This window comes from Mongoliitalea sp. (genome assembly GCF_054166905.1).
The window spans coordinates 1-57,671 of record NZ_JBSZCK010000037.1 but is presented as its reverse complement, the minus strand read 5'-3'; the positions used below and the strand labels follow the sequence as shown (position 1 = coordinate 57,671).

Sequence of the window (57,671 nt, the reverse complement as noted above, 5' to 3'; positions counted from 1 at the left end):
AGGGGTCAATGCCCTAGCTGCACATCAGATTGCTATTAATCTCGCTTCTATCAGTTATATGATGGCTTCTGGGCTATCTGCTGCCGCTATGGTGAAAGTAGGCAATCAGTTAGGAAAAAAAGATATTAAATCCTTAAGGGAAGCTGGTTTTACGGTTTTTGCCATGGTTGCTATGTTTATGAGTATATCGGCAGTGATTTTTATAATTGGGAAAAATTTCCTCCCTTCTTTGTATATAGAAGATGCTGCCGTTATTCAATTGAGTGCAAGCCTATTGATTGTAGCCGCTTTTTTCCAACTATCGGATGGTATTCAGGTAGTAGGTTTAGGGGCTTTGCGAGGAATGGCAGATGTGAAAGTTCCTACGATTGTAACGCTAATTGCGTATTGGGTGATAGGATTACCGGTTGGATATGTATTGGCCTTCTATGCAGGTCTAAATGAGTTGGGGATTTGGTATGGCTTGCTTATCGGACTTACCGTAACGGGCATAATGCTGCTGTATAGATTCCATTCGCTTAGTGCCAAGTTGCTCAAAGGGAAAGTGCTACAAGCTAATTAATGGAAAGCTGATTTTTTAATTGGACAAAAATCTATATTTTCAAGAAAAATCATTAACCCTAGAGTGGTAGGTACTTGATAGTGAAGATAGTGGTTTTAAGTTAATCCCTATTCAGGTAATCAAAATAACTGTTCCATTCTTACCAACAAATACAACTTACATGAAAAAACTAACCTTATTCTTTTTGCTTGCCTTGGGCTGGCAGTCTGTAATTATTGCGCAGCAGCTGCATGTATTGAGTCAGCGGGAACAGGCGGCTGTCATTGACCAATGGCTCGAAGAGCGTATGCAGACCGTATTGCCTGCTGTGATGGATCGCGCAGGTATTGATATGTGGGTAATTATTTCCCGAGAATATAATGAAGACCCAGTGATCCGTACCTTTCTACCGGCTACCTGGCACGCAGCTCGTAGAAGAACCATGCTTGTGATGTATAAGCCAAAGGGGTCCGATCAAGTGGAGGCCTTGGCTGTTGCCCGATACGATGTAGGTAAATCCTTTAAGAAAGCATGGGATCCGGACACCCAAGCTGATCAATACCAACGATTGGCTGATGTAATTGCCGAGCGTAACCCTGAAAAAATTGGAATCAATATGGCCAAAGACTATGGACATGCAGATGGTATTAATCTGACAGAGTACAATTCCTTGATGCAGTATTTGCCTGAGCAATTGAAGTCGAGAGTAGTCTCTGCACAGAATTTGGCTGTAGGTTGGTTAGAAACCCGCACTCCTTCGGAGATGGCCACTTATCGACATATTCAGGCCATTGCCAATCAGATCATTGCAGAAGGATTATCAGAGCATGTAATAACCCCCGGTGTAACTACTACGGAAGATGTGCAGTGGTGGTACCGCGATCGGATTAAGGAATTAAAATTGGATACTTGGTTTCATCCAACCGTGGATATTCAGCGTGCAGACCCTTCATCACAAGAGCATTTGCGAAATTTTGCTGTAAAGCCTGATGCCGAAGTCATCATGCCGGGTGATATGCTGCACATTGATTTTGGGATTACCTATCTGCGATTAAATACAGATACACAGCAATTAGCTTATGTGTTGAAACCAGGAGAAGATGAAGTGCCTCAATACCTAAGAGATGCTTTGAAAGTAGGGAATCGCTTACAGGATATTTTGACTTCTAATTTCAAAACGGGTAGAACTGGGAATGAAATCCTTCGTGAAACGCGCAAGCAAATGGAAAAAGAGGGAATCAAAGGAAGTATTTACTCTCACCCGCTTGGCTATCATGGACATGCATCTGGTCCTACTATTGGTATGTGGGATAATCAAGGTGACACTCCCGGAGCTGGGGATTATCCTTTGTATCCAAATACCGTTTATGCTATAGAACTCAATGCAGTGGTTTTCTTGAAAGAATGGAACAAAGAATACCGTGTCATGTTGGAGGAAGGAGCTTTCTTCGATGGGGAAAAAGTAATTTATCTCAATGGAAGACAGCGTGAAATCATGCCAATCCCAAGAAAGAGCATTCACTTGAGTAACTTTTAATTGCATCTGAGATTTTAAAAAAAAAGTAACTCTACAAACAGGTCTAGGAGGTTTTATAAAAGATAAACCTTCTGGGCCTGTTAATTTTTTTGTCTACTAATTTAGATGCGCAGGTTAATTTAATCTGGAACTATCGTCTGAAGGAAGTTTAGAGAAGGCACCAAAATTGGAAGCTTTTTCTCTCTTTTTTGCATTTTCTACTTGGATCAAAATCCCATTGGTTACCAAAATATGACCCGTACCATAGGCTAGGATGATAGCCATGTGGATTTCACGATTATGGAAGAAAATATCCACCGCTGATAGCACATCAGAAATGAAAAATCCAACCAATCCTGCTAAGACTAGTCCAAAACTGACCCTTGAAACGAGGAATCGGCGGTTGAGTCCAAAGAGGAAGGTGCTGGTACTGATCAGTAAGAAAATTATTCCCGCGATTAGGTAAGCACCCAAGAATTCATACACTTGTGAGAAGACAATCCCGATGATTGTCAGTAATAAAATTTCTGGCCAACGATCAGTTAGGGGTACTTTTGTAAACAGTCGAAAGTTGGTCGATTTTAGGAATAAAATTCCATAAGCCAACTGGGCAATCATAAATGTACAGATTCCTATCAAGGTAAAGAAACCTTCCTCTGCTGGAATCATCATAAATAAATCACCCAAAAAGGAAAAAATCAGCGCTACTACCAACTGTGGAAGGAGTGGGCTGTCATATTCATAGTATTTTTTAACAATAAGGTATATGAGGGTGGGAATCATTAATCCATTACCGATATAGTAGCCAAGGTCGAAGCCTTTCCATACAGAAACTAGGGCTAAGCCTACTAAAAGTAGGTACAGAAGAAAGATTGGAAATGGTATTCGGTTCAAGGGACTATTGATTTGCAACCGAAATTAATAATTTTGTAAGAAAATTATATGAGAAAAGTACAATTTTTTTATTCGAAAAATTAAAATGACAAAATTATTTGGATGGTTACGCTGTAACCGTTAGTTTCTATAGATAATTGTATTTTTCCAAGTTGAAATTAATCAACTGGATTGGATTTGTTTTTGCTCTTTGTAAAGGATCAATAAGAGAAAAGCTACAAATGCAGAAGCTGCACTGATAAGGAAAACTAATGGGAAGTTTTCCACTTTGTTGTTGAATAAAAATCCCGAAACGACCGCACCTATGCCAATGCCAGCCTCCAAAGCAATATACATGGTAGCCAAGGCCCTTCCCCGATAGTTGTCCAAAGATAGATCGATGGTCCATGCAGAGATAGTAGGGGAATTCATGCCTACAGAGGCTCCAAAAATCACCCCTCCAAATAAGAGGATTGCTTTAGAACTAGCAAAAGCAATGATAACCATCGCCACAACCATGGAGAAGGAAGCAACTTTCATCACAGGTACCCTTCCGTATTTATCAGAGGTTTTCCCCGCTATAATCCGGATACCCAAGGAGGCAATCGTAAAAACAGCAAAGAATAGCCCCTTGTTTTGGATTCCTAGGTGTTCGGAATAATCGGGTATAATGGTCAAGACTGTTCCAAAGGAAATTACCGTCAAAAAGAGGATTAAAGAGGGGAATAGCACCCTTTTTTCAATAATTTCATTTCTTTTCAGTTTGATCAGATTAAATCGGAAAGATTCTTTTTCTTCAACGGTTTCTTTCAATCGTAAGACTACCAACATGGATAATACAGCTGTGAAGGAAGCTGCATAAAAAAGCGGATTGATTCCATAAGTACTACCAATGTAGCCTCCTAAAGCAGGGCCAGCGGCCATTCCTAAAGAACCAAAAAGTGATTGTATGCCCATGGCTTCCCCTCGTTTGTTGAATGGAACGATGTCTGCTACGTAAGCGGATACACCCGTTGGAGTGAAACCGGTAGAAAATCCATGAACAAACCTTAGTAAAAGAAAGCCTGCTACTGTTGTAATAATTGGGTATAGTAGACTCACGATAAAACAGACTACCAAGCCGAAAATCATGACTGGGATTCTTCCGATTTTATCAGCAAGCTTCCCTGAAAAAGGTCTAGATAGGCCAGCTGTTAGTGTAAAGAGGGAAATTATCAAACCCTTATAGTCTTCTCCTCCTAATGACGTGATGTATGCCGGGAGTTCGGGTATAATCATGTTGAAGCTCGCAAAAAATAAAAATGAGCTGAGGCAAAGCAGCAGGAAGTTGAGCGTAAAAAAAGAGGGGATGAATTTCATAGAGGAGGAAAGTAACAAGGCTGTCTGTCGGATTTAGAAAATGGGTGATTTTCAAAATTTTCAGTCAGCCTTGTCATAGGATTGTATACAGGTATTAGTTGGATTCATTTGCTGTTTCTTCCTCGCTTTGAGCAAGCAAGTAAGCTTTGATGAATTCGCTCAGTCCACCATCTAACACATGTTGGGTATCAGATGTTTCATAACCTGTCCGGGCATCTTTTACTAATTTGTATGGATGCAATACGTAATTACGGATCTGAGAACCAAAGTCGATGCGTAGTTTGGACGATTCTATCTTTGCGCGGGCAGCATTTCTTTTTTCCATCTCCAACTGATAGAGTCTGGATTTCAACATCTGCATGGCACGTTCACGGTTAGCTAATTGAGAACGCTCAATTTGACAGACCACCACGATACCGGTAGGTTTGTGAGTCAACTGCACTTTTGTCTCAACTTTATTCACGTTCTGTCCACCGGCACCACCCGAACGGGAGGTATGTAATTCCACATCTGATGGATTGATATCAATCTCAATGGAATCATCCACTACCGGGTAAACATATACCGATGCAAAGGAAGTATGTCTTCTTCCATTGGAGTCAAATGGAGAAACGCGTACCAATCTATGAACACCTGTTTCGGATTTCAAGAAGCCATAAGCTAATGGACCATCAAATTGTAAGGTTACGGATTTGATACCAGCAACTTCCCCCTCTTGCAGGTCAACTTCTGTGACTTTATAGCCGTTTTTCTCTCCCCACATGATGTACATACGCATGAGGATGGAGGCCCAATCGTTACTTTCTGTACCTCCAGCACCCGGGTTGATTTCCAGCATGGCAGAAAGTTGGTCTTCCTCGTTACTCAACATTTTCTTGAGCTCGAGTTCTTCTACCTCTACAAGTACTTTTTTGTATTCAGCCTTGATTTCTTCCTCTGGTACTTCGTCCATGGAGTAAAAATCATACAGTACCTCCAAGTCCTGAAGGCTTGTATCCAAGGCTTCAAAGGATGTGGTCCAGCCTTTTCTGATCTGGATCTGTTTCATGGTTTTTTCAGCATCTTCCGGATTATTCCAGAAGTCAGGCTGTGAGGAAACCGCCTCTAAGTCTTCTATTTCTGCTTTCTTACGATCGTAGTCAAAGATACCTCCTCAAAGCCGAAACGCGGGCTTTCAAGTCTTTCAACTGGTCTGATGTCATAACTGATTTGATTAATTGAGGTGCAAAATTCGGAAATATTATGCGCTTAACCTAATCCAACCTTATTCTTCATAGAGAATTACCAATTGTATCTTGTTGCGCCCTCGATGTTTGAAGGTTTTGTACTTAAACTGCCTGATCAGCAAACCTGCACCCACCAATCCTAGTGAAAGACCAAGGGAATTTCCAGCATTTGAAAGATCTCCTTCCTGATACAGGCTATTGATACTACTTGCTAGTAAAAGCATGGCGCCTCCTCCTATGCCCAAGTAAGAAAGATTGTTAATAGTGTAATTACGAGGGTCCTTATTACGGATATCCACTGCGACGATTTGAGAAGGTTGGACCACATTGTCCGTTAGGATAATGGCATCATGGGTGATTTCCCTGATCACTTCAGTGATAAAAAAGTCATATTGTGTTGTTTTGTAGACAAATTCTTCTCCTACTTCAAATTTCAGGCGGGTCTTTTGGTTGTCACCTTTTTGAAGTAAGATGAATTTTTGAGCATTTGCTGCATGCAAAGTCAGGGAAAGTAAACAAAAGAAAAGAATACGCTTCATGGTCGCTAATTATGACCTAAAGATACGAGGATTTGTTTGATCTGCTAGCGGAGAACTTGCAGATAAAGCGGAGTGCTCGCAGATAGATCCGATTTAGCAGATTTAATGCGGATTGATTTTTTGGATATTGGTAGAAACAACTAAGGAATAGATATGGAAAGATATTGTTTTGGGTTTCTAAGTGAAATAAGATTGAAATAATAGTTCTCAACGAAAAAGAGGCTTTAGCTCTGAGACCTTCATTGTGCTGATTTTTGGGCTTCTCTTGTCCACAGATGACTCAGGTTTTGCAGAATACTGGTTTTGGAGGAGCTGTCTGAGATTTGTAATCTCAGGCAGTAGAATAATGAGGATTTGTAATCCTCTAGGGCAATCGTTTATTACTTTCAAAAGTCTATAACCACTTACCCCTCATGCTACATTTTTCATTCAATGTCGATTAGATAAGCATGAAAGTTGAATTGAAACTTTTCCAAAGTTTGATTAGAAGTACGATCAAACTGAACCTGCAAACAGAACCTTGGAAAAGTTATGCTAAACTAAACGACATTAATTTTTCATTCCTTGCGTCGACTACGCTCAGCACAAGCATTCCTAACCCCACTGCTCACTGTTCACTCCCTAAACAATCACCTTCGTATTTCCACCTCCATTGAGCGTAATATCCACAGGTTTGTTGCTTTTCCAGGCTCCTGCTGTAAAGTCGGGGATATCAATGGAGTTGGAGCGGTTGGCTACTGACCATTCACTGAGGGGAGAGATAGCAGACCATAAAGCCGCATCATAAACATCTTGATCAAGAGGTAAACCATTTCGAAGGCAATCAATCAATCTCCAGTCCATCATAAAGTCCATGCCTCCATGTCCCCCGATTTGTTTAGCCAACTCACCTACTTTTTTGACAATTTCTGGAGTGTATTGGGCTTCCAAGGCTTTCATTTCCTCTTCTTTCATCCAAGAATGACCTTTGGCAACTTTTGGACTTGGATACTTCTGAGCATATGCTTCCGTACCGCTAATGGTATGCAACCTAGAGTAGGGGCGAGGAGAGGTTACATCATGTTGGATGAGAATAGATCTGCCTTTTTTGGTTTTAATGATTGTGGTATTCATGTTGCCTCCATATCGCTTTTCTGCAAAGGAACCAAAGAAATTGTCTTTTTCGGCCAATTCCCGTGCTTTTTGGGCCATTTGAAAGTCAGCTGAAGAAAGGGAGGTCAAGTAATCCATCTGATCTCCTCTATTGATATCCATGATTTGGGCGATCGGTCCTAAGCCATGGGTCGCGTAGAGGTTGCCATCCCGGTAATTTTCTTTCAATCGCCACATGTCCTGGTAGCCCCCATCCTCTTCTTTCATAAAATTCAACCATAAAAGATCATGGATGTAAGCTCCTTCGGTATGAACAATCTCTCCGAAAAAACCTGCACGCTTCATGGATAAAGTCATCAACTCAAAAAAGTCATAGCAGCAGTTTTCCAGCATCATGCAATGCTTTTTCGTTTTCTCGGACACTTCCACCAATTGCCAACATTCTTCCAAGGTTTTGGCTGCCGGAACTTCTATAGCTGTGTGTTTCCCGTTTTCCATGGCATAAACCGCCATAGGTGCATGCCAATCCCAAGGGGTTGCGATATACACTAAGTCCAATTGTTCCTGATCTATCATTTTTTTCCACGCATAGACCGAACCGCTGTAAGAAGTAGGAGAATGAGATGTCCCTTGGAGAGAGACTTTGACTTTTTCCACACGCTCGGGAATCAAGTCGCATAATGCAGTGATTTCAACCCCTTCGATTTTGCTTAATCGATCCACCGCACCCGGTCCACGCATTCCCAAACCAATGATACCAACTTTCACCACAGGAATCTTCGGAGCAGCATATCCACACATATTAAAGGTTTGTGTATGTTGCTTGGAACTCAGTTTATAGACACTTTGGGCCGTCTCTCCATTAGAAAGTAGGGGAATGCTAGCTCCTGCTAATCCTAATCCTGCAATTTTCAAAAAGTCTCTTCTATGCTGACTCATGGTGTTTGGGTTGATGGTTGATGATATGTACGAATATGGGAGATAATTGGGGAATTAGCAAGGTAGGGTTTAATAGATATTTACTCTCAGGTTCGATATCTCAATCTCCGACAGCAACTCCAATTCTCCAGCTTCGAATAATGCTGCAAGGTCTTCCAGAGGAGTGTCTTTGCTTTTGGGTTTGTAGTTTTCGTAGTCTAATAAGATAAGGCCATTGACAGCATGTTCACGGATGGCTTTACGAAACCGAACTCCTCCCTCATTGGTATGGAAAGAGTAGGCTAAGTAAGCTAATTTGAATGTGTCGGCATCAAACCAATATAAAAATTCATCCTCAAAATCTTCTCCACCACCTTCCTCGGCGAAAGTGATTTTTACCAATTCATATAATTTCCCCTCTAAAGTTACCTGTCCGAGATATGCTTTTTGTACCGCTTCATCATTCAACCCATAAGGCAAAAAGGCAAAATAAGCCACAGAGTTGATGGAGTTGGTAAAAGCTGTGATTTGCTTTTGCTCCAAGTTCACGGATTCACCATTTACTGTTCGGTTAAAACCGGCATTATTGAGCACATCCTTAATCTGACCCGTGGAATCCGTAAATTCCCGAATATATTCGTAAGTCGATGGAGATTTGAAAATGCTGTAATTGCGCTCCCGGAATTCAAATTCAATTGTAGATTGCTCAAACAGCTTGCCTCCATGGGCCACGATGGCCTTGTCAACTATTATCTGCGCAGGATTTTTTTCCTGGCAGGACCATAGGGTGCCAATCAAACAAATAAGGAATATCGTGTTTTTCATGTTCAATCTAATTTTTGATAATTTGTGAATTCATAGGAGGCTCTCAGGTATAGGATGTTCCCTAAGCTATCCACCCGAAAAGACTCCCGTTTCATCGGAAAAGCAATTCCAAGCGAACGGTCCATCTCCAAATTATAAACGAGGCTGTAATGGTCAGCTGTTTTAACCTTGTATGCCACGAGCTGATGGCTTTGTGGATGGAAATAATACCACCATTGATCTATTTTGGGATCACTAGAGTCTCCATCAATCACGTGAATACAGTCCATTTCTCTTCCATCAGGCAAGGTTACCAATCCCTCATATCTTAGGTTTTTATCTCCCTTGAGTAATGCAAAAGGCTTGTCCATGACGTAAAATGCCGCATCAATATCCCGTTTTTTACTTGCTAGGAAACCTTCGTTCAGGATCTCGTTGCTTCCCATATAGTAGCGGGTTTTGAGTCCGTCAAAACTTAAGCGATGCTCGATACTGTCTTTTTCCCAGTTTAAATTTGCTTCAAAATAGGGTTGTAACTTGAATTGCAAATGTTGCACTAGTATAGACTCCTGAGCTCCTTCTTCTGTGTAAAGCGTAGTTTTTTTCACAAATTCAAAACCTCTCAATTCATCCCATTTGACCTGACTTCCATGTGCCTGAGCAGCTTTTTCTAACAGGGAAATGGCTTCGTTTTCAGAGGGTGAACAGGCGCTAATGATGGCAAGGGATATAATCCATACCCATGTATGCAGTTTTTTCATAGTGTAGTAGTAGTCCTTGATGGTTTGATGAAGAACTCCCATGTGGCAAAAATAAGGAAGGGAATGTACTGTACCAAAAGGATTGCTGTGTGCTCTTGGGCTGGATTGGTAGCATAAGCACTATAGGAGAGAAAAATCAAATAAGTCCATAGCAAGGGACTGTTTAGTCGGGTAAGCAAACCAATACCAAACAAAGGGATAATATACCATGGGTGAATGGTCGTTTGCATTAGTAAATAAATCAAATAAGTGGCTACAAAAGCCCTAGCTAAATCCATTTGTTTGGGTTTTAACCAAGCAAATACCAAGACTCCCATAATCGCCAATATGCTCAAACTGGGTCCCAAGGTACCGATGGGGTTGTAATCCAGCCAAAAAGAACTGATGAATCTCAGCAAGTAGTAGATGGAAGCATTGAACTCAAAACTGCTTTGGTACAGTCGAAAACTTTGATAAAAATTTGAAAAAATTTCTTTCTGAAACAATGGAAAAAGGACAAGGAAACTGAGAGAGGCTGCAGTTGCCCAAAAGATTTTTTGTTTGATGGGAGAGTACGTTTGCAGCCAAACTGCCCCCAAGATTGCAGGGACTAGTTTGATTCCAATGGCAAAAGTCCATAAACCAGCACTAAACATGGGTTTAGAGTTTTTGTAAAACCATAAACTACCCAAAAGTCCAAGTAAAACCAATCCTTCAAAGTGGAGATTACCCGTGATTTCTAAAATTACTAGGGGATTGAGCCAGTATAATAGGAGTTTGGATTGTGGCTGACCCCATAAGGGGAGGAGTTTCCAAAGTAAAAATGCAACGCTAATTTCTCCTAAAATCAAGGGGATTCGTAATAAAACCAAGTTCCCAAGCAAGGATTCTCCTCCTAATGCAGCCCATGCAAAAAAAGCTTGATGTAAGGGTGGGTAAATAGAATAGTAGGAGGCTGAATTCATTTCATCTAGCAATAATTGCATAAAAGGCACATGTTCCTCAGTAATTAAATGCAGCGTGTCCCCAGGAAGAAAAGCATACGGGTTAATGCCTTGCCATATCAAATGACCGTCAAACAGAAATCGATAAAAATCATCCGATAGGGTAGGTGTATGCGGAATCAAAACTAATCGGCTTAGCAGGCCAACAATCAATAGCCTTTTAAAACCAATTTCTGTTGCCTTCCAATTAGCATATAGAAACAATAGAAAAAGGGATGCAAAGTAAACCTGAAGAGGAAAAGCTTCAGAGCGCTCTAACCCATAAACCATTCCCAGCAAAAGAATCAAGAAAAGAATCGGGTTGATCCAATTGAGAAAAGCCTTCATTGCAATTGTAATTCCCGCCGGAGGTATTCGTCTTCTACTTTGTTAAGTTTCCAGTAATCGGTGGTCTTGATTGCCATACGCCTGGCAGTTGTGACCTCTTGCTGATTATTTCCTCGGATATTCACTTCCTCCCAACCCATGATTTGATAGGGAAACGATTTTTCAAAATCTATCCTCAACTCTCTAAATCCTTTTGCATAGATCACTTCCAATTGACTTCTCCGCTCGGAAATATCTTTGATACTGATAAATGCTTCCTCACTGCTAAACTCTTGATGGCTTAAACGTTGATAAAATAACGAAGGGATTACTTTGGATGAGCCCAAGGGGATTTGATTGGGGTTGATACGTAGTAAATTCCACAAGTCATCTTCCATCAGCCCATTTAGACTTATTGATTGGTCTCCTTCCTGCTCAAAGTAAGAAAACAACTTACCCTTGTAGCTACCCTTTCCGGAATGATTGAATTGGGTAAAAGTCTGTCCACACCATTCCTGAACACTTGCCGTAAATTTGATGCCTTGAGCCGATTCTTTGGTTGGTGTAAACGCAGATAGCATCATGTGATAGGGATAAATTCCTGTGATAAAGTCCCTGGTTTGATTCATTTTGAGAACAGAGATTTTATCTTTTCCCGCTTCACCTGGATTATCCAATTTTACCTGATTTTTTCTTGAAAAATCCTCTGTTACGAAAATTAAAACTGCTTGTCCATCCCTACTTTCTCCATAGCGGTATTGACTGAGTTGGAAGGAGGAGATCTCCGCTTTTCCCTGAAACCAGTAATTCCCCCATTCCTCGAAGTCTACTGATGTCCGTGCATTGGGAGTACAGGAAGACCAAAGGATTGCAAGTAGGCATGCACAAGCAGCGTATTTCATGTGTTTGTTTTTATTTCTGAATTACAAACCGAAGCGTTTCGATTTGATTTTCTTTCGTTAATTGGAGTAAATATAAACCATTTGCCAGATGACTTACGTCAATTGGGATAACTTTTCCTGAAGTAGGGAAGCTTTGTATACTTCGAAGTTGTGTTCCTTTAGCATCTATGATCTCAATACTTTTCAAGCTAGGATCAATTACTCTAGGGAAAGAAATCTGTATAAATCCTTGACTAGGATTAGGGTAGAGGACGACAGCTTCGTGACTTTCTCGCCCTGCAAAAAGGATCACATCCACCCGTACTGTTGCTGTTGCGCTACTGCTGTTGCCATTCACATCTCTGACAGTTAAGGTGACGGTATTGTCTCCGGCATCGGCTCTTCCAAATTCAGTTTTAGAAAGGCTCATACTTTCGATACCGCAATTATCCGAAGAACCATCATCAATGTCCTCAGCTCTAAGTACACCGAATCCTTCTTCATCTAGCATGAGTGTAAATGCTTTCGTGCGAACTACAGGAACAATTGTATCCACTACTGTAACTGAAATAGTGGTACTTGCCTCGTTTCCGTTGACATCTACAGCCCGGAAGGTTACTTCATTTACACCTACGTGAGAACAATCAAATGCAGTTTGGGATAGTATTAGTTCACGGATGCCAACATTGTCTCTCGTGCCATTATCCACTTGTTCGACAGTTAGGTTTGCTTGTCCCGATTGATTGAGCTGAATAATGGGGTTCCGTGTTCGAAGGACAGGTGGTTCTGTATCTTTTTTGACAAGTATAAAATTATTTCGCTGAAAGGTGGAGGTTCCTTCACTGTTGGTAGTGGTCAGGGTAACCTGATAGCTTCCTTCCTCCGAGAATGTGATTGTAGGGTTTTGAGTACTACTTATTTCAGGATTTCCTCCAGGGATGACCCAAGACCAACTTTGAGGAGATTGACTGCTGAGGTCAAAAAAGCGGACTTCTTGCCCTTCAAATATTTCCAGTTTATCGGCTCCAAAAAAGGATGTAGGAGCTCGTAAAGGCGTGGGTGCAGTTAGGGCGGTTATTTTTGAAGTGAGTTGATCCATGCAGACTGCGCAAAAATCCCTTCCCAAAAAGCGCATTTTGCAGTTATTGTGTGGTCTAAACCATGAAGGTGATTCTTCATGGGGGTAAATACCTACTCCTCCAGCATTCAAAAAGCTTCTCCAGCGGTTACTCTCTGGATTATTGTCTTTGCTCATATTGGCTGTTTCTCGGGCAAACTGATCTCCGGCCCAGTATTCATCGGATAAAAAAGTAAAGGTATGCCCCAACTCATGGATCATAATTTCCAAAGCAGATGGGTGCGTAGAAAAAGTTGCAAAAGCTCCCCCTGCACCTCCATAGCGCTCATCATTGACCATGATCACCCCAATGTCGTAAAAGGGTGCATTGCTGTTCAATACACTGACAACCCGATTGATACGGGTAGGGTATAAGAGCCTCTCAATTCCTGAGGTGTTGAAAGAACTTCCAAAATAATTATCTATGGGCTGAGAAGGCCTATCCGCAGCGCCGGAAACATTGGAAATAACTTTGATGGCATATACATTGATCAATTGCGCCCGTGACTTCCAAGGCTCTTGGGTAAACATCCCTTGAATGTTTTTTTGAACATCCTGCATGAATTTTTCTTGCTCCGCTGCTTTGTATCCATCACCCATAATGATCAAATTCACCATTTTGTCCGGTGAACCGTTGGATACGATCGTTTCCATTGGAAATACCTGTGCTTTAACCTGTACAATGCTTGCCAAAAACAAAAGCATCAGAAATTGGAGTTTGTAAAGTGTTTTCATTGGATTGGTGGTTTGGAAAAAGTTAAAAGTTTAATAAGTTTCCATTCTTCCTCATCTTTCTTTTCTATCCGGATGGAATGAAAGCAATCGTCCCATTGCTGTCGAATGAAGAAGGTGGTTTCCTCCAGATCGACAGCTTCTGCGCTGATTTTTCCCGATTCAATATCATTGACATATTCTACTTTTTTGAGAAGAGGGTTGGAAATAATTTCTTCTTTACAGACTTGCCCATTCACTGACAGCCAAGAAAGCCGAAGGTCTCCATCATAGGAAAAAGACGGCATGGATGGGCTGCTTTTGAGGTAACCTACGTTGATAAATGCTTCACTCAATTGAAAGGAATCTTGTTGGTTGATGTAAAAAGTAGCCATAAGGATCTCTGGCCCGGAAGTGGGCTCGGGAACTACCAATGGTTCCTTGATTGCTTGCTGTGTAGGTTCACTGCTTTTACAGGAAAAACACCCTGCGATCAGCAGGCAGCAAAGAGAAAAAAATATTCCTTTCATAGTGTTGATAATGATAGGAAACTTATAAAAAATTTTTCAAATATCCTATTGATCTATAGTTAGTTATGTGGTTATCGATATTTCCAGATGGTCCATAAAATTTTATAGCCTGCTCCAAAAACTCCTTTGATTGTACCGCTGACTTTAGAAACACCAATCCTTTTACGGTAGTCAACGGGTATTTCCGTATAGCTAAGTCCCTGCTTCACAGCTTTGATTTGCATCTCTATTGTCCAACCGTAGTTTTTATCCACCATGTGGAGGCTTTTTAGTTTTCCCCATTTGATCGCTCTGAAGGGGCCTAAGTCTGAATAGGTCGTACCAAACCTCCAACGCATAAGCGAAGTAGACAGCCAGTTGCCAAATACTTGAGGGATAGTCATGGAGCCTGATTCCCGATTGCCTTTAGCGCGTGAACCTAATACAAAATCTATATTTTCTTTGATGATTGGTTCAAGTAGTCCGTCCATTTGTTCAGGATAATCGCTGTAATCTCCATCCAAAAAAACCAAAATATCTGGTTCTAATTCCAGATTTCCCAAATAACTCATTCCTGTCAAACAAGCCTTTCCATAGCCCATTAAGGATTCATCCAACACAATGGCGCCTGCCTCAGTTGCCACAGCTTTTGTCCCATCCTTTGAGTTGTTGTTGACTACAATGATATGACGCACGTATGAGGGAATATCTTTGATTACAAGTCCAATGGAGCTCTCTTCATTGAAAGCGGGAATGAGCACATCTACAATAGGAAAATCCTTAGTTTTTATCATTTCCTATTGTAACTCTTCGATTTCTTCTTTGTATGCTTTGATAGAGCGGTAAATGGCGGAAGCAAGGTAAGCTTGATTTTGCTGATTATTCATAAAAGCTTCTTCATTCCGATTAGAAATAAAGCCCAACTCAACTAATACAGAAGGCATAGAGGTGGTCCATAATACATATAATGGAGCCTGCTTTACACCTCGACTTGTACGGCTTACTCTTGTAGAAAAATCATTTTCTATTTTAGAAGCAAGGGAAATACTTCCACTCAAAAACGCTTTTTGAGTCAAATTAAACATGATATAAGACTCAGGTGAGGTTGGATCAAATCCTTCGTAGCTTTCTTGGTAATTGTCCTCTAATAAAATTACTGAGTTTTCACGTTTGACGATCTCGAAATTGGCTTCAAAGTTCTTGGTACCCATTACAAAAGTCTCTGTTCCGTAAGCGGCCCTATTGGAGGCGGCATTGCAATGAATGGAGATAAATAGGTCAGCTTTATTGCGATTGGCGATATTGGCCCGCTCTTTTAGTTCCACGAAGACATCGGAATTTCTTGTGTAAATAACTTCTACGCCTGGAAGATTTTGCTTTACATATTCACCGACTTTTAAGGCTACAGCCAAGGCGATATCTTTTTCTTTGGACACAGCTCCTACAGCGCCAGGGTCTTTGCCTCCGTGGCCTGCATCTATAACCACTCGTTTTAATCGATATTCAGGAGCCTTACTCCCTGTAGGAGAAAAGCCCGCAAAAACTAAAGAGAGCGTAAAAATTGAAATTAGCAGAATATTTTTTACTTTGAAGCGTTCCATGCGTGGTAAACTATTAACTTTGCCAAGGCAAATTTTAGAAATTTTTAATCAAATCAAAATCTATCAGTGCAGAATAAGTGGCTTTGCTTGTTAGCGTGTTTGTTGTTGGGTTGGTTTAGTCCAGCAGCGTATGCGCAACAAAGGAATCAACGGGGGTTGGAAAGAAGGGTTGTGGCACCTGATACTGTGCTCAATCCCCAGACAATAGACCTTTCTCCCTTAGACTCTCTAGACAAGCTTACCCAAGATACTGTTCCTCTTGCCGATTCTACAAAAACAGTACCTAAAAGTGATATTCAGACAGTAATTAATTATTACGGAGAGGATAGCATCATCACTGACTTTGTCAATAATAAGTTAATCTTGCACAAAGAGGCCTGGTTTGAGTATGGGAATATCCGTTTGGATGCAGATTTGATCATCGTGGACTGGGAGAAAAATGAGATTTTTGCTTCTGGAGTAGTAGATAGTTTAGGGAACATCCAAGGCAATCCAATTTTTAAAGAGGGGGGCACATCCTACGAAATTCGAAAGGAAATGCGCTACAACTTCAAAAGCCAAAAAGCCATCATTAAAGATGTGGTGACAGAGCAGCAGGATGGTTTGCTGCGAGGACAAACCATCAAAAAAGATCAGGACGGGAGTATTTACTTGGATAGAGGGTATTACACCACCTGTAACTTGGCCGAACCACATTGGCATATTTCCGCAAATAAAATCAAATCTATCCGAGGAAAACAAGTCGTAACAGGACCATTCAATCTACATTTCAATGGGATTCCAACGCCAGCGGGTCTTCCTTTTGGGATTATCCCGGATACTCCGGATGAAAAAGCTTCGGGTATTGTCTTCCCTTCATGGGGGCAAGAGCGTGCGCGTGGGTTTTTCTTAAGAAATTTCGGTTACTATTTTGCTTTCAATGATTATATCCACACCCGTGTGACTGCCGATGTTTATTCCTTAGGGGGCTACGGTGCAAAGGCAGCTACCGTCTATAAAAAGCGATACAAGTACAATGGTGGATTCAATATCGATTACCAGGTGTTTCAAAGTCCGGAAACAGAATTGAATCCCATTGACTATAATACCGTTTGGGTCAACTGGAACCATTCTCCAGAGTCCAGAGGTAATTCACGATTTTCAGCGTCAGTTAATGCAGGTACGTCGAATTATAATAACGTAGTCATCAATCCTGTCAGTTTCGCAGCGAATACGCGGGCTGAATTTTCCTCAAATATTTCTTACAGTAAAACATTCCAAGGTACGCCTTTTAGTATGTCAGCAAATATGCGGCATTCTCAAAATATTCAAACCGACGAGGTAAATATCATTTTGCCGGATATTGCGGTCAACATGAACCGTCAGAATCCTTTTCAAAACTCCCGTATCGAGCCGATTAAGACTTTGAATATTGCCTGGAACTTCAATCTTCAAAACAGTATCAATAACAGAATTACTCCACCATTTGGAGTGCAAAGTGCGGCATTGATTCAGCAGGAAGAGCTTGAGGTAGGATTAAATCAAAACCCGAATGTCATCCCATTTAATCGGGAGAATTTTGCACAGCTACTACGTGAGGCGGATAATGGAGCACGGCATACCATTCCGGTTTCTTCTAATTTCCGCTTATTGAAGCACTTTACAGGGACAGCCGCTGCTAACTATACAGAATTATGGTATCTCGAACGGATTAACTACTATTTTAACCCTGTTGAAAATAGGGTGGATAGGATTTTGGAAAATGGCTTTAATAGAGTAGGGTTCTTTAACTCCTCCTTTTCTTTGAATACGAACATTTATGGTTTTTATACACCCAAAAGAGGAAAGAAAATCGAGCGAATCAGGCACCACATGCAACCAACCTTCTCTTTCAATTACACCCCTGATTTCTCCAATCCAGCATTTGGCTTCTATCAGGAGGTACAGGTAGATCAAGAAGGAAATACGCAATTATTTTCTAGACATCAGGGATTCATTTTTTCAGGAGCACCACTCGGGGAGTCCAGAGCATTGGCTATCAATATCCGAAATGTATTGGAAGCCAAAATCAAACAGGATTCAGATGATGATAAAATTGAAACCAAAAAAATCCCTTTATTACAGTCCTTAAACTTTTCTACCTCTTACAACTTTGCAGCGGATTCCTTTCAGCTTGCCCCATTAAATTTTAATACACGTACTTCCTTTTTTGACGATAAATTATCGCTCAACTTTTCTGGAAATTTTGATTTGTATGCAGAGCAGCGGATAACCAATCCTCAGACAGGTGCAACGACTGGTAGGAGAATCAATGAATTGGCTTGGACTGCTGGGCAAGGACTCGGAAATCTTCGTAATTTAACTTTAAACGTAAACGGAAATATTAATCCACGAGGTGGTGACCGCTCTCCTGGAGAATTGAGAGAAGACTTAACCAATGACTTTTTGCAACAAGGTGGTGTAATGAATGAATTTGTGGAAAATGAAATTACCCGAATTGTCAATGACCCATCCATGTACATCGACTGGAGTATTCCATGGAATTTGGGTTTTGGGTATAATATTGCATATAACCGCCAACCAGGACGTGATGCGAATATCACCTCAGCTATGACCTTTAATGGTGATGTGAGTTTGACCGAGAAGTGGAAGGTGAAGTTTAACGGAGGATATGATTTTATGACTGCTCAAATCACCCAAACCATGATAGGAATCTCCAGAAATTTGCATTGCTGGAGATTGGATATGAGCTGGATACCGTTTGGAAGATTTACTTCTTATAACATTGATATTAGAGTCAATGCGGCTATGCTCCAAGACTTGAAAGTTTCCAGAAGAAGAAGCTTCTTTGACTTCTAAAGCTTCGCTCGGCTTAATGGCATAGTCATACACCTTGGTCCACCTAATCCACGGGATAGCTCTGATGATGGTATTTCCAACACCTCTACTCCCATATTTCGTAGGGCTCTATTCGTATGGATGTTTCGATTATAGGATATCACTCTTCGAGGTCCGATCGCAAAGACATTTGCTCCATCAAACCATTGTTCCCGCATGGCATAATCTGGATTCCCGTCTGCCGTAGAAAGAATTTCCAAGTGAGGGATCTCCCGTTCTAATATAGTTAATAAGGATTCCTTTAATACCTGACGTCTAATATTTACTTTGTCTTCGTTGATGTCCTTTAGGGTGTATAAGGAGGTTTGTAAAACAGCATTCATGGCATCTGGGTAAGTGAGGACCAGGTTTTCATCCAAAATGGTAAACACGGTGTCTAGGTGCATATATTGCCTTTTTTGTGGGAGGTGTACTTCATAGACACGCTCCACTGTTCCTTCTGCTAGGAGGGCCTTGGCGACATGGTAGATGGCCTTTTCATTGGTGCGTTCAGAATTCCCGATGGCGACGGCCTTTTTGGACAGCACAATCACATCCCCGCCTTCTATACTTGGAGGATTGTCATGACCATTGATAGGGTAAAGCCTGTTAACATGCTCTTTAAACTCGGGATGATTTTCGAAAATGGTACGCAAGAGATCAGCTTCCCGTTGACGCCCTTCTTTGTTCATACTGGAGAAAATTATTCCTCCAGGTGTCAAGGCCATAGGGTCCCGCTGAAAGTATAAATTGGGACTTGGAGGAATAATAAATGCATAATCCATCAATTCTCCTGTGGGAGCATTCGGGATTTTTTTCTTGAGTTCGTGTACTTTGATTCCGGCTGTCAATACAGTTGTACATTCAGCTGTAGAAAGTCTATCTAAGATATATTCACAGAGATGAACCTGGCCTGTCCGGGATAAAGCAGCTTTCATCAAGCTCTCTAAAATTTCTTTATTCGAAAGAACCTGCATTAAGAGTTCCCGGAGTCTGAAAACTGTAGCTCCCGTAGATTGCTTGATCAAATCAGTGAAATAATCATGCTCTTTTTGCATAGCCTCCAGGTAGGGCACATCTTCAAATAATAAAAATTCCTTGTTGTAAGGGGTCAATCGGTCTATTTCTTTGCCCGGTCTGTGCATCAAGACAGCCTTTAAGGTGCCAAATTCAGAGTTTAATCGAAGATTCATAGGTTGCTGTAGAAGTGAATTTCTTAAAATTACTGCAAAATTTCGATAGTGTGGTTTTGAAAACAGCAATTTTTAGGAAAATATTTGTAAGAATTGAAAAAGTAGGTAAAGGCGCATACTATGTGCCAAGTATTAAGTACCAAGTACTAAGTACCAAGTACCAAGTACTGAGAATCAAGAGACAAGAAACAAGAATCAAGAGAAAAGATGCTAGATTCGAACTTTTCCAAAGTTTTGAACTTTGGAAAAGTTTCATTCCCCTGAGGAGCTTAGGTATTGAAAAAACGGATTTCTGTAAAATTTGAATGAGACATAAAAAAATGGAGCGCTGGAAAGCACTCCATTTTTAAAATTATAGAAGAGGATTTTCAGATGAGTACTTTGACGAAGCATTTTTTTTTTCTCATTCTTCATTCTTCATTTCTAATTCCTCATTGTTCACCGTCAACTGCTCACCGTCAACTGTTCACTGCTCACTGTCAACTTCTCACTGCAACCAGCTCTCTACTTCTTCCTTAGTAGGATTGGCGACATCTAGCTTGAGTTTTTTTCTTCGTCCGCATACATCGTTGAATAGCTTGTTTGCATCCATCTCTTTTAGTTGCTCAATCGTATGGATATTCATGTCGCGGATGACAGGAACCAAACCTGCTGGAATACCCAAGGCCATGAAATCTTCATCCGAAGCAATTTTCACCTTCTTCTCTGGACGCATCTGAGGGAAGAACAATACTTCCTGAATAGTCGAATTATTAGTCAACAACATGGTCAAGCGGTCAATACCAATTCCCAGACCAGCAGTTGGAGGCATGCCGTATTCCAAAGCTCTCAAGAAATCATCATCCATAGCCATAGCCTCGTCATCCCCTCTAGCGGCCAATTTTAATTGGTCTTCAAAGCGCTCGCGCTGATCAATCGGGTCGTTCAACTCAGAGTAAGCATTGGCAATTTCTTTTCCATTCACAAATAACTCAAAACGCTCTACCAAGCCCTCTTTGCTTCTGTGCTTTTTCGCTAGAGGTGTCATTTCGATAGGATAATCAGTGATGTAGGTTGGCTGAATCAAGTTAGCTTCCACTTTTTGTCCAAAAATTTCATCAATCAACTTACCTTTACCCATACTGTCGTCCACCTCGATTCCCATGTCTGCACAAACTTGACGTAGGCCTGTTTCATCTAGTTCACTCACATCAACTCCAGCATATTCTTTGATGGAATCAAACATGGTCAATCTTCTGTAAGGTCCTGCAAAATCAATTTGCTTATCCCCCACAGTGACTACCGTCTTTCCGTGGATGGACTCGGTGACTTTTTCCAATAAGTTCTCTACCATTTCCATCATCCATACGTAGTCTTTGTAGGCTACATAGATTTCCATGGAGGTAAATTCTGGATTGTGGGTACGGTCCATTCCCTCGTTTCGGAACATTTTTCCAAACTCATATACCCCATCGAATCCACCTACGATCAATCTTTTTAGATACAATTCGTTGGCAATCCTCAAGTAAAGAGGCATGTCTAAGGTATTGTGGTGCGTGTTGAATGGTCTTGCTGCAGCTCCACCATGCACTTGCTGAAGGATAGGGGTTTCCACTTCCAACCAACCGCGATCATCAAAGAATTTACGCATGTTGGTGATGATTCTGGAACGGGTCAAGAATACATTTTTCACTTCTGGATTTACTACTAAGTCCACATAGCGCTGTCTGTATCGCAATTCAGGATCAGTAAATCCATCGTACACGTTGCCATCGTCGTCACGCTTAACTACAGGAAGTGGTTTGACAGACTTGGAAAGTACTGTCAGCTCTGTAACATGGAGGGAAATTTCTCCTGTTTGAGTTGTGAATATATACCCTTTCACACCGATGAAATCTCCGATGCCTAAAAGCTTTTTGAAAACTGTATTGTAGAAGGTCTTGTCTTCTCCTGGGCAAATATCGTCTCTTCTGATGTAGATCTGAAGTCTTCCCGTGGAGTCCTGGATTTCTGCAAAAGAAGCAGAGCCCATGATGCGACGGCTCATCAGGCGGCCTGCAATGGAGATGTTTTTATAATCGTTTTTTCTACGCTCATAATTTTGATGAATATCTTGTGCAGATACATTGATGGGGAAGGATTCCGCTGGGTAGGGATTGATCCCTAGTTTCATCAACTCTTCTCTGTCTTTTCTACGTTCTAATTCCTGTTCGCTCAGTAATTGCATTTTCTGATTAATTAAGAAAAGGTCTCACGACCTTTAGGAAATGATTTATATAAAGTATGAATTTACGCTTTTGCCTCTTTTCTTCGGTTGATTTCTCTACGGACCAAATCAAATTCCCTGCTTGACTGACCTGCCACAGAGGTGTTTTCTTCAGCCCTTCTGGAAAGGTAAGGCATCACCTTTTCTACCGGGCCATAAGGCACATATTTTACTACATTGTAACCTGATTTAGCCAAATTGTAAGAAATGTTATCACTCATGCCATACAGTTGTGCAAAGTATAGCCGATCATCCTGTGGATCGTATCCATGTTCCGCAATCAACTCCGCTAATAAGTGATTACTTTGTTCATTGTGTGAACCAGAAACCAATCCCATGTTAGAAAGGTTCTCTACGCAGAATGTCAATGCAGCATTATAGTCTTTATCGGAGGCTTCTTTGGTGGGTTGGATCGGGCTTTGATAGCCTTTTGAAGCTGCTCTGTCCCGCTCTTTTTCCATGTAAGCCCCACGTACCAATTTGGCTCCAAACCAATACCCTTTTTCACTTGCTACGGCATGTGCTTTCTTTAGTCGGTCCAGCATATCATGACGGTACATTTGGTAGGTATTGTACACAATGCATTTTTCTCGATTGTATTTACTCATAGCCTCATAGGCCATTTCGTCAATGACATCCTGAAACCAAGACTCTTCTGCATCAATCAGGATTTTGGTATCTGCTTCAAAAGCTGCTTTGCAGAGCTCGTCTACCCGTTTTTTCATGCGGTCGTAGGCATCTTGTTCGGCAGTGCTCAATACTTTCTTCTCTTGGATCTTGGTCATAATCGCAAAATCACCCAAACCAGTCACTTTAAACACAGCGAAAGGAATGTTTGAATCTCCTGCAGATCGATGAATCGTACGAAGAATTTCATTTTTGGTAGCTTCGAAGCTTGCTTCATCACCTTTACCTTCTACGGAGTAGTCAAGGATTGTTTTAATTCCATAATCAGCCAGTTTTTTTACTGAGGATTCACAGTCTTCAATGGATTCTCCTCCGCAAAAATGCCCGAACATGGTAGCTTTCATGATTCCCTTTATGGGTAAACCGAGGGCAAAAGACCAATTGGCTAGCTTTGTGCCTACATTGACTGCCAAGTTATTATTGACTGTGGCAAAAATCAGATACATTTTTTTTAATTCAGCGTCTGATTTGGATGCAAAAGCTACTTCTAGATTCTCAAAAGAAATTTTGGGTTTGACTGGCATAAAGCTTCAAATTATGGCGCAAATATATCAAAAAACTACGTGGACTTGTTAATTGTTTGGCAAAGAACTGTAAGAAAGATTTTGCTTATTTTCAGAAGATATTTGCATGCTTCATTTTTTTCTGAATAAAAAAAGCAGTACTTCGTCTTTTCATCAACAAAGATAAATTCATGAAAGCGTCAAAATTGTTTTTGCTGTCATGTGCATTGATTTTAAGCACACAAGTGTTTGGACAAATAGACTTAACCAAACCAAAGAAATCACGCAAATTTGAAAAATATCTTGATCTAAGTGTGGAGGGTGGTCCTATGCTCGGGAATGGCTCTGATTTTGGAGAGCAAATTAGGAATTCCTCTTCCTACATTGGCGTAGATGCTCGCTTAGGCTTTCGAAGAGGGTCTGATAATCTGTATTCAAAAGTTTATCGCTTTCCTACTTTTGGAGTTGGTTTTTACAGTTCTACCTTTCACAATGCTAACGTAGGTGAACCCAATGCTTTGTATTTTTTCCTCAATATGCCTTTTACTTTCCCAAGACATCAGGCTGTCCGATTCAGTTATTTTGCATCCTATGGACTTTCATACAATTTCAATCCATTTGATCCAGAGGATAACCCGTTGAATCTATTTATTGGATCTTACAGAAATGTGTACGTTCACCTCGGTTTCAGAGCTGCTGTGAACTTAACTGATCGTACAGCTTTATCTAGTACATTTGGTTTTAAACACTTTTCCAATGGTGCTTCCAGTTTACCAAATTCCGGAATTAATCTGTTTCCATTCTCTTTGGGTGTTCAATATCGTCTGACTAAGGAAAGTAATTTGGATTTCACTGATACATCTCTACCTAAGCATCAACCAAAAACTGCCATACATTTTCACATAGCTCCTGGTGTGAAGGAATATTTTGTTGGGGATATCAAACATTTCAAAATGGGAACTGGGATTCATGTATTACGAGAGTTTTCCTATAAGCATAGATTTGGTCTAGGCTTGGAGCATTTTCATTCGGGAGGTTGGGAGACACGCGTGCAGGAACCACGGGAGAATTCTTTTTGGGACGCTAATTCCTTTGCTGTATTTGGTTCTTGGGAATGGTTGCTTACCGAGAAATTATACGCGCCTATGGGTGTGGGGATTTATACTCATCGCAATAGATTTAATGATGAATGGAATTGGTTTTATCAGCGCATAGGACTTCGTTATCGTTTTGATAATAATCTTTTTACAGGATTGAGCATCAAAGCCCATAAGGGGAGAGCTGACTTCTTTGAGTGGACTCTTGGATATACCATCTTCAAATAGGAATGGGAACAAAACTCAATTTAAGCTAGTTTTGTATCCAAATAAATGTGAGCTGTGGATACTATACATTTGAGTGAATGGGGTTTTGCTACCGATAAACCTTTTATAATTGCCGGACCTTGTAGTGTGGAAACACCACAGCAGTTGGATACCACCGTGGGTGAATTGGTGGAGAGAGGTATACAAGTCATCCGTGGAGGAGTTTGGAAGCCACGGACACGCCCTAATTCATTCGAAGGGGTGGGGGAAATAGCCCTCCCTTGGATCAAGGATGTCAAGCAAAAGTACAGGGTGAAGTTTGCTACGGAAGTGGCAACGCCTTACCATGTGGAAAAAGCCCTTGAATTTGGAATGGATATTTTATGGGTAGGCGCCCGATCCACTGTCAATCCTTTTACTGTCCAGGAAATAGCCAATGCCTTGAAAGGGGTTGATATTCCTGTTTTGGTAAAAAATCCTGTAAATCCCGATTTAGCACTATGGATAGGAGCGTTGGAGCGTATTAATCAAGCTGGAATTCGTCGCTTGGGAGCTATCCATCGCGGTTTTTCCAATTTCAATGATCATACGTATCGCAATAGTCCCCTGTGGCAGATTCCTTTGGAGTTGAAAACGCGGTATCCACATGTACCATTGATCAATGATCCAAGCCATATCTGCGGAAAAAGAGATTTGATTCCGATGATTGCGCAAATGGCCTTGGATTTAGATATGGATGGGTTGATTATTGAATCTCATATCCGTCCGGATGAAGCCTGGTCTGATGCCGCCCAACAGGTAACCCCTGCTGCATTGAGTGAACTTTTGTCCCGACTACATGTCCCAAGCCCTTCTGCAGAAAATCCTATTTTCAAGAGTAAACTCGAGCTGATCCGAGAACAAATTGATGAGGTGGATAGGGCTTTGCTCGCAACTTTAAGTCAGCGAATGAAGCTAGTCGAACAAGCGGGAATCTTCAAAAAGGAGAATGATGTGGCATTATTCCAAATCGATCGCTGGAAAAAGGTGTTCCAATCCCGGCCAGAGTGGGCAGTTCAGATGAATCTTAATCCTGATTTTATCAAAGAATTGTTCCGAATCATCCACGTAGAATCGATCAGAGAGCAATCCAAGCAGATGGAGGGGGAACAGTGAGTAGTGAACAGTGGTGAATGAAAAATTAGGAATGAAGAATGAGAAATGGCGTACCACCCTCATCCGTGGGTTTTAACCCCCAGCATTGGGAAGGAAGAATGAATTTAAAATCGAGACTTGCCTGCTGCAAGCAGGAGACGAGAGTTTAGAATCAGAAACAAGAGACAAGAAACAAGAGACAAGACAAAAGCGAACAGTGCTTTCGAGATGCTAGGTTAGATCTGTGTTAATCCTATAAACCCGTTTAAAATCTGTGTTCCAATTTTTCCGCGGATTCAGCGCTTTCTGCGAGCCTTAAGATTTGAAGTGTGAGATGGTCAATTGGACCGATAGCTTAGGAACGACGCTATACTCACAATCGAAAAACCCACAAACAACATTCCGTGAAAAACGATCATTTCAAATTGACCATAGGAAATAGCCAAGTAGAGCATCCAAGCAAAAACCCCTGCAAAAGCTGCTTCTAAATAGGTAGTGAAAGGAATTTTAAAGGAGTGGTATGGATTCCTCCACCACTTGTCAGACTTTTGAAGGTTGTACTTCGGGGTTCGGATAAAAGGAGATTTTTTTCCTGTCAAGCCTTCTATGACTGCCTGTGAATTGTGTAAAGAAAGGCCCATGCTGACCATCAAAAACAAGGGTAACTCCCATAAAAACTTAAGCATAGAAGCTCCTTTGTATTTCGCTAAACTGATGTTTGCCGAGAGATAAACACCAGCGACGATTATAAATCCAGCCAAGAAAATCTTGGCCACTGTAAGCAGCCAAGTAGGCAATAATCCATTATAAAATCCATACCAAAGAGGAATCGAACTGATAGCCACCACCAAAACAGCAATAAATAATACAGCATTCAATAAGTGAGCCGTTGCGTGCCATTTTTTATGTAAGCTATGTTTTTCGCTTAAGACATTTTTGAGATGTTTAGCAGCACACTCAGCCCCACCTTTGGTCCAACGAAACTGCTGGGACTTGATGGCAGACATGACAGGAGGGAGTTCGGCGGGGGATTCTATGTCCTCCCTGTATACGAATTTCCAGCCTTTTTGCTGTGCCCGATAGCTTAAATCCAAATCTTCGGTAAGCGTGTCATCCTGCCAGTTACCGGCATCGATGATGCAGCTTTTTCTCCAAATTCCACCCGTTCCATTAAAGTTGATAAATGCTTGTTGTAAATTCCTGCCTGTCTGCTCTACAGTAAAGTGCGCATCCAGTGCAAAGGCTTGCAGACGAGTAAAAATGGAGTAATCCTCGTTCAGATGTGTCCATCGTGATTGTACCATACCGACTTTTGAGTCTTGAAAATGGGAAATGGTATCCAACAGAAAATTAGGATCAGGGACAAAGTCTGCATCAAAAATGGCTATAAAATCTCCTGATGCTTGAGCAAGCCCTTCTTTCAATGCTCCTGCCTTGAATCCTTGTCGATTGTGGCGATGAATGTATTGGAAATTTACTTCCGGATATTTTAGAATACAGTTTTGGATAATTTCTGATGTTTCATCGGTGCTATCATCCAACAATTGGATTTGCAGTAATTCTTTGGGGTAGTTAAACTGGCTCGCAGCATCAATCAAGCGCTCTACTACATATCGTTCGTTGAAAATAGGGAGTTGAACCGTGATTTTTGGCAAGTCCGAAACAGAAGGAAGTGCCTTAGTATGTTCTTGATTCGGTTTTCTCCAATACCGAATCAGTAAATCCGCCTGTGCCAATCCGTACAGGAATATGAACAGCATGGCTACTGCATAGAGTCCTACAAAAATGTATAGTACAAACATTAATTTTTGATCGTGATGGATTTATTGCCAATGATAATGGGAAGGTCGTTAATTCTACCTTCTTCTTCACCATTTTCCAGTTTGAGTACTCCTCTAGGGCATACAGAGGCACAAACTCCACAGCCTACACAGGAAGAGCGCACGATGTTTTGTCCCCTTTGTGCATACCAACGCACATCAATACCCATTTCGCAGTAAGTGGAACAGTTGCCGCAGGAAATGCACTGACCTCCGTTGGTAGTGATGCGGAATCTGGATTTGAATCGCTGCACGAGTCCAAGATAGGCAGCCAGTGGACAGCCAAATCTACACCAAACCCGATTCCCCATCAATGGATAAAAACCCGTGCCGATGACTCCTGCAAAAGCCGAACCGATGGCAAATCCATAAATGCTGTGGAGTTGATTGGTCGCTTGCCCCAGCAGTTCAAACTCCATGAAGTAATTGATCAAGGTAACCGCTGTCATGAGCACTGCAAATACCAACACCCCATGAATGAGGTAGCGTTCGACTTTCCAAGCTTTGAGGGTTTTGTCAGAGAGTTGGCGGTAGGGATCGCCTAAGGTTTCGGCCAAACCTCCGCAGCCACAAACCCAGGAGCAATACCAGCGTTTACCATAAAAATACGTCAGTAAGGGTACTGCAACTACAATGAGGATGATACCCCAAACTAACATAAACATGCCCAATGCACCCGAGCTGATCATCCCGTCCAATCGGTAATCGTAGAAAAAGGAATAATCCAATGGCCAGATATTTTTAAAATCGTGCCATGGCATATTGAAAAGAACCAGGATTTCGGGCAATAAAAAGGCAAAGGCCAATTGAAAAAACATAACGGAAGAGGTCCTCAAGAGCTGATAGGGATTTCCTTTGTATTTTTTAAACATACGGATGCCCATAACCAAAATTGCCAAGGTGTAAATCAAGCCATACAAAAACCACTGACTGGCAGGATTGCCTGAAATAGCCATGCTGATTGGGTCAACCATCAGGACCAAATTGGTCAAATACTCGGGAAACCAATAAAGAACTACATAGAATAGAATCAACCATGTTCCCGTCAATATCCCCAATAATCCTCTTGATTTCATGGAAGAAAAATAGATGCCGTCATGCTTGATGCCGGGAAGTTTGTCTTTGTAAAGGGGGAGAATGTACAATAAAGCCCCCAAGGAGCCTAGAACCAAGGTGATGCCAATGTATAACCAAGGTTGCTCTATCACAGGGCTTTGGGTAGCAGCTTTGGTGAGTGCATAGGCATAATTGTCCCAAATCACAGCATCCCATTCCTGATTGGCTTTTAAGGCATCATTGTAGGTGTTGAAGTAATTGTTGAAATCTGCTATAAATGCGAAATTGGAAGTATAGGTTTGCCCGTACATGGGCTCTAAAATCTCCACTAATTGCTCCTGATGGATGTCTTTGACACTGGATTTTACCAGGTCTGCTGTCAGCGTATATTGTCCTATGAAAGGCAAAAAGCTGAAAAATGCCAATGCCAAACAGAAAAGTCCGATTCCTAGTTTTTGGATAGCTTTCATGAAAATGCTTTTACAAGTCGTTGGAAAAATCCTTTGTTGGGTAAGGATACATTTCTTTGTTTACTGCTGTTATATGCCTGTATTAGCGCTGAGGTGTGATTTTTTGAAAACTCAGCATCAAAACTGGCCTTGTCCAAATGGGAGAGAATCTTTTCAAAGAGCCAACCCTCTTCAATTGCTCTATCAAAATAGGCATGACGCATGCGCCACCCAATGCAGTTGATTCCTTTGATGGTTCCCACGTTTTTATCATAAACAAACCGAATGGCTACTGACCCAGCCTTGTTTTCCCAGTAAAACGTGTCCAAGGTGGAGGGAATTTTGTTGGGGACAAAGCCATAGGTTTGATATTCCAGATCAAAAAACTTGGCAGAGTTAAACCAAATTCCTGGTTTATAGGATACTTTTTGTCCATGAGTAAGATTATACGCCAAGGTTTCCCCGTGCATTCTACCGGTGTACCATACTTGTTCGATGTTTTTTCGATGAGGCCCGGGAGCTTCTTTAAATTCGGCACAATCCCCGATGGCATAGATACCCGGTACGCTCGTTTGAAAGATTGAATCGATGAGTATACCCCGATTGGTTTGGATGTCTGAATGGTTTTGTAGGAAACCTATATTGGGAGTGACTCCAATAGTCAAGCCTACGAATTCACAAGAGATTTCTTCTCCATCCTTGGTTTTGATGGCACGAACCTTTCCGGTGCCGTCTGCTAGGATTTCGCCCAATTCGGTACTGAGGCGTAAATCAACATGATGTGCGCGAATGTGTCTATTGATCAACTGGGCTTCCTCAGTGGGAAGTACGGTGTCCCAGAAGTTCCTTTCCCGTACCAAAAAGGTCACCGCAATCCCTCGGCTTTGGAGCATTTCGGCCATTTCTATTCCAATCAATCCCCCGCCAACAACAACGGCACGTTGAATACCTTGGGTATTTGCCTCCATGCTTTCCAAATCTTGTAGGCTATACAGGCCTTGAACGCCTTGGAGATTTTCTCCAGGCCAACCTATCGTCAAAGGCTTGGAGCCGGTGGCAATAATCAATGTTCCGTAGGGAATCTGCTCCCCTTGATCACTGATAAGTTGTTGGTTTTGCGTATCAATGGAGGTAATCCATGTCTTTTTGAGTTCGATACGATTCTTTTCCCAAAACCAATCCTCGTAAGGTTTGGTATGTTGGTATTGCATATGACCCATGTATATATACATGAGTGCGGTGCGGGAGAAAAAGTGTTCGGATTCACCTGAAATCACCAGAATAGAAGCCTCAGCATCATATTTGCGGATGTGTCTAGCGCAGGTAATTCCTGCAATTCCATTTCCAATGATGACGTAGGGCGATTTATTCATTGAGAGACCAATCGTAAGTGAGGTGTGAAACCTTTGCTTTTGGGTTGATTTTTATTTTGGAGTACTGATTTAAGTAATCAATGATACTGCCATTTTTAGTAAAATCACCCTTAAACCAGGAAAAAATTTGTGAAATCTCAACCGCATTGCTGCTGATGCGATTACGTTTGGGATCATTGATGAAGTCCACCGCAGTCTTTTGCAATTGTTGCTCCAGTTTTTCAGCTGTGAAGGCTTCGTTGAGGAGTATGGGGCAGGAGAAAGACGCGCAATTGATAGCGAAATGAATGCGTGGTTCTTGGAATTCTTTCCGGAGGATTTTGTGTTCAATTTCATCTAAACTGGCTTTTTGTCCGCCAATTTCAAAGAACTCCAAATTCCATACCGTATTGACCAAAGGGATATTCAGTCTGGGTTGTAGGTCTTGGATGCTTTTGAGGGGATAATTATCGATGATCAACTTGACAGTAAAGGCATTGTATGCATTGATCCAATAAGCCAACTGTTCATCTTGCGACCAAGTTTTGCGGTCAGGGGCTTGCTTGCTCAATTGATCTAAATACACCTGCAATTTGTCTTTATCTTGGATAAATCCTTGGTAATTCACTTTTCCATCCGTGCTTACATATTTTTTCAAAAGTACATTCCACAATTCGTGTGTAGGAGGCTGAGTTCCTTCCAAACCCAATTTTGAACTCCCACAAGCTACCGGAACAAACAGAAGGATGAATAAAAGTTGTACGTAGTTGAGCATGTTGGTCTTAGATTTTAGAAGGTAGATTTCAGATTTGTGCGAAGTACTATGAATAATTAGAGTCAAGCAGGGCGATTTGTGTAGGAGAAATGGGAGATAGGACACAAGAATCAAGAATCAAGAGACAAGACTCAAGAACCAAGACATAAGACCCAAGACATAAGACTCAAGAAAACTTTTACAAAGTTCTAAACTTTGGAAAAGGGAGAATCCCTCCATAAATTCCCTATTCAAATCCCTTCTTCCGAGGGTTAAAACCCACGGCAATTGATGGGTATATTACTTGACAAATTCACTTCAATTTCATTTCTAAATTTTGATTCAATTGGTAGGTTAAAAGCCAACCAGCAGTATTTTTCATAAATTAATCACTAATCACTTAATCACTTAATCACTTAATCACTTAATCACTAATCACTTAATCGCTTTATAACTAATCACTTTTCACTATCCCACTGTTCACTGCTAACTGTTCATTCCCCTCAATACACCTTCTCACCCTCCGTTAACCAGACCCCCCAGATTCTATTGTAAGCGTGGACTTTATTGGTTGGTTTGTTGCCTTGGTAGACGGGGTTGCCTTCATTGACCCAATGGAAGATACCTCCATAGAGGTTGTATACTTGTGTAAACCCTGCGGCTTTTAATTGTTTACCGATATCCTGACTTCGAACTCCAATAGAACAATATACGACAATGGGTTTGTTTTTGTCTTTCTCTGGAATGTTTGCCAGTGAAAAATGATCATACCCTACCAATATGGCTCCTTTCATGTGGGAAACTGCAAATTCCTTCTTTTCTCTAGTGTCGAGCAGAAGCGGGTTATTTAGATCCGCTATTTCCTTAGGTAAAATAGTAGGGAAGTCACTATCGTAAAACGTGGAAAGCATCATTTTGAACGCTGTACTTTGCCCGCATGCGCTTAGCTGTAATAGCCCAGTAAGTACTAAAGTTAAAATCCATCCCCGCTTAAAGTTCATCGTATTTGCTAATTATGGTACAAAAGAAAAACCTTTCAGCGGAATTGCTAAAAGGTTTTATATAGATGGTGGTTGTTTGTATTATCCGTAGAAGTCGGAAATTCTCGCTAAGCCTTTTTTATCCAAGACAATGATCTTTTTACCTTCAAAGGCAATGAGTTCGTCTTTCTTGAATTCGGAAAGTAGTCGGATTACTGTTTCAGTAGCAGTGCCGACCAATCCGGCAACTTCTTCCCGTGTCAACATCACGTCTATTTTTTCACTGTTTTCTCCATCCAATCCATAAGACTCGGATAGTTTAAGTAAGGTAAAAGCCAATCGTTCCCGAATGGATTTTTGAGTGGCATCGGTCAACTTTTCTTCCATTACACCCAAATCTGAGCAAATAGCTTTGGTCACTCTTCTGTGAAAATCGTTGTCCTCTGCCAAGACTTTAAGGAAAGATTCCCTTGGAACAAAGCAGATTTTGGCGTCCTCAATTATCGTAGCCGAGTTGGAGTAGGCTTCCTCTCCCAAGAGAGAAGTATATCCCAAGAAATCTCCTTTCTTAGCCAATCGGATGATTTGATCTTTGCCATTGGAGGCAGTTTTATATACTTTGACGATTCCGTCATTGATACAGAATACTCCCAAAGGCTTGGTGCCTTCATAGAATAATGTCTGACCTTTTTTGTGCGTAATGAAGTTCTTGCTATCCGATAGGTGGCATAGATGCTGCTCACCTAAACCTGCGAAGAGGGAAAATTTTCGGCTGAGACAGAGTTCACAAGGAGTGGCTTTCTGCTGTACTTTCATAATCAGTAATGCTGGGTTATATCCGTAAGATGCTGGCTAAAATTAACGAAAAATATGATGAATGTCACAATTTTGTCAAACAAAATTTGGTAAATCAGTTAACTGAACGTAGCGGTTTTCAATTTTATTCAGTTCAAAAAAGAAATGCTGCTTACCGTTAGATATTCCAATGATATTGGCCTGAATACTTTGATTGTAGATAGTTACTTGATTGACTACTTTTTTTGTAAGCTGAACCTCGGGAGCCTTGCATTCGATCAGCACATGGGGTTTGCCTTCTTGGTTAAATGTCAATAAATCAAAGCGTTTGTTGAGTTGATTGTAGGTGAGGCCTTTTTCCAAAGAAATCAGGCTTTTAGGGTAATTTTTGAATTGAATGAGGTATTGAATCATGTGTTGGCGGACCCATTCCTCAGGAGTCAGTACCAAGGATTTTTTGCGCAAAGCATCATAGATATACACCTTTCCCTGTTCATTTTTTAGCTCAAAATTGAACTCGGGAAAATTTAATGGTTCGGAAAGAAAGGCGTATCGCTCTGGAATCATGCTGCAAATATGGTGTTTTTTATGGACAGGGATTTGTACATCCTTGTATTTGATTGTCTAGAAGCAGACATTTCTAATGGTTTTTTTAGAGAAATTACAGTTTGTATGTTGATTTTTAGCAGATCAAAGTGGCAGGCAATGCTTTTGGCTCAGGATATTCAAAAAATATTTTCGTAGGCTGTTATAATGAACTATATTTGATGAATTCCAACTATTTGATTGTAGCATGAAAAAAATCATTGAGACTACCGATATCCAAAAGACCTACAAAATGGGTGCTGAGATTGTACAAGCATTAAAATCAGTATCCATAACTGTCAATAAAGGAGAATATGTTGCTTTTATGGGCCCTTCGGGTTCAGGAAAATCTACCTTGATGAATATCATTGGTTGTTTGGATACTCCTACGGCTGGCACATACATTTTGAATAATAAAAATGTGTCGGACATGACGGAAAATGAGTTGGCTGAAATCCGGAATCGGGAAATTGGATTTGTTTTTCAGACTTTTAATCTTTTGCCAAGAGCCTCTTGTTTGGAAAATGTTGCTTTACCTTTGATTTATGCAGGTTACAGCAAATCAGAGCGAGAGGAGCGTGCCTTTGAAGCTTTGTCCAATGTTGGACTGGCAGATAGGGTTGGACACAAGCCCAATGAATTGTCAGGGGGGCAGCGTCAACGGGTGGCTATTGCACGTGCCTTGGTAAATGATCCGAGTATTATTTTGGCTGATGAACCAACAGGTAACTTGGACTCCAAAACTTCCTACAGTATTATGGAGCTTTTTCATGAGTTGCATCAAAAAGGGAATACCATTATCATGGTGACACACGAAGATGATATCGCACATTATGCACATCGAATTGTTCGATTGAAAGATGGTTTGGTTGAAAGCGATACTATCAATCCAAACCCAACCAGAGGAGTGACCTTAGAACCCATCATGTAATTCTTCTGAGTTTATCCAAGAAGATGTGTAATTTTGCGGAAAATTTGGAACGAGGTAAGCATGAAGATTTATACGAAAACAGGTGATCAAGGTACAACTTCACTTTTGGGTGGTAGAAGAGTATTGAAATCCAATCTTAGAATTGAGTCTTACGGGACCGTAGATGAGTTGAACAGCTATATTGGATTGCTGAGAGATCAGGAAGTCAATCAAAAGCGGGAAGTTGTATTAAAGGAAATTCAAGATCGTCTGTTTACCATAGGTGCTACTTTAGCTACCGAACCGGGTAAAGACAATGTGAAGCGGCCAGACCTATTGGAAGGAGATTTGGAATTGTTGGAGCAGGAGATTGATGCTATGGAGGAAGGTTTGCCCATGCTCAAAAACTTTGTACTTCCGGGAGGCCATCAAGTGGTTTCCTTTTGTCATATTGCCCGAACAGTTTGTAGAAGAACCGAGCGTTGCGTGATTTCTTTGATGGAGGAGGAACACGTAGACGAATTAATTGTGAAATATTTAAATAGGCTTTCCGATTACCTCTTTGTATTAGGAAGAAAGATCACCCAAGAGTTGGGTGTGGATGAGGTAACTTGGAAGCCGAGGAATTAACCCATGAAAACAGCATTAGCCATTGAGGTTACCAAAACCTCTCAGTCAAAATTAGCCCAGACAGATTTCGATAATTTATTGTTTGGTCAGACCATCAGTGACCACATGTTTGTGGCCGATTACGAAAATGGAGAGTGGACCAATCTTCGGATTGTTCCTTATGAGCCTTTACGCCTCAATCCAGCCAATGCTACCTTGCATTATGGACAGTCTGTTTTTGAGGGAATGAAAGCTTATAAAAACGATGCAGGAGAAATACTGCTTTTCAGAGCAGATGCCAATCAAAAGCGACTCAATGCTTCTGCACAGCGCATGTGTATACCGGAAGTGCCGGAGGAAGTTTTTATGGAAGGTTTGTATAAATTATTGGAGATCGACTCTGAGTGGATTCCTCAAAAGCCAGGATACTCATTGTATGTAAGGCCTTTTGTATTCGCTACGGATGATTATTTAGGGATTAGACCTTCTCAGAAGTATTCTTTCATGATTTTCACTTGTCCTGTTGGTCATTATTATGCCAAACCAGTATCTGTGAAAGTAGAACAAACCTACACGCGAGCGGCAGAAGGAGGAACAGGCTTTGCTAAGGCAGCAGGGAATTACGCTGCTTCTTTGTATCCAGCCTTGTTAGCTCAACAGCAGGGCTATGATCAATTGCTATGGACTGATGGGAAAACACATCAAAACATAGAAGAATCAGGTACCATGAATGTGATGTTTGTAGTCAACGACACCATTATCACTGCGCCAACGCATACAGGGACTATTCTCAAAGGAATTACCCGTGAATCTGTGTTGATTTTGGCCAAAGAAATGGGGTATGTCGTAGAGGAGCGCTTTATGACGGTGAGTGAATTAGAGAAATTATTACAAGCAGGTAAGTTGACGGAGGCATTCGGGACCGGTACTGCGGCTACCATTGCTCATATTGCGAAGATTCATGTCAATGGTGCAGATTATGAGTTACCAGCTAAAGATGAAGATGCCTTCTCTAGTCAAGTATTGAGAAAGTTGGATGCTATCAAGTACGGTAAAGTAACTGATACTCACGGCTGGATCCGTAAGGTTTAATTTGAAGAATGAAATTTTCTGCCAGTTGTAATTTGTAGGCGGATAGCTATCAAACAAAAGGGAGTCAACATTGCTAAAAAAATGTTGACTCCCTTTTTTGTTCTAGTTTTTCGAAATTCCGACGTTTTTTTATTGGATAAATTCTTCTAATAATTGCTCCACTTCAGCTTTATCTAGCCAAGTCCCCAGGTCTTGCAGTGCATCATTAGCGTATTGTTGGAAACCCATTTTTCTTGCTTGATTGATGTAAGCGATCCAAAGTATGGGGTCTTTATTGAATTGCTTGGCATCTTGCAGGATACTGTAGCGTTCCATATCATCTGATGTATTAGCTACACTCTTAAGGATGAGTGGAGTCCAATAAGGGTTCCTATCCAAACCGAGTTCAGGCTTCAGATATTGAGCAAAGAAGTTGATTTCAGGTAAATCCGGTCCTCTATTTGTCACAAAACCTATCCATTCCTGAATTTCTTGGTTACTTATAGGAATTGCGGGTTCATTCCTGATTATTTCTTCCATCAATGCTACATGGGGTGCCTTCAATGCATGTGCTTTATGAACCAAAAGATGGGTGGCAAAGGAGGCCTGCAATAGCGACTGTTCGATACTTAAAAGGTCCTGCATCCATTCTTTTTCGAGCTTGACGTGGAAATTTTTTAGTGCTTGAAAATACTGCACCTGGGGATTGTCTTCCAGTTTTCCATCACCTCCCCAATTCATCCAAGAAGGGAAAGGTATATCAAATTTTTGATGGATGCGGATGGCATCAATCGGGCGGTCTCCAAAGTAAAGAATCGCCAAATGATGAGGTTTGAAATCACTTACATTGCGCTCTTCGGCCACTAATATATCGGTAGCTGCTTTTTCCAAATCCAACTGACCTGCTAAAACCATGGCACTCCATTGATGGTAGTATCCCGCCGAACCCGAAAATATTCCCGCATTGCCAACCAGATACTTTAAGGTTTCGGCAATATCCCGCCCTTGATACAATCGGATAACCCGGCTATCCCGAAGATTCCGCTCATGAAATGTAATTTCTGTAGCTGCAATCAAAGAATCGATCAGCGCAATATCTTGGCCTAGTGTTTGCTTGGGTTGATTGGTCCAGAGATTCCTGATTCCGGCAGTTTGGATGGTAAAATTAGAAGATAGATCACCTAAGGAAAGCTCACCTTCCCATAAATCCCCCTTTCTATTGGCTGCAGCCAATTCATTAATCTGAAAGATAGGGTCTGTTGTTTTTGTAACTATTTCTACTTCATCCCGCTGATGCTTTACCTTCAAACCCATTAGATTAGCTTTGAACACAGGGTTAGATTCCGCATGAGTTTGTAAGTGACCGATGGCGTCCGCTGGTCTATTCAATTTGGATAAAAGTAGGGCAAGGTTATTTTTTAAGTAAATATTGTCAGGAAAAAGACTCAACCCTTTTTCTAAATAAAAGACAGCCTCAAACACTTTGTCCCGCTCATGAAGTAGCTTGCTTAGTAGTAAAAGATTGGGTACATTAGGATTGAAGTCCATGCTTTGCTCCAATTGTTCGATTGCCGCTCTCTTATTGCCATCCATTAATAACAAGTGTACCGCCGCATTTTTGGCTTTGTCATTTTTTCGGTATTGCATCCAAGCACTTTCGTAGAGAATACTTGCTTGTTTGGGCAGTTCTGCTTGGTAGTAGTAATCAGCTGCCTGATTGGTGGAACCGGAAATAATATGATTGATAATGATGGTGTCTCCAAGAGCAGCCAAAATACCCAGAGCCATCACGCTTCCAATTCTCATGTGAAAATAGGCAAAATGCTGAGGCTTGAAGATGATTTTTTCTACATCTTTTCCGCTGTTTAATACCCCCGTAAAGTTGGCTAGAAGGTAGACAAAAAAGAGTAAGGATAAAGCTACTTGCCCATAAAGGAATATATGGTTGAAGAAATCAATATAGGGTTGATTTTCTGTAAATATAGCTTTTCCCCAAGTCCAGAGACTAATTGCAAAGAAGGTTAAGTAAAGACTTTCTCCAATGAAGGGTATTAGAAAAGGTTGCTCCGTCTGTTCAATTTTTTCTCTGTACACAAAAAAGCCAGTTATCCCTGCGATAAAAAAGAGAAAAAGAGGAGGAACTATGGGAAAAGGAAGGTTTACATCTCCCAACAAATCAAGTAGGGTGATAAACACCAATAAAAAGTAAATAATGAATAATACTACTAGGTGGTAGGTGATTTTTAGCTGAACACCTTTATTCAATTTCAGCAATAAAATGGTGGTACCAGAAAAGATTGCATGTCCAATATGCAGGAGGAAAATAGCACTCAAGGCCACAGCAGGAAGTGTGAAGTTTTCAGCAATGAGTAGGGCTGCTGCGGGCATTTCGCTGAAATAAATCAGGCCAACAAGGGTCAAGGTAGCAGAGGCAAATACCAATGCGAACCTTTGGATAAGTGTCCAGTGATTTTGATAAAAATTGATGTATACCAAAGGAACTACCCAGCCAAGCAACAACAAAATCAAGGCATAATTACTATATATCCCACCTATGTTCAAGCTATTGATACCGGAGATGGATAATATGGCCATCCATACACCCATGCTGATGATAAAGGGAGTTCGCTTGAAGGTACTGAGTAAGGAAGAAATCAATACTAGCAAAATCCAAATGATGGTGCCCCAGAGTAGGGAAAGTTTGGGAAAACTTAGGGGAGGAAGAGATTCGTAGCTTTGTAAAAGAATGAAATTTTCTACTTGCATCGGAAAGATTTCCAAGCCTAGTTGAACGTAATCCAAGGGGACATAGATGGACTCTGCAAAAACTCCCGGTAGGATTTGGAAGATTCCTCTATCCCAAAACCATAAGCTGTACAAGAGAAAAAGCCCTCCCGTAATCACAAAGAAGAAGGGAAGGCCTTTGAAGAAACGAATATCTTTTTCTTGAGGTGTCTGTGCGGACATTATTCTAAAACCTTTGGTACTCGGAAATAATCGGAATCCCTCTGAGGAGCATTTTTCAATGCCTGTTCATGCGAAAGGTGTTCACCTTCTACATCTTCCCGCATGACATTCACTTCTGAGGACATGGTGGTGATGGGTTCTACATTTTCTGTGTCTACCTCATTCAACTGTTCTTCCCAATCCAAGATTTGAGTCATGTCACGCTTCATTTTTTCCAAGCCTGCCTCATCAAACTCCAAGCGCGCGAGATGTGCGATTTTTTTTACGGTATTTACGTCTACTTTCATAATTCTAGTGGTGTTTTATCTGCTTCTGCCAGTCCATTATCGAACCATAGCTGTTGTTGAATGACCTCGTAGCACTTTTCCCGAATAATGGGTGTATCAGCACTCGTCAAACCTTTTGTTTCGATGGGAGAGTGAATGACCAATTTTCCTCGTTTGAAATTCATGGTCAACTTCCCGTCGTCAGGCAAAATTAAATGATTAAATGATAAGGTGACAGGAATCACCGGGATTTGTTTATCAATCGCCATGGTAAATGCACCGTCTTTGAAGCGATTCATGTGTGGAGGAGCTCCTGTGGTGATCCCTCCTTCGGGGAAAATTACAATACTGCTGCCTTGGTCGATGTGTTGCTTAGCACGAATAAGAACTGCTCCACGGCTTTTGGCACTCTGCCTGTCCACAGCAATGTGTAGCTTCCTGAAATAGTAACCAAATAGAGGGATTTTTCGAATGGAGCTTTTTCCAATATAGACGACATCTCCTGGGATGTATCCCATCATGGCAATGTCTATGTAGGAAAAATGATTTGCCGCAAACACATAAGGCTGTCCTTTTTTGATATGCTCTCGTCCTTCAATTTTGACTGGCATAAAGATGATCGAAAAATATACTTTTGCCCAAAATTGGTTGACCTTTCGCCCATATCGTTGCATCCCAGGGATCCAACTTGCTGCCAAAAACAGCGGGAATAGGATCAGGAAGGTGAGTATAAAGAGGATTAGGGCGTAGCCTGTGTAGATTTTTCTCAATAAAAACATCTTAGGAATTGACCATATGGTTAGCAACTTTGACAAAGTAATTCATCAATGTTTCCCGTATTTCGGTGTCCATTTCAACCGCATCCATCGCACGGAGCATGCAGTCCATCCAAATCGTCCGCATATGCTGATCTATTTTCCATTGAAAATGCCTGCGCCGGAGCATGGGATGCCCTCGTTGCTCTAAGTAGGTGTGAGGTCCACCAAAAACGTGGAGAAGAAACCAGTAGAGCCTATCTTCGGCCCCACTGAGGTCTTCATCCGGATATAATTTTCTGAGTTCCGGTTCTTCGCGGACATGCAGGTAGAAGTGCTTGACGAGCAAGCGGATTTTTTCCTCTCCTAAAGTCTCGTAAATACTGGAATTCATAGTTATGCTCAAGTATGTGCTTAATGCTGATGTCCGTGCTCTCCATGCACATGACCATGAGAAAGCTCTTCTGTGGTAGCTTCTCTTACTTCTAAGACTTCACCTTCAAAATGTAAATCAAAGCCAACTAGGGGATGGTTAAAGTCCAAAAGGATTTCCTCTCCCAGGTCTTTTAATACTTTGGCCTGCATAGGATAACCATTTTCATCCATCAAAGGTAAAAAGTTGCCTTCTGCTAACATTCCTTCTTCAAAGCCTCTTTCGGAGCTGAATTGGGATTTTGGGATGGCCATGATCATCTCATCGTCTGCCTCTCCATAAGCGTCGGCAGAAAGAAGTGTGAATGAAAAGCCCTCACCTTGTTTTTTTCCTGCTAGTAGCTCTTCAAATTTTTCGGGAAGTCCACTGTTTCCAAACAAAAAATAGAAGGGATCTTCTTCATCCCGTACTTCCACGCTAAAAGGTGCTGATTCGATTTCGTCGGCTTCTCTGCTGACTTTTAATTCGTAGGTTAGACCTACGACCGTGTTATTTGTTATTTCCATGCTGCAAAGGTACATTATTTATTTAATGGCACCGTTTATCATTACCGCTAAAATACAGAGCATGCTGATGCTAAATGCGAACATGACTTGCCCCCATTTTTTTCTGGATACTGCAACGATAGCAAACCCAAAAATCAGTAAGAATAGGCATGCGAAAATTAGTAGAACTTGTTGGTACAATTCAGTGGATGCATAATAGTAGGGAGGGGTGAAGTCCTCTGTAATCTCTGGAATACTTCCTTCTCCAAAGCGCAAACTGATCCATTCACTCCAATACGCAAAGGCGAAAATACCGGAAGAAATGATCGCTGCGAAGGCAATGAATAATTTGTTCATGTCGACCTTCTTTATGCTTTTTTGACCTTGAGTGAAGTGCCTTCTGTGCTGATTACTTTGATGGCTTCCCCTTTATCAATAAATTCACCTCTGGAGTAGGCATCATACACCTCATCATCAATTACCACTTTTCCACTTGGCATCAGTCGGGTATGGGCGATTCCTTCTTTTCCCATCAAATCGTTGGAATACAGTGTGGAGGAGTAGCCTTCTGTTCTTTTTTGAGTAGTTGCAAGAGCTATGGAGCTGAAGGCTTGCCATTGATTGACTTTAGGAGCAAAGTAGAATATCAGCCCTATGGCACAGATGGCAGCCAGAATGACTGTCAGGAGCGCAACAAATAGATCTCCAGTAGGTACAAAAGTGAAATCGAAAGCATTGTTAGGGATCATTCCTAAAGTAAGACCTGTCAGAATACCAATAATGCCCAAAACTCCAAAAATCCCAAAACCGGGTATGACAAATACTTCTACGAGCAGGAGGATGACTCCTACAATGAATATTGCAATTTCCCAATTTTCTGCAAGCCCCGTCAAGTAATAGGGGATGAAATAGAGAATAATGGCTGTAATGGAGGCAGCTAAAGGAAAGCCAACTCCCGGCGTCTGAATTTCAAAATAAATACCTGCGAAGATTACTAAAATCAAAAATCCACTCACAGCGGGATTGAGGAAAAAAGCTATGATGCTCTCCACATTGGATGTTTCGTAGCCAACAAATTCGTACTCTTCAATTCCCAATAGTTTCATAACCTCGTCCTTGTTTTTAGCTTCCCCTTCGCTGAATCCGTTTTTGATGGCTTCCGATACAGAGAATGTAATGACAGAACCTTTTTCTGTCACTCCTTCAATCTCTAAATTTTGATCCACCATAGCTTCTGCAATTTTCGGATCTCTTCCTTTGGCCTCAGCTGTACTGCGCATCATGGATCGCATGTAAGACTGATACTTGTCAGGTGCTGCGTCACCGCCTCCTCCCATGACTACCGTGGCAGCACCTATGCTTGCTCCCGGAGCCATGTAAATGCTATCACAGGCGATGGAAATCAAGGCTCCCGCTGATGCGGCATCTTTATTGATCCAAACGTGGATTGGTTTTTCAAACTCCATGACCATGGTTCGGATATCATCGGCGTCATTGACGGCACCTCCATAGGTATCCATTTCAATCAAGACAAGATCCGCGTCTTTTTTAATTGCATCTTCTAAGGCAAGTTTCACCTTCCGGTTCATCCGCGGATCGATGTTGTCATCGATTTTAAAAGTAAAGACAGTTTTTTTTGTCTGGGTGCTATCATTTACCTCCTGTGCGAGTGCAGGATTCATAATCAGGGTGGTGAAGAAAGCGAGGCAAACGAAAAATAGGTATTTCATGACTTGTGTATTTTGAATTTCAATATAGGAATTATTGATTTGCTTGTGCAAGATTCCAATGATTTAACTTTTTTTCTCACTCAATCGTTTGTAATCTTTGAAAAAACTGAGAAAAAATTAACAAAGCCAACAAAGTGGTTTCATTCTTGTAAATGATAAAATTTATCTGAAATTTGTAGCCATGAAATTAAACCATCTTATGAGACACCTTATCCTTATTGGTCTATTTTTAATTGCGTCTGTTGTTGTACAGGCATCTTCCCTTGCTTTGGTGGATTCCATCGGAATTGAGCGGGTCGGCGATAAGACCTTTATCATCCATCAGGTTTCGCAGGGAGAAACATTGTTTGGATTATCAAGAAGGTATCAGGTGGCTGTAAATGACATTGTTCAGTCCAATGAGAATCTCCAAGATGGCTTAAAAATGGGGTCAAGGGTTCGTGTACCATACGTATCCAAAGCTAGTTTGGCGCCAAATGAACAAATTCACCGAGTGGCAGCAGGGGAGACTATGTTTGCTATTTCCAGAAAATATAATGTTTCTGTTAGCGATATTTTATCCTGGAATAATCTTCAGGGTTCAGATCTAAGTGTTGGCCAGGCACTAGTGATCAAAGGTGCTGCTATAGCTCAAGCAACTCCAACTCCTGCGGCACCAACTGCCTCTACTCCGACAACTCCTCCCGCGAGTACAACTCCGGCACGAGCCAATGAGCAGGTAAATACGCCACCACCTGTTGCGGTGACACCTCCGGCAACTTCGGAGACAAGTCCTGCACCAAGAACAGAGAGCAGGCAGTCAGCTGCAACGGGTACCATTCCAGCTACTGTTCCCGGTGAATGGATTTCCCATACAGTAGAGCCAGGAGAGACGTTATTTGCTATTTCTCGTAAGTATGAAGCTTCCATGGATGATTTGATTTCTTGGAATAACTTGTCATCCAATAATTTGCAAGCTGGTCAAAAATTAAAAGTAGGCAGGACCATGGTTTCTTCAGATCAAGTGCCTGTGGTAAAAGCTACTGTACCTGTAAAAGTCAATAATGAGCGCGTAGATGCCCGCGTAGTAACCGAAGGTGCATCTGGTACTGCTGATACTTCTTTCAAAGATATCCGTGAGACAGGCTTGGCTGAGGTGATCGATGGGACAGGCAATCATAAGAAGTACCTTGTGCTTCACAGAACTGCCCCTGTCGGGACGATCATGCGTGTACGCAATGAAGAAAATGATGTAACGATTTTTGCACGTGTGGTTGGTAAGTTGCCAGATACAGGTGATAATAGTCGATTGTTGATTAAGCTTTCCAAGGCGGCATTTGATCAGTTACGGGCAGTTAATTCCCGTTTTCCTGTGGAGGTTTCTTATTAAGACTCTAACCTGTGTTTTGATTTCCCTTGAGTAGCATGTACCTTTGGGGTTCGGATTAGTGCAGCATGAATAAAGTACAACTCTTCTTTCATCATATTTTCAAATTTATTTGGAACCTCATTTTTGTGGTTTCCTATCCTGTTCTAGCCACTTTTGGGGTACTCTTGATTGCGGTTACTTGGTTGTTTTCGGCTTTGTCCCGATTATTAGCAAGTTTGAGAGGGAACAAGGAAATTGCGGAAGAAGTAGTTAGCGATTGGAAAGAATTACCCGGTACCAATGGCTTATTGGAAGGAAAGGTTTTTAAGCAAATCATGTTTGGACCAACAGGTTTTCAGATTCGGAGAAAGGACGGAGTGCCCTCCGTGCTTCATGATTATATTTTTGGATCCAAAGTGAAGTTTATTGAAACTGGATTGATTTTGGAAAAATGGAATGCCACGGACTCCAAAGATTTACCTGATTTTGATATCTGTCTGTATAATCCTGATGAGGATTCATTGACGGTACTTACCAATATTAAGTGCTTTGATTGGCACGTTGCTGAGGTACAACAAAAAGAACTTCAATTCAAATGGTTTGATGGTATTCAGGGGGGAGAAGTCAGTGTGGCTATTTAATTTATGGATATCCACGGATTTTTAGAACTTAAGTACAAAGAATACAATACGCTGGATTTTATTGGGCCTGATCCGATTTCCATTCCCCACTTGTTTACCAAAAAGCAGGATATAGAAATTGCCGGTTTTTTTGCAGCTACCTTGGCTTGGGGACAGCGGAAGACGATCATCAACAAGTGTAAAGAGTTGATGGGATTGATGGATTTTGCTCCGCATGAATTTGTAATGCATCATCAAGAGACGGATTTGAAAAAGCTACTTGCCTTCAAGCATCGTACCTTCAATGATATTGATACCCTGTATTTTGTTGAGTTTTTCAGATGGTTTTATGGCAAGCATGAGTCTTTGGAGCAAGCATTTACCATTGGCTACAGTGATGATGTAAATTGTATGGAGACCTTGCTTGGCAATTTTCATCAGTTGTTTTTTTCTTTGGAAGATGCGCCTGCCCGTACTAGAAAGCATGTGGCCACTCCTGCAAGAAAAGCCGCTTGCAAGCGGATCAATATGTTTCTTCGCTGGATGGTCCGCAAAGATCCTTCTAGGGTTGATTTTGGAATTTGGCATACCATACAACCTTCACAATTGGTCTGTCCATGTGATCTTCATGTGGATAGGGTAGGCAGGAAACTGGGATTGATCCAACGAAAGCAAACAGATTGGTTGACGGCTATGGAGCTCACAGAGCGATTGCGGGAATTTGATCCATTAGATCCTGTGAAGTATGATTTTGCCTTGTTTGGTTTGGGGGTGGAGGAGAAGTTTTAACGCACTAGCATATAAAAAAAGAACCGTCCTCGCAGACGGTTCTTTTTGATTACTACTAGTTAATCAACTAGTTAATTTTCCTGAAAGATGTCTATCGGTGTATTTTTGGCCTTTTCTACAAATGCTTTCCAGTCATTTTCCATAAATGATTTCCAAACTTCCATAGCTTCCGAAGCAGCCTCTTTCGCTTGGTCAAACAGACGCTGCTCTGTAGGACCTGGTCTGCCATAGGAAGAGCTTGCATAGCTTCTTGGAGCAAACAAGCGACTCATGGTAGTAGGGTAGAGGTTACGTACGATGCCTTGTCCCTCACGTGTAGGGCCATAGAATGCCTCACGTGTTTTGTCTAAGCCTTTCTTGGTTTCATTGGCTAGTTTGATCAATTCCTTCACTTCAGGACTCTGATCATTTCCAGCGTAAGAAATCAATTTATCAATGGTGCTTCTTGCCTCATCCAATTGACGGGTGGCTTTCATGACTTCTGCACCGAACATTTCTACTTCCTTGATAAATGCTTCTCTTGCTCTCAAATCAGCAAGATTAGCCTCAATTCTTGGATCTCCGTAGACATTGATAGAAGTTTCGCTGCTTTCGCCTCCATAGCTCATTACCAATTTGTAAGTACCGGGGATAGCAGGGCCACCGCTTGCTTCAAAGAAGCCTCTACGACCTCCTCCTTGGCCACCTCTTCCCATAGGAGTATCTGCGGCAGACTTTCTATCCAGATTCCAAATCATACGGTTTACCCCCTGTTGAGGGATGGTTTTTAGTGTACGGATTTGCTCACCTTCAGCATTGAAGATGGCAACGGTGACAGTGTCAAGCTTTTCTTTACCCGGATCGTTGATGATGAAGTGGATTCTTCCACCAAAGGCTCTGTTCTCTCCGGCATATTTGGCACTGGCGGCAAATCGCTCTCCGTGTGGCTGATGGATTTCAGCTTGATAAGCATCTGATGGTTGAATAGCCGTAATTTTTGATGCAGGTGCTTTTCCTTGGTTGCTTGCATAAGCTCTCAAAGGGCGGATATCATCCAATACATAGATAGAGCGACCAAAAGTACCGATAACCAAATCTGCTTCACGCTCTTGAATGACCATATCATAGGTAGAGTTCGCTCTTGGATAGCCATGTCTCCATTGATTCCAAGTTTTGGCATTATCAAAGCTGACATACAAGCCGAATTCAGTTCCCAAAAATACTAAATTGGGTTCTACAGGATCTTGTACGATGGACAGGGTATAGCCCCAAACTTTGGAGTCATCTGCGATGCGCTCGTAAGTATTTCCATAGTTTTTGGTTCGGTAGGCATAGGCAGAGAAATCATTGTTTCTGTAGTCATTGGCTACAATCCATGCTTCCCCTGCATCATATCTCGAAGCTTGGATCTGAGGAATCCAGCCTGCTTTCGGGAATCCGGGCATTTTAGAAGATGTATTGGTCCAGGTTTTGCCACCATCACGGGTCACTTGTACATTGCCATCATCCGTTCCCACCCAGATCACATTTGGATCAATAGGGCTAGGAGCAATGGCAAGTATGGTTGTATGATTTTCGGCGCCTGTGATATCAAATGTCAATCCACCGGTTTCTTGTTGCTTTTGTTTTTCAGGATCATTCGTAGTCAAATCAGGGGAGATGATTTCCCATGTTTCTCCACGATCTGTACTCTTATGCAAAAACTGGCTACCATAATAAATAGTCGCATCATCATGTGGACATTGTGCCAAGGCAGCATTCCAGTTGAAGCGTAGGAATACGTCTTTGTCAGGGTGTGTTGGACGGATGGTGCGCTTGTGCCCGGTCTCTTTATCAAATCTAGCCAAGTTGCCACCTTGGGACATAGAATATCCAAATCTGCTATTGGCAGGATCGGAGACTACATCAAAGCCATCTCCAAACATGATTTCTTGCCAATAGGTATTGCGGATACCATCTCTTCTCCAAACATAGGCAGGACCTACCCAGCTTCCATTATCTTGGAGTCCACCATAGATATTGTAAGGAACTTCATTATCCACATTGATATGGTACCATTGACCTACTGGGATATTTTCTGCGAAGTACCAGGTTTTGCCACCATCTCTGGTGATGTTTAACCCACCATCGTTTCCGTCAATCATCAATTTTGGGTTGTGGGGGTTGATGTACCAGGCATGGTGGTCTGGGTGTACACCTTCGTAAGTGAGTAATTGGGTAAAGCTTCTGCCACCATCTTCACTCATGCCCACACGGGAATACAGCGTGTAGATTCTATCTGCGTTTTGTGGATCTGCGTGAATTTCATAATAGTAGAATGGTCTGTCTCCGATTTCCGGTTTATCGTTGACCATTTTAAAGTTATCCCCTCCGTCCAAAGAAACGTACAAGGCATTTTTTGAAGATTCTACCAAAGCATAGATTTTATCAGAGTTGGCTTTGGAAATCGCTAAGCCCATTCTTCCCAATTCTCCTTTAGGAAGTCCGTTTTTGTCATCCAGCTTTTTCCAGTTGTCACCTCCATCAATGGTGACGAACAAACCTGAGGAAGCTCCTCCCGAATTAAAAAACCATGGATAGCGTCTATGTTCCCACATATTGACAAAAATCTTATTTGGGTTATTTGGATCCATGACCATTTCACCCACCCCTGTTTTTTGATCGATGTAGAGGATTTTTTTCCATGTTTTGCCACCGTCTGTGGTTTTGTAGACGCCTCTTTCTTCTTGTTCACCCCAAGGAGAACCGATAGCACCTACAAAAACTGTATTGGGATCATCCGGGTGCACTATGATTCGATGGATGGCTCTTGTTTTTTCCAAGCCCATCAGTTCCCAGGTTTTACCTGCATCGAGCGATCGGTAAACCCCGTATCCCAAATTGAGGGAGTTTCGTGGATTACCTTCACCTGTACCCACCCAGATGATGTTTGGGTTTTTTTGATAAATGGAGATTGCACCTATGGAGTGGACCTTTTCTTCATCGAAGATCGGCTCCCAGGTGATGCCTCCTGAGGTGGATTTCCAGATACCTCCGGATGCGGCACCTGCATAGATGATTTCGGGTTGGTCATCTACTGCGGCAATGGCTGTGATTCTACCGCTCATACCGGCAGGGCCGATGCTGCGGGCTTTCATGACCGAAAATTGGCTCATGTCCACTTGTGCCATCCCGTAGAATGGAGCTGTAAGTAAGAATGTCATTAAGAGCATTCCCGTCCATGAGCGTTTCATGATGTTGGTAAGTAGTTGTTTATTCATGCTGATTGGTTAATTTCTGTACATGAATTAAGTATTTTGAAAACTAATCCCATTCAATTTTCCCATAGAGGGAAAAAGCTATTGATAAATGGAAGAGAGAGGGCTGAAAAGAAGCATATTTCATGAGAGGTTTGGGCGGTATGACTTTTTGCTTTATTTTTCAAAAAAAAATTAAATCCTAAGAATATGATCAGAATCACAAAGCTAGCGACGCTGACGGTGCTTCTTGCTGGGTTTGTTTCCTTGCAGGTATGGGCTCAGGTGGAGCGTTGGCAGCAGAAAGCCGATTATGAAATGGCAGTGGACATGGATGTCACTACGAATACCTTCAAAGGGACCCAAAAGCTGCATTACACCAATAATTCCCCCGACACTTTGACGCGGGTATTTTATCATCTGTATTTCAATGCGTTTCAACCGAACAGCATGATGGATGTGCGTAGCCGTACCATTCCAGATCCTGATCGTAGAGTGGGTGACCGTATTTTCAATTTAAAGCCGGATGAGATCGGAATATTAAAAGCCAATTCATTGACGATGAATGGAAAGCCGGTAAAATTTCATCATGAGGAAACCATATTAGAGGTGGACTTGGTAGAGCCAATTTTGCCAAACACAACCGTTGTTTTTGAAATGGAATTTGAAGGACAGGTTCCTTTGCAGGTCAGAAGGTCAGGCAGGGATAGTGCCGAAGGTGTGCGTTTGTCAATGGCTCAGTGGTATCCTAAAATGGCTGCATATGATGTTAGAGGCTGGCATGCCAACCCATATATTGGCCGTGAGTTTTATGGAAATTTTGGAAATTTTGATGTAAAAATCACCATTGATAAGGACTATGTTTTGGGGGGTACGGGTTATTTGCAAAATGCCAATGAAATCGGTCATGGCTATCAGGACGCTGGTGTGACTGTACGAAAGCCCGCAGGGAAAACTTTGACCTGGCATTTTGTAGCTCCGGATGTACATGATTTTATGTGGGCGGCTGATCCTAAATTTACGCATGAAAAAGTGCAGATGGAGAATGGGCCTATGTTACATTTCTTGTATATCAAGTCAGATAAAACTGAGGAAAACTGGGAGAAATTGAAAGGCTACACAGCAGATGCTATGGCTTTTATGTCGGCTAATTTTGGTGAATATCCGTATAAGCAGTTCTCTGTGATTCAAGGTGGAGATGGTGGTATGGAGTATCCGATGGCTACTTTGATCACTGGTCATAGAAATTTACGCAGCTTGGTTGGTGTGACTGTGCATGAAATGATCCACATGTGGTATTATGGAGTGTTGGGCTTTAATGAGTCTTCTGAGGCTTGGCTGGATGAAGGTTTCACTACGTGGGGTACGGATATCGTGATGGATGCGGTATTCCAAAAAGCCAATGGATTTGTGGTAGATGGTAGCTATCGTTCGTATTTCCGATTGGCAGCATCCGGTAACGAAGAGCCGTTGACTACGCATGCTGATCATTATAATTTGAACTCTGCTTACGGTCCTGCTGTGTACAGCAAAGGAGCCGTATTTGTAGAGCAAATGGCGTATGTTATCGGAAAAGAAAATTTCAATAAGGCGATGTTGCGCTTGTGGAATGATTGGAAATTTAAGCATCCAACAGGCCATGATGTCATGCGGGTTTTTGAACGTGTGAGTGGCTTGGAATTGGATTGGTATTATGATTATTTCATTGCTTCTACCAAAACCATTGATTATGGTGTGAAAGCAGTAGAAGGACAAGGAGATCAAACCAAAATCACTTTAGAAAGAGTAGGGTATATGCCTATGCCTTTGGATGTGGTGGTGACATATGTGGATGGAAGTCAGGAGATGATTTATCTGCCTTTGGTTATTATGAGAGGAGAAAAGCCCGAGGAAGCCGATATGCCAAAACGTGTCATGACTGAAAAGTGGCCTTGGACGAATTATACCAAAGATGTGGTTTTAAATAAGCCGATTTCTCAAATAAAAAGCGTTGAAATTGACCCAAGCATGCGTTTGGCAGATGTCAATCGCAGCAACAATACCTTTGAAGTAAGTGTAGCTATGCCTCAGCGATAGGTTTATCGACTGAGCAGTAATTGATACACATACATCTAATCCAACCTGTCAAGGGCTCAACTCCAAAGCAGGTTGGATTTTATTTTGGGAGCTAATGAGTGTTTTACAGGAGATTTTGGACAAATAAAAAAGGTGACCGAAGGCCACCTTTTTTATTTTAATGTAGGATTCAATTATTCACTTGCATTTTTCATGTCTTGAACTTCCTTGCGGATGTCCTGAGCCAAGGTTTTCAAGTCTTGCATGCCTTTTCTAACTCTAGTTCCAGCAGCTTGGTTTCCTTTGCTGTAGAATTTGTCGAAGTCGCCCTCTAGGCTCATGATAAGATCTTTTATTTCGCTAAATCTGCTCATAATAAAAGTTAATTTTTAAGGTTGATGATAAGTTTATTTTCGGTTGAATATAGCTAAAATGTTTCTAAAACAACACTCTTAGCGTTTTTTTTGCTGTTTTTTATTCACCAAAGGACATTGCAAGCTCGGTTGTCTTGTAGTAACCGCTTACCAACTTGTCTTTTACTGCTTCAAATGCGGCGATTGTCTCGGCTACATCTTCCAAGGTATGAACCGCGGTTGGGATCAATCGGAGGATAATCATGCCTTTTGGTACTACAGGATAAATAACCACAGAACAGAAGATATTGTAATTCTCTCTTAAGTCTTTGCTTAGCGTAGCAGCCTCACCCACAGTACCATTCAATACTACTGGAGTAACCGGAGAATTGGATTTTCCGGTAGAGAATCCTTTTTCTCTCAAGCCATCACCTAAGGCATTGACGATTTTCCAAAGGTTATCTTTTAATTCAGGTTGGCTTCTCAACATGTCCAAACGCTTCAATGCACCTTCTACCAATAGCATTGGGAGGGATTTGGCGAAAATCTGGGAACGCATGTTGTATTTCAAGAAACGGATAACATCTGCATCACCTGCGATGAATGCGCCGATAGAAGCCATGGACTTGGCAAAGGTGGAGAAATATAAATCGATTTCATCCTGTACACCCTGCTCTTCTCCTGTACCTGCACCGGTTTTTCCCATGGTTCCAAATCCATGTGCATCATCTACAAGCAGTCTAAAGTCGTATTTTTTCTTCAATTCTACGATTTCTTTGAGCTTGCCTTGGTCACCGGTCATCCCGAATACACCCTCTGTAATTACCAAAATGCCACCGCCTGTTTCCTCGGCAAGTTTGGTAGCACGCTGCAATTGTTTTTCGCAGTTTTCGATATCGTTGTGAGGGAATACAAAACGCTTACCTAAATGCATGCGCAATGCATCAATGATACATGCATGACACTCGGAGTCATATACCACTACATCTTTTCTGTCCAATACAGAATCGATTACCGAAAGAATTCCCTGATAGCCGTAATTTAGAAGGTAAGAACTTTCTTTTCCTACGAATTCTGCCAACTCTCTCTCCAACTGCTCGTGCAAATCTGTCTGTCCAGACATCATTCTAGCTCCCATGGGGTATGCAGCGCCCCATTTGGCAGCAGCATCCGCATCAGCTTTCCTGATTTCAGGGTGATTGGCAAGACCGAGGTAATTGTTTAAGCTCCAGGTCAATACTTCTTTTCCTTTAAATTTCATGCGGGGAGCGATCTCTCCTTCCAATTTTGGAAAAGCAAAGTAGCCTTCTGCTAATTCAGAATGTTTGCCCAATGGGCCCAAATTCGTTTTCAGTTTTGCAAATAGATCCAAGGTATTTCGATTTTAGATGATTACAACTTCAAATTCCCCAAACTGAGGGAAAAAACCGCTCAAAAGTAATACAATAAGTTTAGCCATGCAAAAATACCGCTGGTATTTCATCCGGATGGTTTTTACAATAATTCTTTTTCATATATGTCGATTAGCAGGAAATGAACTCTTCATGACTCGGATAGTTTTAGATAATGCCGATTATTTATTTACTTCGCAAGAAATGATTTTTGTAAGCGGAAAAATCCTCCATATGAATAAAATTAAAAAACTCTTAGTAGCCAATCGGGGTGAGATAGCCCTTCGGGTGATGCGTACGGCCAAGGCCATGGGTATTCAGACTGTTGCAGTATATTCTGAAGCAGACACCCATTCACCTCATGTGAAATTTGCAGACGAGGCGGTCTGTCTAGGTCCTCCTCCATCCAATCAGTCCTATTTATTGGCGGATAAGATTATTGAGGTTTGTCAAGAGTTGGGCGTAGATGCAGTACATCCTGGATATGGATTTTTATCTGAAAATGCCAATTTTGCACGAAAAGTGACGGATGCGGGGATCATTTTTGTAGGGCCTTCTCCTCAAGCGATAGAAGTTATGGGGAGTAAATTGGCTGCTAAGCATGCGGTATCCGCTTATGGAATTCCGATGGTTCCCGGTACGGAGGATGCGATTTCTGATATTCCTTCGGCAAAAGTCAAAGCTGCTGAGATTGGTTATCCGATCTTGATCAAAGCTTCTGCTGGAGGCGGAGGTAAAGGGATGCGGGTTGTGGAGAATGAGGAGGAATTTGAAGAACAGATGAACCGTGCCATTTCCGAAGCACAGTCAGCTTTTGGTGACGGGGCTGTTTTTATTGAAAAATACATTACATCTCCTCGGCATATTGAGATTCAGGTGTTGGGAGATTTGCATGGGAATATTGTGTACTTATTTGAGCGGGAGTGTTCTGTTCAGAGAAGGCACCAAAAGGTCATAGAAGAGGCTCCTTCTGCGGTTGTTTCCCCTGAAATGCGAAAAGCTATGGGAGAAGCTGCCGTGAAGGTAGCACAGGCTTGCAATTATCATGGTGCGGGTACAGTGGAGTTTATTGTAGATGAAAAGCTTAATTTCTATTTCTTGGAAATGAATACCCGCTTGCAGGTAGAGCATCCTGTGACAGAAATGATCACAGGAAAGGATTTGGTCAAAGAGCAGTTGCTTATCGCTGAGGGGAATCCTTTGCCATTTAAGCAAGAGGATTTGACCATCCATGGACACTCATTGGAGGTTAGGGTGTATGCGGAGGATCCACGAAATAATTTCTTGCCGGATATTGGTCGATTGCAGACATATATCCGTCCGACAGGAGAGGGTGTGCGTGTGGATGATGGATTTGAGCAGGGAATGGACATTCCTATCTATTATGATCCGATGATTGCCAAGTTGATTGTGCATGATGTGGATAGAGATGCAGCTATCCAAAAGATGATCAAAGCAATTGACGAATATTACATTACTGGAATAGAGACTACCCTTAGCTTTTGCCGTTTTGTATTGGGACACGAGGCGTTTAAGAGCGGTCAGTTTGATACTAAGTTTGTTGAAAAATATTTTACTCCTGATAAGCTTGATATTCAATGGACTGAGGAAGAGTTGAAACTTTTAGCAGCAGTAGGGGTTGAATTGTACGACAGACATAAAAACAGGCTGCAGCTCAAGAGTGATGCAGGTACAAACCGAACTAAGTGGAAAAACAGGCTGATCTAATGGCTGAAATTTTACCGATTAAGGGCTGGAGATATCATGAGACTTACAGAGACCAACTAGGGCAGTTGGTCTCACCTCTTTTTGACGTGGTCTCCGACAAGCAGTGCAAGGCGCTTTATCAACAACCTTATAACAGTATTCACGTGACCGTGCCTCTAGGGGAGCAACCTGCCCGTCAGGCAGCCGAAACCTTGGAGCGTTGGAAAGCGCAGGGTATCTTATCTCAGGATCCTATTCCGGGAATCTATGTGTATTACCAATATTTCAAATTTCCCGGTCAGGAGGAGGAGTCCTGCCGTAAGGGGTTTATAGCACAGATCAAAGCGTATGATTGGGATGAAGGTGTGGTGCTTAGGCATGAGAATACCATTGCCAAATCCGTCAACGACCGCATCGAATTACTGGAGCAAAGCCAGTTTCAAAGCAGTGCTACCCATGGCTTGTATGAGGATCCCTTGCATCAGTTGGAGCCCTTGATGGATGAGGCGATTAAGTACCCTCTGTATGATTTGGAGGATTATCAAGGTGTACGAGAGGTGTTAGCTGTCATCCATGATGTGCCTACGATCAAGCGATTTTTGGAAGTGCTGGGGGATAAATCGATTGTATTGGCAGATGGGCATCATCGCTACGAGGGCGCTATACAGTACAGAAAAGCGCAAACCAAGGCCAATCCTCGACACGTAGGAAGCGAGGCCTATAATTTTCACATGATGTATTTTACAAATGCCTCATCCAAGGATTTGCGGATTCTGCCAACTCACCGCTTGGTGGATGTGCCTAATTTAGATAAGGAGAAGCTTTTGGAAAAGGCAGCGGAGTTTTTTGATATTCGGGAACTTGATGATGAGGAGGAGATTTACGAACTCATTTTACAGAAAAAATGGGCTTTTGGTTTGGTTTTTCAGGGTCATGCGTATAAAATCAAGTTGAAAGAAACTGTCCATCATGCTTGGAAGGCTGATTTCCCTGAGACGATCAAAGGTTTAGATTTGGTGGTATTGCATTATTTCTTTTTGGATAAGGTGTTGGGGATGCCTTATGATGAGCAACGATTTTCTGAACAGATTCGGTATGAGCGGAATTTGCATAAATGCTTGGCCTCGGTAGCACAAGGACAAGCTTCATTGGCATTAATTACCAAGGATGTGCCTATGAAGCAAGTGTTGGAGGTATGTAAGAGTGGCTACACGATGCCTCAAAAATCTACTTATTTTTATCCCAAAACATTATCCGGATTGCTATTTGCGTCCGTTAAACAGGAGGAATTTGAGTTTCCTTATGATGCGTACAAAGTATGATAGATTTAGCAGGTAGAAAGATAATTTTAGCTTCCCAGTCTCCTAGGAGAAAAGAGTTGTTGGCTAGGTTGGATATTCCGTTTGAAGTCCATGTGAAGGATACAGATGAGTCATTTCCCAGTGAGTTGCCGGTGGAGGATGTAGCCTACTTTTTAGCAAAAAAGAAAGCTGCTGCTTTTTTGGAAGAGTTGGATGAGGACAGTCTTTTGATTGCAGCTGATACGGTGGTGGTGGTACGTGGAAAGGTGCTGAATAAACCTGCCACCCGAGAAGAGGCTTTGGAGATGTTACGGCTTTTGTCGGGTGCTGCACATGAAGTATTTACTGGAGTGGCATTTGCTTACAAGGGTAAGATTTATGCAGATATGGATAGTGCAAAGGTTTATTTCCGTAAGTTGGAACTAGATGAGATGGAATATTATGTAGATCGCTATAGGCCTTTTGATAAGGCGGGAGCTTATGGTATTCAGGAGTGGATTGGCTATGTTGGAGTAGAAAAAATTGAGGGCTCATTTTATACGGTGATGGGTTTGCCGGTGCACTTGGTGTATGGGTGGATAAAACGATTGATTATTACTCACAGATAAAATAGATTAAGCGGATTTAACGCAGATTTTATTTTAATGATAAAAGGGTTTGAAGATTGATTTGATTTAGATTAATTAGGGTTGAGCATTGATTTTGTGCCTTCGAGTCTTAGTGGCATCTTCAAAATAAACGTTTAAGTTGGGGTTGAGGCTTTTTTTTGGGAGGAGTTGAGGTTATTTTTAGTGTATAAATTCTTTTTTATGAAAACGTTAGTCTTGAAAAATGATTTGCTCGGTAAAACTCCCATCATTCGGATTGAGTTTGCATATGACTTTGATTTGAAGGAAATCGTCAAGCAGTTTCCAGGGTGTAGTTGGGATACGAAGAAGAAGGTTTGGTGGGTGACTTACCATGAAAACAGATTGTCGGAGCTTATGGATTTTTTTAAGGGAAAAGTTTGGTTAGACTATTCCAATTTGAAGAAGGTAAGTTTGCCTAAAGTCCATCCTGAGTTGCCTGAACTTTCGGAAATACTTCAAGTAGAGGTAAAAAAGTTTGAGATTTGGATGAAGAATAAGCGCTACAGTGACAGTACTGTAAAGACCTATCGTGATGCTGTTTCTATATTTTTACGGTTTTTGGATAATCGGTTGATTGAGGAAATTGTCAATGATGATCTGGAGAGATTTAATAAGGAATATATTTTAGCGCGAGGTTACTCGAGTTCCTATCAGAATCAGGTGGTTAATGGCATCAAGTTATTTTTTCAAAATAGAAGAGGTATCAAATTCAATCCAGAAATAGTCTATAGACCGAAAAGGGAGAAGCTATTGCCAAACGTGTTGAGTAAAGAGGAGGTGTCCAAGATATTGGGGGCTCCTAAAAATTTAAAACATCGATTGATGCTCATGTTTTTGTATGCATGTGGCCTTAGAAGGGGAGAGTTAATTGCGTTAAAGTTTGAGCATATTCAGAGAGAAAGGGGCTTGCTTTTGGTAAAACAAGCAAAAGGGAAAAAGGATCGGGTGGTCACATTACCTGCTCCATTGGTTGTAGAGCTAGAAAAATATTATAGAGCCTATAGGCCTAAAGAGTACATATTTGAAGGACAACATGGTGGTCCTTACAGTGAAAAAAGTTTGGCTGAGGTTTTAAAAAATGCGGTAAAAAAAGCTGGGATAAAAAAGCCGGTGACTCCCCATTGGTTGAGGCATTCATATGCTACCCATTTACTAGAAAGAGGCACTGACCTGCGGTATATTCAAGAGCTATTGGGTCATAATAGTAGTAAGACGACGGAGATTTATACCCATGTGAGTAGGAAGTCTCTTCAGCAGATAGTAAGTCCTTTAGAAGATTTAGATTTATAGTTGGAAAAACCAGACTTATTTCTTAAAATTGGTAAACTAAGTCTGGTTTTTCCAGACAGACATATAAGTTATCGGTTAGTGTAGAAACCCAAAATACCGGCAATATAATCAGGAAAAAGGCTAAATTCGCAACTAAAATAATATTAGAATTAGTAATGACGACAGAATCTCAAAATATCGAATTCAAAGTAACTTGGAAGGATGAATACCTGAAATGGATTTGCGGTTTTGCAAATGCTTCTGGTGGAACTATTTTTATTGGAAAAGATGACACGGGTAATGTTGTTGACTTAATAG

Annotated in this window: 50 protein-coding genes (1 of these 50 running past the window's edge); 17 read left to right on the top strand and 33 right to left on the bottom strand. The window is 41.5% G+C overall.

Annotation, left to right across the window (positions count from 1 at the left end; translation table 11 throughout):
* Both ACXIUD_RS13755 and ACXIUD_RS13750 read left to right on the top strand, forming a co-directional pair.
* On the top strand, positions 1–562 hold the end of the coding sequence (locus ACXIUD_RS13755) for an MATE family efflux transporter (protein WP_458053220.1). It extends 800 nt beyond the left edge of the window; only the last 562 of its 1,362 coding nucleotides appear in the window; the start codon falls outside the window, past its left edge; the stop codon is at positions 560–562.
* A 160-nt stretch (positions 563–722) separates the two neighbouring features.
* On the top strand, positions 723–2,078 hold the full coding sequence (locus tag ACXIUD_RS13750; RefSeq protein WP_458053219.1) for a M24 family metallopeptidase: 1,356 nt from the start codon (positions 723–725) through the stop codon (positions 2,076–2,078).
* 114 nt (positions 2,079–2,192) lie between these two features.
* On the opposite strand, the gene ACXIUD_RS13745 is transcribed toward ACXIUD_RS13750, so the two are convergent.
* From ACXIUD_RS13745 to ACXIUD_RS13685, 13 genes are all read right to left on the bottom strand, one after another.
* Complete coding sequence (locus tag ACXIUD_RS13745) at positions 2,193–2,951, bottom strand: lysoplasmalogenase (RefSeq protein WP_458053218.1); 759 nt, start codon at positions 2,949–2,951, stop codon at positions 2,193–2,195.
* Positions 2,952–3,113: 162 nt separating this feature from the next.
* Positions 3,114–4,289, bottom strand: coding sequence for an MFS transporter (locus ACXIUD_RS13740; RefSeq protein ID WP_458053217.1), 1,176 nt, complete (start codon positions 4,287–4,289; stop codon positions 3,114–3,116).
* A 94-nt stretch (positions 4,290–4,383) separates the two neighbouring features.
* Positions 4,384–5,491 (bottom strand): peptide chain release factor 2 gene (gene prfB / locus ACXIUD_RS13735; protein WP_458053216.1). Its coding sequence is split into 2 segments (ribosomal slippage): positions 4,384–5,430 and positions 5,432–5,491, totalling 1,107 coding nucleotides; the frame shifts between segments, so codons are not numbered across the junction.
* Positions 5,492–5,553: 62 nt separating this feature from the next.
* Positions 5,554–6,054 carry a hypothetical protein gene (locus ACXIUD_RS13730; protein WP_458053215.1) on the bottom strand — a complete coding sequence of 167 codons (501 nt, stop codon included), beginning with the start codon at positions 6,052–6,054 and terminating at the stop codon, positions 5,554–5,556.
* Positions 6,055–6,675: 621 nt separating this feature from the next.
* Positions 6,676–8,085: a Gfo/Idh/MocA family protein gene (locus ACXIUD_RS13725; RefSeq protein ID WP_458053214.1), complete on the bottom strand. Its 1,410-nt coding sequence runs from the start codon at positions 8,083–8,085 to the stop codon at positions 6,676–6,678.
* Positions 8,086–8,154: 69 nt separating this feature from the next.
* Entirely contained in the window at positions 8,155–8,889 is a 735-nt protein-coding gene (locus ACXIUD_RS13720) for a DUF6503 family protein (RefSeq protein WP_458053213.1), read from the bottom strand.
* A gap of 2 nt (positions 8,890–8,891) precedes the next feature.
* Entirely contained in the window at positions 8,892–9,629 is a 738-nt protein-coding gene (locus ACXIUD_RS13715; protein WP_458053212.1) for a hypothetical protein, read from the bottom strand.
* Positions 9,626–10,939: a carotene biosynthesis protein gene (locus ACXIUD_RS13710; protein WP_458053211.1), complete on the bottom strand. Its 1,314-nt coding sequence runs from the start codon at positions 10,937–10,939 to the stop codon at positions 9,626–9,628. Before ACXIUD_RS13710 ends, ACXIUD_RS13715 begins: the two co-directional genes overlap by 4 nt.
* Positions 10,936–11,820 carry a hypothetical protein gene (locus tag ACXIUD_RS13705; protein ID WP_458053210.1) on the bottom strand — a complete coding sequence of 295 codons (885 nt, stop codon included), beginning with the start codon at positions 11,818–11,820 and terminating at the stop codon, positions 10,936–10,938. Before ACXIUD_RS13705 ends, ACXIUD_RS13710 begins: the two co-directional genes overlap by 4 nt.
* 10 nt (positions 11,821–11,830) lie before the next feature.
* Positions 11,831–13,651, bottom strand: coding sequence for a M64 family metallopeptidase (locus ACXIUD_RS13700; protein ID WP_458053209.1), 1,821 nt, complete (start codon positions 13,649–13,651; stop codon positions 11,831–11,833).
* Positions 13,648–14,157 carry a hypothetical protein gene (locus tag ACXIUD_RS13695; protein ID WP_458053208.1) on the bottom strand — a complete coding sequence of 170 codons (510 nt, stop codon included), beginning with the start codon at positions 14,155–14,157 and terminating at the stop codon, positions 13,648–13,650. The genes ACXIUD_RS13700 and ACXIUD_RS13695 overlap by 4 nt, the downstream gene beginning before the upstream one ends.
* Before the next feature lie 71 nt (positions 14,158–14,228).
* Positions 14,229–14,930 (bottom strand): glycosyltransferase family 2 protein, encoded by a 702-nt coding sequence (locus ACXIUD_RS13690; protein ID WP_458053207.1) that lies wholly within the window; start codon positions 14,928–14,930, stop codon positions 14,229–14,231.
* Positions 14,931–14,933: 3 nt separating this feature from the next.
* Positions 14,934–15,737, bottom strand: a complete 804-nt coding sequence (locus ACXIUD_RS13685; RefSeq protein ID WP_458053206.1) for an N-acetylmuramoyl-L-alanine amidase family protein — start codon at positions 15,735–15,737, stop codon at positions 14,934–14,936.
* A 66-nt stretch (positions 15,738–15,803) separates the two neighbouring features.
* Here ACXIUD_RS13685 and ACXIUD_RS13680 point away from each other — a divergent pair, with 66 nt between their 5' ends.
* The gene (locus ACXIUD_RS13680; protein WP_458053205.1) at positions 15,804–18,575 is read left to right on the top strand and encodes a putative LPS assembly protein LptD; all 2,772 of its coding nucleotides are present in this window, start codon (positions 15,804–15,806) and stop codon (positions 18,573–18,575) included.
* Here the strand turns inward: ACXIUD_RS13680 and ACXIUD_RS13675 are convergent.
* From ACXIUD_RS13675 to ACXIUD_RS13665, 3 genes are all read right to left on the bottom strand, one after another.
* Positions 18,572–19,786 carry an arginine deiminase gene (locus ACXIUD_RS13675; RefSeq protein WP_458053204.1) on the bottom strand — a complete coding sequence of 405 codons (1,215 nt, stop codon included), beginning with the start codon at positions 19,784–19,786 and terminating at the stop codon, positions 18,572–18,574. The genes ACXIUD_RS13680 and ACXIUD_RS13675 overlap by 4 nt on opposite strands.
* A 487-nt stretch (positions 19,787–20,273) precedes the next feature.
* Positions 20,274–21,992 (bottom strand): lysine--tRNA ligase, encoded by a 1,719-nt coding sequence (lysS, locus tag ACXIUD_RS13670; RefSeq protein WP_458053203.1) that lies wholly within the window; start codon positions 21,990–21,992, stop codon positions 20,274–20,276.
* Between the two features lie 62 nt (positions 21,993–22,054).
* A complete protein-coding gene (locus ACXIUD_RS13665) occupies positions 22,055–23,242 on the bottom strand; it encodes a proline dehydrogenase family protein (protein ID WP_458053202.1) in 1,188 nt (395 codons plus the stop codon).
* Between the two features lie 170 nt (positions 23,243–23,412).
* On the opposite strand from ACXIUD_RS13665, the gene ACXIUD_RS13660 reads away from it, so the two are divergent.
* Positions 23,413–24,546 (top strand): hypothetical protein, encoded by a 1,134-nt coding sequence (locus ACXIUD_RS13660; protein WP_458053201.1) that lies wholly within the window; start codon positions 23,413–23,415, stop codon positions 24,544–24,546.
* Positions 24,547–24,600: 54 nt separating this feature from the next.
* Positions 24,601–25,680: a chorismate mutase gene (locus ACXIUD_RS13655; protein ID WP_458053200.1), complete on the top strand. Its 1,080-nt coding sequence runs from the start codon at positions 24,601–24,603 to the stop codon at positions 25,678–25,680.
* Positions 25,681–25,997: 317 nt separating this feature from the next.
* On the opposite strand, the gene ACXIUD_RS13650 is transcribed toward ACXIUD_RS13655, so the two are convergent.
* From ACXIUD_RS13650 to ACXIUD_RS13620, 7 genes are all read right to left on the bottom strand, one after another.
* The gene (locus ACXIUD_RS13650; RefSeq protein WP_458053199.1) at positions 25,998–27,461 is read right to left on the bottom strand and encodes a glycosyltransferase; all 1,464 of its coding nucleotides are present in this window, start codon (positions 27,459–27,461) and stop codon (positions 25,998–26,000) included.
* Positions 27,461–29,005 carry a 4Fe-4S binding protein gene (locus ACXIUD_RS13645; protein WP_458053198.1) on the bottom strand — a complete coding sequence of 515 codons (1,545 nt, stop codon included), beginning with the start codon at positions 29,003–29,005 and terminating at the stop codon, positions 27,461–27,463. The genes ACXIUD_RS13650 and ACXIUD_RS13645 overlap by 1 nt, the downstream gene beginning before the upstream one ends.
* Complete coding sequence (locus tag ACXIUD_RS13640; RefSeq protein ID WP_458053197.1) at positions 29,002–30,357, bottom strand: NAD(P)/FAD-dependent oxidoreductase; 1,356 nt, start codon at positions 30,355–30,357, stop codon at positions 29,002–29,004. Before ACXIUD_RS13640 ends, ACXIUD_RS13645 begins: the two co-directional genes overlap by 4 nt.
* Positions 30,350–31,111, bottom strand: coding sequence for a DUF547 domain-containing protein (locus ACXIUD_RS13635; protein ID WP_458053196.1), 762 nt, complete (start codon positions 31,109–31,111; stop codon positions 30,350–30,352). The genes ACXIUD_RS13640 and ACXIUD_RS13635 overlap by 8 nt, the downstream gene beginning before the upstream one ends.
* Before the next feature lie 482 nt (positions 31,112–31,593).
* Positions 31,594–32,091 (bottom strand): rhodanese-like domain-containing protein, encoded by a 498-nt coding sequence (locus tag ACXIUD_RS13630; protein WP_458053195.1) that lies wholly within the window; start codon positions 32,089–32,091, stop codon positions 31,594–31,596.
* An 81-nt stretch (positions 32,092–32,172) separates the two neighbouring features.
* Positions 32,173–32,886 carry a Crp/Fnr family transcriptional regulator gene (locus ACXIUD_RS13625; RefSeq protein ID WP_458053194.1) on the bottom strand — a complete coding sequence of 238 codons (714 nt, stop codon included), beginning with the start codon at positions 32,884–32,886 and terminating at the stop codon, positions 32,173–32,175.
* Positions 32,887–32,961: 75 nt separating this feature from the next.
* On the bottom strand, positions 32,962–33,432 hold the full coding sequence (locus ACXIUD_RS13620) for a type I restriction enzyme HsdR N-terminal domain-containing protein (protein WP_458053193.1): 471 nt from the start codon (positions 33,430–33,432) through the stop codon (positions 32,962–32,964).
* Positions 33,433–33,658: 226 nt separating this feature from the next.
* On the opposite strand from ACXIUD_RS13620, the gene ACXIUD_RS13615 reads away from it, so the two are divergent.
* From ACXIUD_RS13615 to ACXIUD_RS13605, 3 genes are read left to right on the top strand one after another with little or no spacing between them, the layout of a single operon-like run.
* Positions 33,659–34,381: an ABC transporter ATP-binding protein gene (locus ACXIUD_RS13615; RefSeq protein ID WP_458053192.1), complete on the top strand. Its 723-nt coding sequence runs from the start codon at positions 33,659–33,661 to the stop codon at positions 34,379–34,381.
* A 60-nt stretch (positions 34,382–34,441) separates the two neighbouring features.
* Positions 34,442–34,990 carry a cob(I)yrinic acid a,c-diamide adenosyltransferase gene (locus ACXIUD_RS13610; protein WP_458053191.1) on the top strand — a complete coding sequence of 183 codons (549 nt, stop codon included), beginning with the start codon at positions 34,442–34,444 and terminating at the stop codon, positions 34,988–34,990.
* A gap of 3 nt (positions 34,991–34,993) precedes the next feature.
* On the top strand, positions 34,994–36,061 hold the full coding sequence (locus ACXIUD_RS13605; RefSeq protein ID WP_458053190.1) for a branched-chain amino acid aminotransferase: 1,068 nt from the start codon (positions 34,994–34,996) through the stop codon (positions 36,059–36,061).
* 129 nt (positions 36,062–36,190) lie between these two features.
* On the opposite strand, the gene ACXIUD_RS13600 is transcribed toward ACXIUD_RS13605, so the two are convergent.
* From ACXIUD_RS13600 to ACXIUD_RS13570, 7 genes are read right to left on the bottom strand one after another with little or no spacing between them, the layout of a single operon-like run.
* Entirely contained in the window at positions 36,191–39,007 is a 2,817-nt protein-coding gene (locus ACXIUD_RS13600) for a tetratricopeptide repeat protein (protein ID WP_458053189.1), read from the bottom strand.
* Positions 39,007–39,294: an Asp-tRNA(Asn)/Glu-tRNA(Gln) amidotransferase subunit GatC gene (gene gatC / locus ACXIUD_RS13595; RefSeq protein WP_189578900.1), complete on the bottom strand. Its 288-nt coding sequence runs from the start codon at positions 39,292–39,294 to the stop codon at positions 39,007–39,009. Before gatC ends, ACXIUD_RS13600 begins: the two co-directional genes overlap by 1 nt.
* Positions 39,291–40,052 carry a lysophospholipid acyltransferase family protein gene (locus ACXIUD_RS13590; RefSeq protein WP_458053188.1) on the bottom strand — a complete coding sequence of 254 codons (762 nt, stop codon included), beginning with the start codon at positions 40,050–40,052 and terminating at the stop codon, positions 39,291–39,293. Before ACXIUD_RS13590 ends, gatC begins: the two co-directional genes overlap by 4 nt.
* Before the next feature lies 1 nt (position 40,053).
* Positions 40,054–40,422 carry a globin domain-containing protein gene (locus tag ACXIUD_RS13585; RefSeq protein WP_458053187.1) on the bottom strand — a complete coding sequence of 123 codons (369 nt, stop codon included), beginning with the start codon at positions 40,420–40,422 and terminating at the stop codon, positions 40,054–40,056.
* Between the two features lie 20 nt (positions 40,423–40,442).
* Positions 40,443–40,967: an FKBP-type peptidyl-prolyl cis-trans isomerase gene (locus ACXIUD_RS13580; protein WP_458053186.1), complete on the bottom strand. Its 525-nt coding sequence runs from the start codon at positions 40,965–40,967 to the stop codon at positions 40,443–40,445.
* Positions 40,968–40,985: 18 nt separating this feature from the next.
* Positions 40,986–41,303 carry a hypothetical protein gene (locus ACXIUD_RS13575; protein WP_458053185.1) on the bottom strand — a complete coding sequence of 106 codons (318 nt, stop codon included), beginning with the start codon at positions 41,301–41,303 and terminating at the stop codon, positions 40,986–40,988.
* Positions 41,304–41,314: 11 nt separating this feature from the next.
* A complete protein-coding gene (locus ACXIUD_RS13570) occupies positions 41,315–42,676 on the bottom strand; it encodes an NfeD family protein (RefSeq protein ID WP_458053184.1) in 1,362 nt (453 codons plus the stop codon).
* Between the two features lie 199 nt (positions 42,677–42,875).
* Here ACXIUD_RS13570 and ACXIUD_RS13565 point away from each other — a divergent pair, with 199 nt between their 5' ends.
* From ACXIUD_RS13565 to ACXIUD_RS13555, 3 genes are all read left to right on the top strand, one after another.
* Positions 42,876–44,045: a LysM peptidoglycan-binding domain-containing protein gene (locus ACXIUD_RS13565; RefSeq protein WP_458053183.1), complete on the top strand. Its 1,170-nt coding sequence runs from the start codon at positions 42,876–42,878 to the stop codon at positions 44,043–44,045.
* Between the two features lie 65 nt (positions 44,046–44,110).
* Entirely contained in the window at positions 44,111–44,665 is a 555-nt protein-coding gene (locus tag ACXIUD_RS13560; RefSeq protein WP_458053182.1) for a hypothetical protein, read from the top strand.
* A gap of 3 nt (positions 44,666–44,668) precedes the next feature.
* Positions 44,669–45,433, top strand: coding sequence for a TIGR02757 family protein (locus ACXIUD_RS13555; protein WP_458053181.1), 765 nt, complete (start codon positions 44,669–44,671; stop codon positions 45,431–45,433).
* Between the two features lie 71 nt (positions 45,434–45,504).
* Here the strand turns inward: ACXIUD_RS13555 and ACXIUD_RS13550 are convergent, their stop codons facing one another.
* Positions 45,505–48,615: a WD40/YVTN/BNR-like repeat-containing protein gene (locus ACXIUD_RS13550; protein WP_458053251.1), complete on the bottom strand. Its 3,111-nt coding sequence runs from the start codon at positions 48,613–48,615 to the stop codon at positions 45,505–45,507.
* Positions 48,616–48,858: 243 nt separating this feature from the next.
* On the opposite strand from ACXIUD_RS13550, the gene ACXIUD_RS13545 reads away from it, so the two are divergent.
* Entirely contained in the window at positions 48,859–50,724 is a 1,866-nt protein-coding gene (locus ACXIUD_RS13545) for a M1 family metallopeptidase (protein WP_458053180.1), read from the top strand.
* A 173-nt stretch (positions 50,725–50,897) separates the two neighbouring features.
* On the opposite strand, the gene ACXIUD_RS13540 is transcribed toward ACXIUD_RS13545, so the two are convergent.
* Positions 50,898–51,077 carry a histone H1 gene (locus tag ACXIUD_RS13540; protein ID WP_189578910.1) on the bottom strand — a complete coding sequence of 60 codons (180 nt, stop codon included), beginning with the start codon at positions 51,075–51,077 and terminating at the stop codon, positions 50,898–50,900.
* Between the two features lie 100 nt (positions 51,078–51,177).
* Positions 51,178–52,428 carry an aminotransferase class I/II-fold pyridoxal phosphate-dependent enzyme gene (locus ACXIUD_RS13535; RefSeq protein WP_458053179.1) on the bottom strand — a complete coding sequence of 417 codons (1,251 nt, stop codon included), beginning with the start codon at positions 52,426–52,428 and terminating at the stop codon, positions 51,178–51,180.
* 253 nt (positions 52,429–52,681) lie between these two features.
* Between ACXIUD_RS13535 and ACXIUD_RS13530 the strand changes: the two genes are divergently transcribed.
* The 5 genes from ACXIUD_RS13530 to ACXIUD_RS13510 form a co-directional block, all read left to right on the top strand.
* The gene (locus tag ACXIUD_RS13530) at positions 52,682–54,175 is read left to right on the top strand and encodes an acetyl-CoA carboxylase biotin carboxylase subunit (protein ID WP_458053178.1); all 1,494 of its coding nucleotides are present in this window, start codon (positions 52,682–52,684) and stop codon (positions 54,173–54,175) included.
* Entirely contained in the window at positions 54,175–55,476 is a 1,302-nt protein-coding gene (locus tag ACXIUD_RS13525; protein ID WP_458053177.1) for a DUF1015 domain-containing protein, read from the top strand. Before ACXIUD_RS13530 ends, ACXIUD_RS13525 begins: the two co-directional genes overlap by 1 nt.
* On the top strand, positions 55,473–56,063 hold the full coding sequence (locus tag ACXIUD_RS13520) for a Maf family nucleotide pyrophosphatase (RefSeq protein ID WP_458053176.1): 591 nt from the start codon (positions 55,473–55,475) through the stop codon (positions 56,061–56,063). The genes ACXIUD_RS13525 and ACXIUD_RS13520 overlap by 4 nt, the downstream gene beginning before the upstream one ends.
* Before the next feature lie 201 nt (positions 56,064–56,264).
* Positions 56,265–57,374 (top strand): site-specific tyrosine recombinase/integron integrase, encoded by a 1,110-nt coding sequence (gene xerA / locus ACXIUD_RS13515; RefSeq protein WP_458053175.1) that lies wholly within the window; start codon positions 56,265–56,267, stop codon positions 57,372–57,374.
* Between the two features lie 155 nt (positions 57,375–57,529).
* On the top strand, positions 57,530–57,671 hold a 142-nt coding region (locus ACXIUD_RS13510), incomplete at its 3' end, for an AlbA family DNA-binding domain-containing protein (protein WP_458053250.1).

Coding starts and splice junctions, on each gene's coding strand:
- ACXIUD_RS13750 (WP_458053219.1), top strand. CDS start 723: ATGAAAAAACTAACCTTATTCTTTTTGCTTGCCTTGGGCTGGCAGTCT.
- ACXIUD_RS13740 (WP_458053217.1), bottom strand. CDS start 4,289: ATGAAATTCATCCCCTCTTTTTTTACGCTCAACTTCCTGCTGCTTTGC.
- ACXIUD_RS13730 (WP_458053215.1), bottom strand. CDS start 6,054: ATGAAGCGTATTCTTTTCTTTTGTTTACTTTCCCTGACTTTGCATGCA.
- ACXIUD_RS13725 (WP_458053214.1), bottom strand. CDS start 8,085: ATGAGTCAGCATAGAAGAGACTTTTTGAAAATTGCAGGATTAGGATTA.
- ACXIUD_RS13720 (WP_458053213.1), bottom strand. CDS start 8,889: ATGAAAAACACGATATTCCTTATTTGTTTGATTGGCACCCTATGGTCC.
- ACXIUD_RS13715 (WP_458053212.1), bottom strand. CDS start 9,629: ATGAAAAAACTGCATACATGGGTATGGATTATATCCCTTGCCATCATT.
- ACXIUD_RS13710 (WP_458053211.1), bottom strand. CDS start 10,939: ATGAAGGCTTTTCTCAATTGGATCAACCCGATTCTTTTCTTGATTCTT.
- ACXIUD_RS13705 (WP_458053210.1), bottom strand. CDS start 11,820: ATGAAATACGCTGCTTGTGCATGCCTACTTGCAATCCTTTGGTCTTCC.
- ACXIUD_RS13700 (WP_458053209.1), bottom strand. CDS start 13,651: ATGAAAACACTTTACAAACTCCAATTTCTGATGCTTTTGTTTTTGGCA.
- ACXIUD_RS13695 (WP_458053208.1), bottom strand. CDS start 14,157: ATGAAAGGAATATTTTTTTCTCTTTGCTGCCTGCTGATCGCAGGGTGT.
- ACXIUD_RS13690 (WP_458053207.1), bottom strand. CDS start 14,930: ATGATAAAAACTAAGGATTTTCCTATTGTAGATGTGCTCATTCCCGCT.
- ACXIUD_RS13685 (WP_458053206.1), bottom strand. CDS start 15,737: ATGGAACGCTTCAAAGTAAAAAATATTCTGCTAATTTCAATTTTTACG.
- ACXIUD_RS13675 (WP_458053204.1), bottom strand. CDS start 19,786: ATGAATCTTCGATTAAACTCTGAATTTGGCACCTTAAAGGCTGTCTTG.
- lysS (WP_458053203.1), bottom strand. CDS start 21,992: ATGCAATTACTGAGCGAACAGGAATTAGAACGTAGAAAAGACAGAGAA.
- ACXIUD_RS13665 (WP_458053202.1), bottom strand. CDS start 23,242: ATGCCAGTCAAACCCAAAATTTCTTTTGAGAATCTAGAAGTAGCTTTT.
- ACXIUD_RS13660 (WP_458053201.1), top strand. CDS start 23,413: ATGAAAGCGTCAAAATTGTTTTTGCTGTCATGTGCATTGATTTTAAGC.
- ACXIUD_RS13650 (WP_458053199.1), bottom strand. CDS start 27,461: ATGTTTGTACTATACATTTTTGTAGGACTCTATGCAGTAGCCATGCTG.
- ACXIUD_RS13645 (WP_458053198.1), bottom strand. CDS start 29,005: ATGAAAGCTATCCAAAAACTAGGAATCGGACTTTTCTGTTTGGCATTG.
- ACXIUD_RS13640 (WP_458053197.1), bottom strand. CDS start 30,357: ATGAATAAATCGCCCTACGTCATCATTGGAAATGGAATTGCAGGAATT.
- ACXIUD_RS13635 (WP_458053196.1), bottom strand. CDS start 31,111: ATGCTCAACTACGTACAACTTTTATTCATCCTTCTGTTTGTTCCGGTA.
- ACXIUD_RS13630 (WP_458053195.1), bottom strand. CDS start 32,091: ATGAACTTTAAGCGGGGATGGATTTTAACTTTAGTACTTACTGGGCTA.
- ACXIUD_RS13625 (WP_458053194.1), bottom strand. CDS start 32,886: ATGAAAGTACAGCAGAAAGCCACTCCTTGTGAACTCTGTCTCAGCCGA.
- ACXIUD_RS13620 (WP_458053193.1), bottom strand. CDS start 33,432: ATGATTCCAGAGCGATACGCCTTTCTTTCCGAACCATTAAATTTTCCC.
- ACXIUD_RS13615 (WP_458053192.1), top strand. CDS start 33,659: ATGAAAAAAATCATTGAGACTACCGATATCCAAAAGACCTACAAAATG.
- ACXIUD_RS13610 (WP_458053191.1), top strand. CDS start 34,442: ATGAAGATTTATACGAAAACAGGTGATCAAGGTACAACTTCACTTTTG.
- ACXIUD_RS13605 (WP_458053190.1), top strand. CDS start 34,994: ATGAAAACAGCATTAGCCATTGAGGTTACCAAAACCTCTCAGTCAAAA.
- ACXIUD_RS13600 (WP_458053189.1), bottom strand. CDS start 39,007: ATGTCCGCACAGACACCTCAAGAAAAAGATATTCGTTTCTTCAAAGGC.
- gatC (WP_189578900.1), bottom strand. CDS start 39,294: ATGAAAGTAGACGTAAATACCGTAAAAAAAATCGCACATCTCGCGCGC.
- ACXIUD_RS13590 (WP_458053188.1), bottom strand. CDS start 40,052: ATGTTTTTATTGAGAAAAATCTACACAGGCTACGCCCTAATCCTCTTT.
- ACXIUD_RS13585 (WP_458053187.1), bottom strand. CDS start 40,422: ATGAATTCCAGTATTTACGAGACTTTAGGAGAGGAAAAAATCCGCTTG.
- ACXIUD_RS13580 (WP_458053186.1), bottom strand. CDS start 40,967: ATGGAAATAACAAATAACACGGTCGTAGGTCTAACCTACGAATTAAAA.
- ACXIUD_RS13575 (WP_458053185.1), bottom strand. CDS start 41,303: ATGAACAAATTATTCATTGCCTTCGCAGCGATCATTTCTTCCGGTATT.
- ACXIUD_RS13570 (WP_458053184.1), bottom strand. CDS start 42,676: ATGAAATACCTATTTTTCGTTTGCCTCGCTTTCTTCACCACCCTGATT.
- ACXIUD_RS13565 (WP_458053183.1), top strand. CDS start 42,876: ATGAGACACCTTATCCTTATTGGTCTATTTTTAATTGCGTCTGTTGTT.
- ACXIUD_RS13560 (WP_458053182.1), top strand. CDS start 44,111: ATGAATAAAGTACAACTCTTCTTTCATCATATTTTCAAATTTATTTGG.
- ACXIUD_RS13555 (WP_458053181.1), top strand. CDS start 44,669: ATGGATATCCACGGATTTTTAGAACTTAAGTACAAAGAATACAATACG.
- ACXIUD_RS13550 (WP_458053251.1), bottom strand. CDS start 48,615: ATGACATTCTTACTTACAGCTCCATTCTACGGGATGGCACAAGTGGAC.
- ACXIUD_RS13545 (WP_458053180.1), top strand. CDS start 48,859: ATGATCAGAATCACAAAGCTAGCGACGCTGACGGTGCTTCTTGCTGGG.
- ACXIUD_RS13540 (WP_189578910.1), bottom strand. CDS start 51,077: ATGAGCAGATTTAGCGAAATAAAAGATCTTATCATGAGCCTAGAGGGC.
- ACXIUD_RS13530 (WP_458053178.1), top strand. CDS start 52,682: ATGAATAAAATTAAAAAACTCTTAGTAGCCAATCGGGGTGAGATAGCC.
- ACXIUD_RS13525 (WP_458053177.1), top strand. CDS start 54,175: ATGGCTGAAATTTTACCGATTAAGGGCTGGAGATATCATGAGACTTAC.
- ACXIUD_RS13520 (WP_458053176.1), top strand. CDS start 55,473: ATGATAGATTTAGCAGGTAGAAAGATAATTTTAGCTTCCCAGTCTCCT.
- xerA (WP_458053175.1), top strand. CDS start 56,265: ATGAAAACGTTAGTCTTGAAAAATGATTTGCTCGGTAAAACTCCCATC.